The organism is Cryptosporangium japonicum (assembly GCF_039524755.1).
GTDB lineage: Bacteria > Actinomycetota > Actinomycetes > Mycobacteriales > Cryptosporangiaceae > Cryptosporangium > Cryptosporangium japonicum.
In genome coordinates this window covers 140,623-195,884 of record NZ_BAAAGX010000014.1, presented here as the reverse complement: position 1 = coordinate 195,884, position 55,262 = coordinate 140,623, and the positions used below count along the sequence as shown (strand labels likewise).

Below are 55,262 nucleotides of genomic sequence, written 5' to 3'. Positions count from 1 at the left end.
CCGCCGGCACGCAGCAGCGGCAGCAGGTGGGCGACGAGCGCGAAGTGGCCCAGGTGGTTGCTGCCGAACTGCAGCTCGAACCCGTCGGCGGTGGTGCGGCGCTCCGGCGGCGTCATCACGCCGGCGTTGTTGACCAGGAGGTGGACCGGCCGGTTCTCGTCGCGCAGCGTGGCCCCGAGGGCGGCGACCGAGCTCAGCGACGAGAGGTCGAGGTCACGCAGCGTGACCGTCGCGTGGGGCGTTCGCTCGAGGATCCGCGCCACCGCCGCCTCGCCCTTCGACCGGTTGCGCACCGGCAGGACGACCTCGGCACCGGCGGCGGCGAGGCGGGCGGCCAGGTGGAAGCCGACGCCGTCGCTGCCGCCGGTGACGACAGCGAGCCGGCCGGAAAGGTCAGGAACCGTGAATGTGCTCATGCCTAGAGCCTGCCCGCGGTCCGCTGACCTATCCACGGCCTGTGAATCCGAGGCTACGGAGTCAGGATCACCTTCCCGGCCACCGTGCGTGACTCCGCCAGGGTCAGCGCCTCGGCCGCGCGGTCCAGCGGGAAGCGCGCGGCGACGTGCGGCACGATCACCCCGTCGGCGAGCAGTCCGAACACCGCGGTCAGGTCCTCGTTCAGCCGCTGCCGGAACGTCGCCAGCTGCCGGTGGCCGGACCAGAAGTTGTAGAAGTGCGCGGTCCGCGCGTTGGGCGAGGTGTTCCACATCGCGATCTGCGCGTAGATCTTGATGTACGGCAGCTGCGCCGACCCGGCCTCGTCCTTGGACGCGGCCGCACCGTAGGACACCAGCGTCCCGCGCTTGTTGAGCATGCGCCAGGACAGCTTCAGCCCGGGGCCGCCGACGTGGTCGAACACCGCGTCGACGCCGTTCGGCGCGAGCTCGGCGATCCGCCCGACCAGGTCGGGGTCCCGGTAGTCGACAGCGGTGGCGCCCAGCTTCTCCACGGTCTCGCGGTGGCGGGCCGAGGCCGTGCCGATGACGCTGATGCCGGCGTGCCGGGCCAGCTGGACCAGCGTCGAACCGACGCCGCCGCTGGCGCCCAGCACGACGATCGTCTGCCCGGGCCGGGCGTCCGCCACCCGGAACAGCATCTGACGCGCGGTGACGCCGTTGACGACGACCGTCTCCGCGTCGGCCGGGTCGACGCCGTCGGGCACGGCCACCAGGTCGGCCGCGTCGACCAGGACGTGGCTGGCCCAGCCCCCGACCTTGGTGACGACCGCGAACCGGCGGTCACGCAGGCCGGGGTCGACGCCGGGGCCGAGCTCGGCCACCGTGCCCACGGCGTCGTAGCCCGGCACGAACGGGAACGGCGGCTGGCCGTAGTACCGGTTGAGGCGCATCTGCTGCTCGGCGAACGAGACGCCGGTCGCCTCGACACGTAGCAGCACCTTTCCCGCCTCCGGTGCCGGCAGCTCACGGTTACGGATCCGGAGGCCGCTCGGCTCGACGACACCGGGCAGGACGACCTCGGTGGTCAGTGTCACGATGGGGTTCCTATTCGGGAGAGTGGTCGGCCGAGAACGGCGTGCTGACGCCCTGGTAGGCGAGGTGCAGGATCATGCCGTTCGCGCCGTGCTGGAAGTTGTGGCAGTGGTCCATCCAGATGCCGGGGTTGTCGGCGACGAACTCGATCTCGTACACCTCGCCGGTGTCGACGTTGAGCGTGTCGGTCCACCACGGACTCCCGGTGGCGGCGTCGCCGTTGCGCGAGATCACCCGGACCCGGTGCCCGTGCAGGTGGAACGGGTGCTGGATGGTGCTGCGGCTGGCGATGCGGATCCGCACCCGGTCACCCTCCGCGACCTCCAGCGACGGCACGGCCGGGTAGAGCCGGCCGTTGATCAGGCTGCTGACGTAGGAGAGCCGGCCCTCGCTGAACCCGAAGCCGTCGTCGAGACGCAGGTCGAACGTGCGCTGGTAATCGCCGGTGGCGGGCGCGGACCCGGACCCGTAGGTCAGCGGATCGAACTGCCCGCCGCCCGACGTCGAGACCGGGCCGGCCTTCCCGTCCGGGCTGAACGTCACCGACGCGCCGTCGACGGCCGCGGTGACCGCACCGGACGGCATCGTGAACGTGACGTCGAAACGCCCGCCCGCGGCCAGCGTCAGTTCGGTGCCCGGCGCCAGCGGCGTCGCGCCCTGCACCGGGTTGCCGTCGATGGCCGCGACCCGGAACCGGGTGCCGCCGATCACCACGGGCTGCGGTTCCTGCGAGCTGTTGATCAGCCGGAGCCGGACGTCGCGGCCGGACGGGACGGCCTGGCGCTCCGGCCCGGTCAGCGTGGTCCGCTCGCCCGGCCAGATGTGGGTGAACACCGTCCGTTCGACACCGTCGAAGGGCTCCTCGACGACAAACGCCCCGAACAACCCTTTCTCGACGTTGTGCAGGCCGTCGCGGTGCGTGTGGTACCAGAACGTCCCGGTCCGGTCGGGGACGAAGCGGTACACGTGCTTCTCCCCCGGGCGTACCGCGTCCTGCGTGACCCCGGGGACGCCGTCCTCGGCGTTGGGCACGTCCACGCCGTGCCAGTGCACGGTGACGCCCTCGTCGACATCGCGGTTGACCAGCGTGACCTCGACGAGCTGACCGACCTTCGCGCGGATCTCGGGGCCCGGTGACGTCCCGTTGAACGTGAGCCGGTCGCCCTGACGAGCCGCGGTGAGCGTCGTCCTGACGTCCGGCGCCCGGTCCTTCGGGCCGGTGAGCTGGTCGACGCTGCGCTCGCCCCGTCCGCCGTGCTGGTGGCCGCCACCGGCCGCGTTGGCCTGACCGGCGATCAGCAGCGTCACGACCGGGACGAGCAGGAACGCCGCCGTCTTCCAGGGCAGGCGCGCCGCCCGGGCCTCCGAGCGGCCGGCCGCGACCGAGACGACGCCGACCAGCGCGAGCGCCAGCGCGGAGCCGCCGAGGATCGCGGCGGCGTCGGACGGCGGGAACGGCGTGAGCAACCACCACACCGACAACGCGCCGGCGGCCGCGCTCACGTGGGCCGCGGTCCGGGTCGGCTTCCCGGCCGCCCAGGCGGCGGGTAACAGCGCCAGCGGCACCTGCACGGTGAGGCGGGAGTCGACCAGGAGGAACCCGCCGCCGAGCATCAGGCCACCCGCGAGCGCGAGGCGCCCGACCGCGAGGGCCGCGAGGGCGATCAGCCAGCGGCGGGTCGCTGTGACAGCGGCGATCGGCGCGACGATCAGCGTCAGCAGCGCCAGCGTCAAATCCGCGAAGAGAAGAATTGCTTGCACCGCACCACGGTGCGTTTCCGGGCCGCCGATTCGCATCGGCAACCACTACCTAGACGACCGATCTAGGCACCAAGATCGGCGATCCGGCGCGCCCGATCGGGCCTATCGTGCATCGCGTTCACCTTCCCCGTCCGCAATTCGGAGCAACGCATGTCCACTGCAGTTCAATCACGGACCGCCCGCCGCCGCTGGTGGTGGTCCGGCTGGGGGCTCGTGGCCTTGGGGGCGGCCGCGACCACCGCGTATTTCGTGCCGCCGTACCTGGTCGGGGGCTCGCGGGTGCCCGACATCGACCGGGAGACCGCCGGGTACTACACCAGCCTGGTGATCCACGCGGTGCCCGCCGGAACCGCGTTGATCACCGGCCCGCTGCAATTCGTGGCGCGCATTCGGATCCGTTATCCACGCGTCCACCGGGCGTTGGGCTACGTGTATCTGATCTCGATCGTGGGCGCCTCGGCGGCCGGTGCGTATTCCGCCGCGGTCACGAAGAGCGGATTCGCGTTGCAGGTCGCGTTCTTCGTGCTCATCGCCGCGTGGCTCTACACGGCGGCGAAGGCGTTCACCACGATCCGCCGGGGCGACGTGCAGCTGCACCGGATCTGGATGGTGCGCAACTACTCGCTCACGTTCGCCGCGGTGACGCTGCGGCTCTACCAGGTGCCGCTGATCGCGCTGATGAACTCCGTCGACTGGCTGGAGTACCGGGAGGTCTACACGGTCAGCGCGTGGCTGTCGCTGCTGGGCAACGTGCTGGTCACCGAGTACTTCATCGTTCAGCGGACGCTGGCCCCGCTGGCCCGCCGGAGGAAAGAAGCTCCGGTCGGTCCTTCAACTGTCGGCGTGAGCTGATCCCGAGCTTGCGGAAGATGTTGCGCAGGTGGGCGTCGACAGTGCGTTTGCTGATGAACAGCGCGACGGCCACCTCATTCGACGTGGCGCCCTGCGCCACCAGCCGGGCGACGGCCACCTCCTGGAGCGTGAGGCCCTCGTAGGTGGCCTCGGCGGGCCGGCCGACGGGCTCCCCGGCCGTGCGGAGCTCGTCGGCGGCGCGGGCCGCGAACGCCTCGGCGCCCGCGGACGTCAGCAGTTCGTGGGCGGTCCGGAGCTGCTCGACCCCGTCGCGGCGGCGCCCCTCGCTCCGGAGCCACTGCCCGTAGACCAGGTGCGCCCGGCCGCGGTAGGGCGCCAGCGGCGTCTCGGCGAGGAGCTCGACGGCCTCCCGGTAGTGCTCCTCGACCCCGGTCACCAGCCCACGCGCGTAGGCGGCGACACCGCGGCCGGTCACCGTGCCGCCGGCCTGCGAGCGCTCGGTGAGCGACGCCAGCGCCGCGGTGGCCACCTCGTGCTCGCCGCAGCGCACGGCGGCCTCGACCAGCTCGGGCAGGGCCGGTCCGTCGAGGAAGATCTCGTCCGGCGCGGTCGCGGCGCGGGCGGCGGCCAGCGCGGCCGGGTAGTCGCCGAGTCCGTTGTGCAGCACGGCGGTGGTCCAGTGCAGGTTCGTGACCTGGCCGGTGCCGCGCGCGGTGAGCGCGCGGGCCGCGGCCTCGAAGAGGTCGTTCGCGTCGTCGCGCCGCCCGCGGAACGCGGCCAGTTGCAGCCGGGGGTAGACCAGCGGCGGTTCGCCGGCCGCGTCGGCGATAGCGCCCTCCTCCGCCACCGCGGCGAGCGCCCGCCCGACGTCGCCGCGCAGCGTGGCGTCGGTGGCCTGCTGGGCGAGGCCGAGGCGCAGCAGCATCGGCGACCCGGCTCCGCGGCCGGCCTTCACCAGGTACTCGGCGATCGCGGCGATCGCGTGCGGGTCGTAGAGCTGGCTGGAGATCATCGTGGCCAGGCACGGCCAGCGGCTCCACATCGGGCGGTGGTCCCCGGCGAGCAGCGGCAGGGCGGCGGCGTGGTCGCCCGCGGCCAGCCTGATCAGCGCGTCGAGGATGTCCGGTGACCCCACCGGCGGTGCCTCGGCGCGGGCGGTCGCCAGGATCTCGGTGACGAACCCACCGCCGCGGCCGACGACGAGGCTCATCTCGAGCGCGTCGAGGTAACACTCGCGGGCGGCGGCCGGGTCGGTGAGCCGCCGGGCGGCCCGCGCCGTCAACGCCGGTCCGGTGCCGTCCCCGGGGCGGGTGAACGCGATCCGTCCCTGCAGCAGCTCGACGCGGGCGCGCTGGGCCTCGTCGAGCGCGACCGTCTCGATCGTGGTGAGCAGGTCGCCGGCCGCGTCGCCGCTCCCGGCCTCGAGGTGGGCGCGTGCGGCGTCGAGCGTGCGGGCGACGCGCCGCTCGGCGTCGGGTGAGAGCGCGGCCGAACGCTCCAGGAACGCCGCGGCCGCCGCGACTCCCCCGCGGGCCTGGGCGCGGGCGGCACTGCGGGCCAGCTCGGCGGCCACGTCGGCGTCCGGGCTCACCGTGGCCTGGGCGCGGTGCCAGGCCCGCCGGTCCGGTGCGGTGACCGCGTCGGTGGCGTCGGCGAGCGCGCCGTGCACGATCCGGCGCTCCTCGGCCGACGCGGCCCGGTACACCGCCGAGCGGGCCAGCGGGTGACAGAACCGGATGCGCGTGCCGAACTCCACCAGCTCGGCGGCCTCGGCGTCCGCGCTCGCCCGGTCCACGTCGACGTCCAGTGCGGTGGCGGTCGACCAGAGCAGGTCGGGGTCGCCGGTCGGATCGGCGCTCGCGATCGTCACCAGTACGCGGGCGGCCCCGGGGAGCGCGGCCAGCCGGCGCTGGAACGCGTACTCGACCCGGCTCGGCACCGACCCGGCCTCGGGCGGCGCGAACCCACCGGCACGCGGCAACTCGAGCAGGGCCAGCGGATTGCCGTGCGCCTCGGCGACGAGCCGGTCGCGGACCCGCTCGTCCAGCGGGAACGGGCTGCGTGCGGCCAGCAGCTGCCGGGCGTTCTCGTCGCTCAGCGCGGGCACGGCCAGCTCCGGCAGGGCGGCCAGCTCACCCAGCACCGCCGGGGTGCGGATCGCGAACACCATCGCGACCGGGTCGGCGGCGACCCGGCGGGCCAGGAAGACCATCGCCGCCCGCGACGCCGAGTCGAGCCACTGCGCGTCGTCGACGACGCACAGCAGCGGCCGGCGCCGCGCGGCCCCGGTGACCAGCTCGAGCAGCGCGAGCCCGACGCGGAACGGCTCGGGCGCCCCCGGCGTCAACCCGAACGCCACCCGCAGCGCGGCCGGGATCTCACTCGTCCGGTCGAGGATCGGCACGCACAGCTGATGCAGCGCCGCGTACGGCAGCTCCTGCTCGAACTCCGTCCCGGACGCACGCACCACGGTGGCCCCGGAAGCCCCACCGGTGGCCGCGTCGAGCAACGCACTCTTCCCGATGCCCGCCTCGCCGCTCAGCACCACCGCCCCACCACGCCCCGCCCGCGCCGCCGCCACCAGGTCGGCGACCCGCCGAGTCTCGGCCTCCCGGCCGAGGAGGAGATCGGGCTTCGGAACCACAACGTGCATGCCGGAACGGTAGATGATCATCGCTAATCGGGCACAGTCGGCAGTCTCCCGCGGGGTCGCCGCTGCGCCTAGAGTCCCCGTCATGGCGGACGCGGTCGTGATACCCGGTCGGGCGTTCGGGCCCGGTGCGCCGCTGCCGATGTACGCCGGGGACGTCGCCGGGCGGCGGGGGGCGCGGGTGCACCGGCACGACTGGTCGGAGACGCCGCCGGTGTCGACGCCGGTGAGTTGGGTGCGGGCGCAGATCTCGCCGCTGCTGGGCGGCGCCCCGCTGCTGATCGGGAAGTCGCTCGGGACGCTCGCGGCGCCGTTGGCCGCGGAGCGGTCGCTGCCCGCGGTCTGGCTCACGCCGCTGCTCACCACCCCGGAGGTCGTCGACGCCCTGGAGCGGGCGAGTGCGCCGTTCCTGCTCGTCGGCGGCACCGCCGACAGTGCGTGGGACGGGGCGGTCGCGCGGCGGCTCACCCCGCACGTGGTCGAGGTCGCGGACGCCGACCACGGGATGTACGTGCCGGGGCCGCTCGCCGACTCGATCGCGGTGCTGGGCCGGGTCGCCGAGGCCGTCGAGGCGTTCCTGGCCACGATCCGCTGGCCCTGAGCGGCCGGGCGCCTCACCGGTACTGCGTCCGTCACTCCATTCTCTCCTACCTCACGGAAAGCAACACGACTAAAATCGACATTCCCGCCACCAACCGTCCCTCCTAGGGCAAGGTGCACGCATGGAGATCGGACGACGGCGGTTCCTCGGGTACGTGCTGGCCGCGCCGACCCTGGTCGCGGCGGCGGAACTGTTCCCGGCCGGGGCCGCGGAGGCGTTCGACATCACCGAGATCGTCGACCTCAACGACGCGATGACGCTCGCGGCGGCGCCGACCGCGAACCTGATCTCCGTGGTCGTGAACGCCGACGGCTCGGTGTCGTTCGCCCTGCCCCGCGCCGAGGTGGGGCAGGGCATCACCACCTCGACCGCGATGCTGATCGCCGAGGAGCTCTCGGTGCCGCTCGACCGGGTGCGGGTCACGCTCGCCGACGCCCGCCCGGAGCTGGTGTTCAACCAGCTCACCGGCGGCTCCAACACCACGTTCTCGACGTACCTGCCGATCCGGGTCGCCGCGGCCGTCGCGAAGAAACGCCTCCTGGACGCCGCCGCGGCCCGGCTCGGCACCACCGCGCTCACGCTGACCGACGGCGTCGTCAGCGACCGCGCCGGCCGGAAACTGTCGCTGGGCGACCTCGCCGTCAAGGCCGCGAGCGGCGTCGACGAGCGCGTGGCGGTGCAGCTCACCGCACCGAAGAACTTCACCGTCATCGGGACGCCACGCAAACGGATCGACGCGCTGGCCGCGGTGACCGGGCGCAAGACGTTCGCGATGGACCTCGACGTGCCGGGCGCCAAACCGACGATGGTGTGCCGTCCGCCCACCCTCAACGGGACGGTCGGCTCGGTGGCCAACCTGGCCGAGGTCCGCGCGATGCCCGGCATCACCGACGTGGTGACGATCTCCACCGGGGTGGCCGTCCGCGCCGAGACGTTCGGTCAGTGCATCGACGGTGTGCGCGCGCTCCGCGTCGACTGGGGACCCGGAACGGCGGAGGGGAAGTCCGACGCGGACGTGCTCGCCGAGCTCCGCCGGGCCGAGCTGCCGCTGGGGCCGAAACCGCTCACGCCGACGCTGGAGAGCACGTTCACGTTCTACTTCCGGGGCAACAGCGCGCTGGAGCCCAACTGCGCGGTCGCCGACGTGCGTGCCGGCCGCGCCGAGATCTGGGCGGGGCTGAAGTCGCCGATCGTGGCCCAGCAGACGATCGCGGCGAAGCTCGGGTTACCGGTGTCGGCGGTGACCGTGCACGTCGTCGAGAGCGGCGGTTCGTTCGGCCGCAAGCTCTTCTTCGACGCCGCACTGGAGGCCGCCGAGGTGTCGAAGGCGGTCGGCAAGCCGGTGAAACTGCTGTGGCACCGCGCCGACGACGCCCGGCAGGGCCGCACGCACCCGATGGCCACCTCGCGCGTGCGCTTGTCCCACGTCGGCGGGAAAGTCGTGAGCTTCGAGCAGCGGCACACGAGCGTGTCGACGGACCTGAGCCACGGGCTCGGGGAGATCTTCACCGCGGTGGTGGCGAAGCTGCCCGTCGGCGACGCCGGGTTCTCGCAGACGTTCTTCCAGCTCAGCCAGTCGACGCCGTACAAGTTCGGGGCGGTGAGCCGGTTGCTGGCCGAGACCGGCACGGGCTTCAACACCGGCAGCATGCGCAACGTCTACTCCCCCGACGTGACGTGCGCGCGTGAGCTGATGATCGATCAGCTGGCGTCCACCCTCGGCCAGGACCCGTACGAACTGCGGCGCGGGCTGCTGCACGACTCCCGGGCCCGGGCGGCGCTGGACAAGGTCGCCGACGTGGGCGACTGGGGCCGGTCGATGCCGGAGGGCACCGCCCAGGGCATCGCGCTGCACACCGAGTACAAGTCGGTGAGCGCGGCGCTGGTCGAGATCGACAACCGGCCGGGGACGGTCGGCCGGAAGGTCCGCGAGGGCGTGACCGGGCCGCGCGTCACCAAAGTCGTTTTCGCCGTGGACGTCGGCCTGACCGTGAACCCCCGCGGCCTGGAGGCCCAGATGATGGGGTGCATCTCCGACGGGATCGCGCTGGCGCTGACCTCGAGCCTGCATCTGCGGGACGGGTACTTTCTCGAGGCCTCCTGGGACAACTACTTCTACACGCGCCAGTGGAACACCCCGCTGGACCTGCGGGTCATCGTGCTGCCGAACTCCTCCGACCACCCCGGCGGCGCCGGCGAACTCGGCGTGGCCACCGCGTTCGCCGCCGTGGCCTGCGCGTACGGGCGCGCGACCGGGCGGATGCCGACGAGTTTCCCGATCAACCACGGCACGGTCTCGTTCCCGGTCAAGCCGACGATCCCGCCGGTCCCGCCCTCTCCCACGGACGGATTGAGCTATGCCTGAGCACACGTTCCGCGTCAACGGCGAGCAGGTGACGGTCGACGTCCCCGACGACGTCCGTCTGCTGTGGGTGCTCCGCGACGTCCTGGGCATCACCGGCCCGAAGTACGGGTGCGGGATCAACGTCTGCAAAGCCTGCACCAGCCACCTGAACGGCAAGGCCGTGAACCCGTGCGCGATCCCGGTCGGGAACGTGAAGCCGACCGACGAGGTCACCACGATCGAGGGGTTGCCCGCCACCGTCGGCAAGGACCTGCACCCGATGCAGGAGGCCTGGCTGGACGTGGACGTCGCGCAGTGCGGCTACTGCCAGCCGGGGCAGATCATGGCGGCGGTCGCGCTGGTCGAGCGGGTGAAGGCCGAGGGGCGCGAGATCACCGACGCGGATCTGGACGGGTTACGCAACATCTGCCGGTGCGGCACGTACGTCCGCATCCGTGAGGCGGTCCGCGCGGGCGCGGCGAAGATGTAAGGCCGTCAGCTCGACGTCACATGATCGGCCAGCGGGTCAGGGCGAGAACCAGGAACGCGACCAGGACAACGGTGACGACGCCGCAGATCACCGTGTTCTTGCGGCCCACCACCACCCGTTCGGGGTTGTTCACGTCGTACCGGACCGTGAGCTCCGTCCCGGTCCGGTACGACGGCCGGCCGCTCCAACTGCGGTCGCTGGAGCGGATCACGCGGCCGTCCGGGGTGTGGAACTGCACGATCGACTGGTACATGCCGCCACCGTTCTCACCCCGGTGCGGGTCGTACACGTTGTCGACGACGGTCGCCGACGTCGCCGGCCAGCCCTTCATGCGCGCGAGGTCGCGCACCGTCAGCCCGCCGAACAGGGCGATGAACAGCACGATCACGAGCAGGAAGAGGACGTCCATGCCCCGCAAGATATCCGGGCTCTCCTCCGTGCTCCGACCGATGTCGGATAGCCGTCGTCCGGCGACTGTGGACCGGATCGCCGACGCGGTCGACCGCCGTTCCGGGAAATACTTGCTCCTACGGAAAGCGCGAAGTACTTTCTAGTGGAGAAAGTACTTCCCCGAAGCGCTGGAGGACGTCATGTCGGTACCGACCCCCGAGGAAGCCCAGCACGCACTGCGCGACGTCGAGACGCGGACGCAGCAGTCGGTGGACGGTTCGCGATCGTCGCGGTGGTGGTGGATCGGCGGCGGCGCGGCGGTGATCGCCTACGGGCTCGTCGGCGAGTTCGCCCCGGGCTTTCTCGACGACTGGGGCACGACGATCGTCGGGTTACTGATCGTCCTGGCGGTCCTCTCCACCACGCGGTGGGGCGCTCCGCTGCTCGGCCGGCGCACCCAGCCGCGGCGCCAGAGCGCCTCGCGGCAGGTGCGCCTGGGTCTGATCGGCGTACTGGGGTCGCTCGTGCTGATGTTCGTCCTGATGCGCCTGGACGTTCCGCACCTGGCGCTCGGCGTCTCCATCGTGGGCGGTCTGCTGCTCGCGTTCGCCGGGCCGTGGTGGGAGCACCGCATGCTGGCCCGGCGATGACCGAGCCGCAGCTGGACCAGCAGCTCCTGGAGCCGGTGCGGCTCTCGATCGTGGCGCTGCTGGCCGGCACCGAGTGGGCGGAGTTCGCCTTCGTGCGCGACTCGGTGCAGCTCACCGACTCGGCGCTGTCGAAGCGGATCTCGAGCCTGAGCGAGACCGGGCACGTCGAGGTACGCAAGGGCTACGTCGGCAAGCGGCCACGCACCTGGATCAGGCTGTCCGACGCCGGGCGCGTCGCGTTGAGCGCGCACATCGCCAGGCTGCAGCAGATCGCCACTCAGGCCGGGCAGACGACCGCCCGGCCCGAGTAGCGCTCAGCCCAGCTCGATCAGGAGGTCGCCGCCCTCCACCTGCTGCACCGCGCCGATCGCCCGGCGACGCACCGTGCCCGCGCGGCCCACGGTGATCGAGGCCTCCATCTTCATCGCCTCGATCGTCGCGACGACCTGCCCGGCCGCCACCTCGTCGCCCTCGCCGACCTGCAGCGTGACGACGCCGGCGAACGGCGCGGCCACGTGGGCGTCGTTCGCCCGGTCGGCCTTCTCGGCCGCCGTCACCTCCGAGGCGACGGACCGGTCGCGCACCGACACCGGGCGCAACTGCCCGTTCAGCGTCGTCAGCAGCGTCCGGTAGCCCCGCTCGTCCGGTCCGGACACCGCTTCGAGCTCGATCAGCAGCGTGACGCCCGGCTCGAGCTCGACCGTGTGCTCCTTCGCCTCCTCCAACCCGTAGAAGAAGTCCTTCGAACTGAGCACCGAGGTGTCGCCGTACTGCTCGCGGTGGGTGTCGAAGTCGCGGGTCGGGCCGGGGAACAACAACCGGTTGAGCGTCGCGCGCCGATCGGCGGCGAGGCCGTCGCGGTCCTCGTCGGACAGCGACGCCTTGTCGGCCGCCGGCGCCCGGCCTTCGAGCGCCCGGGTGCGGAACGGCTCCGGCCAGCCCCCGGGCGGCGTGCCCAGCTCGCCACGCAGGAACCCGACGACCGAGTCCGGCACGTCGAAACTCGCCGGGTCCTTCTCGAAGTCCGCCGCGCTGACGCCCGCCCCGACCAGGTGCAACGCCAGGTCCCCGACGACCTTCGACGACGGCGTGACCTTCACCAGCCGGCCCAGCATCCGGTCGGCGGCGGCGTAACAGTCCTCGATCAGCTCGAACCGGTCGCCGAGGCCGAGCGCGATCGCCTGCTGACGCAGGTTCGACAGCTGACCACCGGGGATCTCGTGGGTGTAGACGCGCCCGGTCGGCGACGCGAGCCCGGACTCGAACGGCGCGTAGACCTTGCGCACGGCCTCCCAGTACGGCTCCAGATCGCTCACCGCGGCCAGCGAGAGCCCGGTGGCGCGCGCGGTGTGGTCGGTGGCCGCGACCAGCGCGGAGAGCGACGGCTGCGAGGTCGTGCCGGCCATCGACGCGACCGCGCCGTCGACGGCGTCCACCCCGGCGTCGATCGCCGCGATCAGCGTGGCGAGCTGGCCGCCCGCGGTGTCGTGGGTGTGCAGGTGCACCGGCCGGTCGAAGCGTTCACGCAGCGCCGTGACCAGCGTCCGGGCCGCCGGCGGGCGGAGCAGCCCGGCCATGTCCTTGATCGCCAGCACGTGCGCGCCGGCGTCGACGATCTGCTCGGCCAGGCGCAGGTAGTAGTCGAGCGTGTAGAGGCTCTCCCCGGGGTCCGACAGGTCGGCGGTGTAACAGAGCGCCACCTCGGCGAGCATCGTGCCGGTGCCGCGCACCGCGTCGATCGCCGGGCGCATCTCGCCGATGTCGTTGAGCGCGTCGAAGATCCGGACGATGTCCATGCCGCTGTTCGCGGCCTCCTGGACGAAAGCGTCGGTCACCTCGGTGGGGTACGGCGTGTACCCGACGGTGTTGCGGCCACGCAGCAGCATCTGGGTGCAGATGTTCGGCGCCGCGGCCTTGATCGCGGCCAGCCGATCCCACGGGTCCTCGGCCAGGAACCGCAGCGCGACGTCGTAGGTGGCGCCGCCCCAGCACTCCAGCGAGAGCAGCTGGGGCACCGTGCGCGCCACGTAGGGTGCGACCGCGACCAGGTCCTTCGTCCGCACCCGGGTGGCGAGCAGCGACTGGTGAGCGTCGCGGAACGTGGTGTCGGTGACGGCGACCGCGGTCTGCTCACGCAACGACCGCGCGAACCGCTCGGGGCCGAGTTCACGGAGCAGCTGCGCGGATCCGGCCGGCGCTTCCGCGTCCAGATCGACGTGGTCGGGCAGTTTCCGGGACGGCTCGACGACGACGGGCCGCGCCCCGTTCGGCTGGTTGACTGTCACCTCGCCCAGGTACTGCAGCACGCGGGAGCCGCGGTCGGCCGACGGGCGGGCACGCAGCAGGTGCGGGCGGTCCTCGATGAAACTCGTGGTGACCCGACCGGCCTGGAAGTCCTCGTCCTCAAGCACCGCGGCCAGGAACGCCAGGTTCGTGGCGACGCCCCGGATGCGGAACTCGGCGATCGCGCGCCGGGCCCGGCGGGCGGCGTTGGCGAAGTCGTGGCCGTGGCAGGTGAGCTTCACCAGCATCGAGTCGAAATGCGCGGAGACCTCGGCGCCGACGTGCACGGTGCCGCCGTCCAGGCGCACGCCCGGCCCGCCCGGCGACCGGTACACCGAGATCGTGCCGACGTCGGGCCGGAAGCCGTTGGCCGGGTCCTCGGTGGTGATGCGGGTCTGCATCGCGGCGCCGTTGAGCGTGATGTCGTCCTGCGTGAGGTGCAGTTCGGGCAGCGTCCGCCCGGACGCGATGCGCAGCTGGGCGATGACCAGGTCGCGGTCGGTGACCTGCTCGGTGACCGTGTGCTCGACCTGGATGCGCGGGTTCATCTCGATGAAGTGGTGGTTGCCGCGTTCGTCGAGCAGGAACTCCACGGTGCCGGCGTTGACGTAGCCGATGCGCTGGGCGAAGTTCACCGCGTCGGCGCAGATGCGGTCACGCAGCGCCGGGTCGAGGTTCGGCGCCGGGGCGATCTCGACGACCTTCTGGTGGCGGCGCTGCACCGAGCAGTCACGCTCGTAGAGGTGGACGACGTTGCCGGCGCCGTCGGCGAGGATCTGCACCTCGATGTGGCGCGGGTTGACCACGGCCTGTTCGAGGAAGACGGTCGGGTCGCCGAACGCGGACTCGGCTTCGCGCATCGCGACCTCGATCGCTTCGCGCAGGCCGTCGGGGTGCTCGACCCGGCGCATGCCGCGGCCGCCACCGCCGGCGACGGCTTTGACGAAGACGGGGAAGTCGAGGTCGGTGGCGAGCAGTTCGTCGACGTCCGACGACGGCGCGGACGATGTCAGCACCGGAACCCCGGCCTCCCGGGCGGCCGCGACCGCGCGCGCCTTGTTGCCGGTCAGGTGCAGCACCTCGGCCGGTGGGCCGACGAACGTGATGCCGGCCTCGCGGCAGGCGTGCGCGAGCTCCGGGTTCTCGGAGAGGAACCCGTAGCCGGGGTAGACCGCGTCCGCGCCGGCCTTCTTCGCGGCCCGGATGATCTCGTCGACCGACAGGTACGCGCGGACCGGGTGGCCGGGCTCGCCGATCTGGTACGCCTCGTCGGCTTTCGCGCGGTGCAGCGAGTTGCGGTCCTCGTGCGGGAACACCGCGACGGTGGCGACGTCCAGCTCGTACGCCGCCCGGAACGCCCGGATCGCGATCTCGCCCCGGTTGGCCACCAGCAGCTTGCGGAACATCAGCTTCCCCCGGAGCTCGGGAACTCCCACGTCACCGCGAGTCTTGTCCAGTTCCCCACCCCTGACAACGCCGCCGCCCTATGTGACCAGAGATCTATGAGCGGACGTAGGCACCTTCGGGCCCACCGACGCACCGGGACAACATGGCGGTCCCGGAACACCCTTGCAGCGGAAGGCAGGAACCGGACGTGACCCCATCCGAACCGCCCCTCGACCCACGAACCCTCGCGTCGCTGGACACGATCGACGCGCTCCTCCCCACCCCCTCCGAGCTCCGCGCCGAGCGGGCACAGCGTGCGGTCAGCGAGTACGCGAGGGGTGCCCGCGACTCCGGGAACGCCCGGGAGGCGATCGCCGCGTTGGCCGACCTCGTCGACAACCACGGAACGCGGGCCGCCGCGGATCTGCTGAAGATCTACCGCGTCACCACCGATGACCTGCGCCGATCGGCCGCCACCGACTGACCGGCCCGCCGGAGGGCGGCCCACCGCCCTCCGGCGCCACCGCCGACCGATGTAACCCGCGCCACTTTCCTCTTGCCGGGAGCCGTGGGCGCCGTATTGTTGGCACTGCCAAGAGATACTTGGCAGTGCCAAACGAAGGACGTGCGCCATGCCCCGCCTCGCCACCGTTGACCCCGCCGTCGCCGAGCCGCCGGCCCGCGCCCTGCTCGGCAAGGTCGAGCGCGCCCTCGGCACCACGCCGAACATGATGCGTGCGATGGCCTCCTCGCCGGCCGTGCTCGACGCCTACCTGCAGTTCAGCGGCGCCCTCTCCAAGGGCCGGCTGCCCGGCCGGGTGCAGGAGCAGATCGCGCTGGTCGCCGCGGTCGAGAACGACTGCGGTTACTGCCTGGCCGCGCACACCGTGCTCGGCGCGAAGGCCGGGGTCAGCGAGGCCGACCTCGCCGCCGGGCGCAGCGCCCGGGCGTCGGACCCGAAGACCGAGGCCGCGCTCACGTTCGCGAAGGCCGTCATCACCACGAAGGGCTTCGTGAGCGACGACGACCTCGCGGCCGTGCGCAGCGCCGGCTACAGCGACGGCGAGATCGGCGAGATCGTCGCCGCGGTCGCCCTCAACACCTTCACCAACTACTTCAACTCCGTCGGCCAGACCACGCTGGACTTCCCGCCGGTGCCCGGCGTGATCATCAACCACTAGGTTGAGTGCCATGTCGGACGTGCCCGGACCACCGCCGGCCAGCCAGCTCCTGGTGGGGCTGGCCCGGCTGGGCCAGGCCGTCCGCATGGAGGCCTGGCGCAACGCCGGGCCGCACAACCTCTCCCCGCTGCAGGCCGACATCCTCACGCTGCTGCACGGCGGCCGCGGCTCGCTGCGCCAGGGCGACATCGTCACCGCGCTCGCGTCGACGCCGCCGACCGTCTCCGACGCGGTCAAGGTCCTGCGCCGCAAGGAGCTGCTGGAGGCCACGAAGAGCCCGGAGGACGCACGCGTCCTCCTGCTCCGCCTCACCGACGCCGGAGCCGCCGAGGCCGCCCGGGTGAACGTCGCGTCCGAGCAGCTCAGCGGTGCGGTGGAGACGCTGGGCGACGACGACTTCGCGACGATGCTCAAGAGCACTGTCACGTTGATGCGCGAGCTGCAGGACCGCCGGCTCATCCCGGTCTCCCAGATGTGCCTGACCTGCCGCTTCTACCGGCCCGACGCGCATCCGGGCACCGGCCGGCCGCACCACTGCGAGTTCGTCGACGAACCGTTCGGCGACGCCGAGCTGCGGGTGACCTGCCCGGACCACGAGCTACCGAGATAAAAAGGGAGCGTGCACAGTTCCCTCCGCTCCGGGATCGAGCCGTTCCACGTCATGGACGTCTGGGCCGCCGCGGCTGACCGCGCGCGGACGCACGGCGACCTGATCAACCTCTCCGCCGGCCAGCCCTCCACGCCCGCGCCGGCGCCGGTGCGTGCCGCCGCCGCGGCCGCGCTGGAGACCGAGGTGCTCGGGTACACGGTCGCGCTCGGCATCCCGGAGCTGCGCGCGGTCATCGCGTCGCACTACGGCCGGGTGTACGGCCTCGACGTCACCCCGGACGACGTCGTGGTCACCACCGCCGGTTCCGGGGGCTTCCAGCTCGCGTTCCTGGCCGCGTTCGACGTCGGCGACCGGGTGGCGATGGCCCGCCCCGGCTACCCGTGTTACCGCAACATCCTCACCGCGCTGGGCTGCGAGGTCGTCGAGCTGCCGTGCGGGCCGGAGACCCGCTTCCAGCCCACGGTCGCGATGCTCGAGGAGCTCGACGAGCCGGTGCGCGGCCTGGTCGTCGCGAGCCCGGCCAACCCCACCGGCACCGTGCTCGACGCCGCCGAACTCGCCGCGCTCGCCACCTACTGCCGCGAGCGCGGGATCTGGCTGATCAGCGACGAGATCTACCACGGCCTGAGCTACCTCGGCTCCCCCGCGACCGCCTGCGCCTGGGAGACCTCCCGCGAGGCGATCGTCGTCAACTCGTTCTCGAAGTACTTCTCGATGACCGGCTGGCGCCTCGGCTGGCTGCTGGTGCCGGAGGCGTTGCGCCGTGCGGTGGACCGGCTCACCGGCAACCTCACGATCTGCCCGCCCGCGTTGCCGCAGTACGCGGCGGTGGCCGCGTTCACGCCCGAGTCGTACGCCGAGGCCGACTCGCACGTCGAGCGTTACGCGCGTAACCGCGCGCTGCTGCTCGACGGCCTCCCGACGCTGGGCATCGACCGGCTGGCGCCGGCCGACGGTGCGTTCTACGTCTACGCCGACGTGGGGCACCTGACCGACGACTCGATGCGGTTCACGTACGAGTTGCTCGGCGAGACCGGCGTGGCGGTGGCCCCGGGCATCGACTTCGACCCGGTCGAGGGCGGGCGTTACCTGCGCATCTCGTTCGCCGGTGCCACGGCCGGGATCGAGGAGGCCCTGGAGCGTCTCGCCCCGTTCATCGACAAGCGGCGCTGAGCGGTTCGAGCTCGGTGATCAGCGCGTCGAGCTCGGCGGGCGACAACGCCTCGTAGGGCGGGGCGGCGAGCTCGTCGGTGCGTGCTTCGATGCGGTCCTTCGTCGCGCGGCCGGCGTCGGTGAACCGGCCGTCGGCGTCGACGAGACCGCGCTCGCGCAGGCCGTCCATCACCGCGGCCAGGCGCTCCGCCGGCAGGTGATGGACGCGCCCGAACGTCTCCGCCGGGTAGATGCCCAGGTCCAGCGCGGAGAGCAGGTGCGCCTCGGTGCCGCCGATGCCCTCCGAGAGCAGCGCGGCAATGTGCCCGTCGCCGCGGTGCTCGCGCAGCATCGTCGCGGAGTGCCACAGCCGGGCCACCGGATCGCTCGGCACCGGCAGCGTGCGCATCCCGGCGTACATCACCCGGCCCGCGGTGGACGCGCTGGTCGCCGCCCGGGTGGTGAGGTCGGCGGCGCGCACCAGGCCGGGCGAGTCGGCGAGCTCCCCGAGGATCCGCCGCAGCGACGCCGCGCTGCCCCGCTCGCGCGCCGCGACCGACGCCTCGGGCGGGATCGTCTCCCACGCGCTCGGGATGTGCCGGGCGGCCTCCCCCTCGGCGAAGCTGTAGAAGGCCGCGTGCACGACCTCCGCCGGCACCCGCCCGAGCGGCGCGGCGCGGCTGGCGAAGTAGCCGTCCCAGTAGGTGCGGTGGCCGAGCGCGGCCAGCTCCTCGTTGCACTCGTCCTGGAAGTAGGTGACGAGGCAGATCGGCTCGAGCAGGTCGTACAGACGGCGGGAGATCATGACGGCGCTCCTTCGGCGGGTAGCCTTTCAGCCCCGCTACGAACTCGGCGACCCCGATCGGACACCTCCGGGAGAACATTGTGCTGGGCAGTGAAGAGCGCGAGGTCGTCGCGACCGTGCGGGAGTTCGTCGACCGCGAGGTCAAGCCGGTGGTGCGCGAGCTGGAACACGCGAACACCTACCCGGAGACGCTCATCGAGCAGATGAAGGCGCTCGGCATCTTCGGGCTGGCGATCCCGGAGCCGTGGGGTGAGGCACCGGTGTCGATGCCGTGTTACGCGCTGGTCACCGCGGAGCTCGCGCGCGGCTGGATGTCGCTGGCCGGGGCGATGGGCGGCCACACCGTCGTCGCGAAGCTGCTGCTCACCTACGGCACGGCCGAACAGAAGGACCGCTACCTGCCCCGGCTGGCCACCGGCGAGCTGCGGGCGACGATGGCGCTCACCGAGCCGGGCGGCGGTTCGGACCTGCAGAACATGGCCACGGTCGCGGAGCCCTCCCCGGAGGGGTGGACGGTCAACGGTTCCAAGACCTGGATCTCCAACGCACGCCGCTCCGGGCTGATCGCGCTGCTGTGCAAGACCGACCCGTCCGCGTCACCGCCGCACCGGGGTATCTCCGTGCTGCTGATCGAGCCCGGGCCCGGGCTGACCGTCTCGAAAGACCTGCCGAAGCTCGGCTACAAGGGTGTGGAGGCCTGCGAACTCCTTCTCGACGACATGCGCGTGCCGGCCGACGCCGTGCTGGGCGGCGAACCGGGCCGGGGGTTCGCCCAGATGATGACCGGCCTGGAGACCGGTCGCATCCAGGTCGCGGCACGCGCGCTCGGCGTCGGGCAGGCGGCTTTCGACGACGCGCTGCGCTACGCCCAGGAGCGGGAATCGTTCGGCAAGCCGATCTGGCAGCACCAGTCGATCGGCAACTACCTGGCCGACATGGCCACCAAGCTCACCGCCGCCCGGCAGCTGATCCTGTTCGCCGCCTCGCGGCTCGAGTCCGGCGAGCGAGCCGACCTCGAAGCCGGGATGGCGAAGCTGTTCGCGTCCGAGACCGCGATGGAGGTCGCGCTCGACGCCGTCCGCATCCACGGTGGGTACGGCTACTCGACCGAGTTCGACGTCGAGCGCTACTTCCGCGACGCGCCGCTGATGATCGTCGGCGAGGGCACCAACGAGATCCAGCGCAACGTCATCGCCGCGCAGCTGGTCAAGCGGGGCGGTCTGGGGTGACTCCGTCCCAGCTCAGCTCGTCGAGGTTCACCACTATCGCTTCCTGGGTGGTGCGTGCGATCACGACGACGGCTTCGACGTCGGGGTCGGGGTTCTCCTCGCGGTGCGGCACCCACGGCGGCACGAACACGTAGTCGCCCGGGCCGGTCTCGATCCGGGTCTCGACCGGCTCGTCGCCCTCCAGGTCGAGGAACACGAACGCCGGGGTGCCGGACACCACGTAGATCGCGGTCTCCGACGCGCCGTGGTGGTGGTTGGCCGAGTTCGTCGACGCCGGGACGTGCGTCTGTCCCATCCAGAGGTTCCGCGCGCCCACGGTCTTGCCGCTGATCGCCTCGACGCGACGCATCCCCGTCGTCTGGGTGGTGTTCCCGATCAGGCCGGCCGGGGCGATGCGGTGCAGGCGCCGGTGGAAGGGGTCGATGTCGGTCGGGAGCACGACCCCGCTGGGGGTGCGTGAGCCGGCGGGCACGTGGAACGGAGAGGACATCAGGCACCTTTCGCGAGAACATCGACGTCGATCAGGCGCGCGACCGCGCGCGCGGCCGCCTGCACGACCTCCGGGGCCAGCCCCGGCCGGACCCCGAGGTGCAGCGGGATCGGCCGTGCCCGCGGGAGGTCGAAGCGCGGCGCGAGCCCTTCCGGGGTCTGGCCGAGCGTGGCCAGCAACGCCACGCCCAGGCCGGCGCCGACCGTGGCGTGCACCCCGGCCAGCTGCGCGGACTCGGCACTGATCTCGGCCGGGACACCGGCCTCGGCGAGCGTCTCGAGCGCGCGGGTCCGCAGCGCGCACGGGTCGTCGAACGCGGCCAGCGGGATCGGCCGCCCCGGCGCGGGCGGTGTCCAGGTGGGGGCGGCGTACCAGGTGAGCTCCAGCTCGCCGACCGGCACCGTGCGCGGCTCGCCGGCCGGGCCCAGCAGCAGCGCGAGGTCGATGGAGCCGGCCGCCAGCGCGGCACGCAGCCGAGTACCGCGGTCGATGCGGAAGCGGGTGGTGGCGCCCAGCGCCGCGCTCAGGCACGGGAGCAGCTGGGTGGCCGCGTGTTCGGTGGACCCGATCACCACCACCCGTTCCGCCTCGACGCCGAACGCGCGCAGCGCCTCGTCGTGCACGGCGAGGATGCGCCGGGCGTGGGCCAGCAGCCGCTCACCGTCGGGCGTGAAGCGTGAGCCGCGCCCGTGCCGCACGACCAGGGGCCGGTCGACCGCCGACTCCAGCCGCCGGACGTGCTGGCTGATCGCGCTCTGGCTCAGCTGCAACGACCGCGCGGCCCGCTGGAAGCCGCCGCAGTCGTCGATCGCGACGAGGCTGCGCAGCGGCCCGATGTCCAAGCTCATCTCCACCTCGATTGATCAGCATCCGTGATGGGTCGCGATCACGATCCGTCGTTGGACATTCCCTACTTACCTGATCAGGATACTCGACATGAAGACCTTGAAGCTCGGGGCCATCCTCCTCGGAGTCGGCGGCCCGGGTCAGCACAACGCCTGGCTGGACCCGGACGTCGCCGCCGACGCCAGCGTCGACATCCGCTGGTACATCGCCCGCGCCCAGGAGGCCGAGGCCGCGAAGTTCGACCTCGTCTTCATCGTCGACAGCCAGTTCATCACCAAGGACTCGCCGAACCACTACCTGAGCCGGCTCGAACCGCTGACCCTGCTCTCGGCGGTGGCCGTGCACACGAGCCACATCGGCCTGGTCGGCACGATCACGACCTCGTACAACGAGCCGTTCAACGTCGCCAGGCGCCTGTACTCGCTGGACCACATCAGCGGCGGCCGCGCCGGGTGGAACGTCGTGGCCACCGGCGACGCGGGCACGGCCGGCAACTACAGCCGCGAGGCCCACTTCGACTACCCCACCCGGTACGCCCGCGCGCTCGAACACGTCCGGGTGGCCCAGGGCCTGTGGGACTCCTACGAGGCCGACGCGTTCCCGCGCGACAAGGAACGCGGCGTGTTCTTCGACCCCACGAAGCAGCACACGCTCGACCACCGCGGGGAGCACTTCTCGGTGGTCGGCCCGCTCAACCTCGAACGCTCGCCGCAGGGTCAGCCGGTGATCTTCCAGGCCGGGGACTCCGAGGACGGCCGCGACCTCGGCGCGAGCATCGCCGACGCGATCTTCACCCACGCGGCGACGCTGGAGCAGGCCGCGGCGTTCCGCACCGAGCTCCGGGAACGGGCCGCCGCGAAGGGCCGCGACCCGGAGCACGTGCTGATCATGCCCGGCATCTTCCCGATCGTCGCCGACACCGACGAGGAGGCCCGCGCCCGCGAGACCGCGGTACTGACCGCCAAGTCGTTCGACCGCGCGCTGGCCGAACTCGGGCGCCCGTTCGGGTGGCACGACTTCGGCCAGTACGACCTCGACGCGCCCTTCCCCGACGTGGACGCGGCCGCGGCGAACAGCTTCCGCACGCAGGCCGAGGCGATCAGCGCGCACGCCCGCGAGCACGGCCTCACCCTGCGCCAGGTCGTCGAGCACCAGCTGGCCGCCCACCGCTCCCCGTTCGTCGGCTCGCCACTGACCGTGGCGAACGAGATCCAGCGGTGGTTCGAGGGTGGTGGCTTCGACGGGATCAGCATCAGCGTGAACTCAGCCGCCGAGTTCGCCCGCTTCACCGACCAGGTGCTGCCGATCCTGCGGGAGCGCGGCGTCGTCCGCAGCGACTACGAGGCCACCACGCTCCGCGGCAACCTCGGGCTCCCCATCCCCGCCAACCGTCACACCGCCGTGCCGGCGTCCTCCCTCTCATGAACAGAAAGAGCACCTCCGTGCGCCGCTTCACGGTCGCCTTAGCCGCACTGGCCCTCACCGTGTCCGCCTGCGCCGGCAACGGATCCGCCGCCTCCGGCGACGGCACGTCCACGTTGCGGTGGGCCACGTCCTACTTCCCGACGCACTGGGACCCGGTGGTCTCCGGCAGCGGTGCCCAGTTCCGGGAGCTCGCGCTGGTCTACGCGTCGCTGACCAAGACCGACGAGAACGGCAACGCGGTTCCCGACCTGGCCGAGAGCTGGACGTACAACGACACCGGCGACCAGGTCACGTTCCACCTGCGGCCGAAGCTGACGTTCAGCGACGGCACCCCGGTGAACGCCGCCGCGGTCAAGGCCGCGATCGAACGGGCCAAGACGCAGAAGAACTCCGCGCTCTTCGGTGACCTGACGTCGATCAAGTCGGTCACGACCAGCGGTGACCTCGACGTGGTCGTGCAGCTGACGCAGACCGACTACCAGATCCCGCTGCTGTTCGGCGAGCGGGTGCTCCAGGTGGCCAGCCCGGCGGCCGACCCCACCGCCCTCGACCAGAAGCCGGTCGGCGCCGGGCCGTTCGTCGTCACCCAGCTCACCCCCGGCACGAAGGTCGTCCTCAAGAAGAACCCGGACTACTGGGACGCCGCGAACATCCACATCGAGAACGTGGAGCTGGTCTCCGCGCCGGACGCCGCGACCGTGGTGTCGGGCCTGCAGACCGGCGTCTACAACTTCGCCGACATCACGCCGAACAACGCCGAGGCCGCCAAGGCCGCCGGACTGGACGTGTTCGTGCAGCCGGGCTTCAACGCCAACAACATCAGCATCAACGTGAACAAGGCGCCGTTCACCAACCCCAAGGTCGTCGACGCCGTGCGCCACGCGATCAACCGGCAGGAGTTCGTCGACAAGCTCGGCTTCGGGTACGGCGAGGCCACCGACCAGCCGTTCCCGAAGAAGTACGTCGCGTACGACCCGCAGTCGGCGGACAAGTACGCCTACGACCCGGCGAAGGCCAAGGAGCTCCTCAAGGGCATTCCGCCGATCAAGCTCACGCTGGTGATCCCCTCGGCCGATCCGCAGGCCGAGATCGTCCAGTCGCAGCTGGCCGCGGTCGGCATCACGGTCGACATCAAGGTCGACAAGAACTGGGCGACGCCGTTCTTTGCCAAGGACCTGACGCTCTCGCTCTACGGAACGACCGGGCGTGACTCGGCCGTGCAGACGCTGACCGCGCATTTCGGCCCGAACGGTCCGCTCAACCTGAGCTCGCCGTACCAGCCGGCCGGGTTCGAGGCGGCCGTCGCGAAGGTCAGGCAGACCCCGCTGGAGGCCGCCGACTACGCCTCGGTGCTGCAGGCGGCCACCCGGGCCGGGCTGGAGAGCAAGGCGCTGGTGTTCACGTACTCCTCGCCGAACCTGCTGGCCAAGAGCAAGTCGGTGTCGGCGCTGCCCGCCAACCCGGGGCACATCGACTGGACCGGGGTCAAAATAGGATGACGATCGCTCTGGAACCAGGGTTCGCGGTCATCCGGGTGCAGCGGGCCGCCAGCCGCGTCCTGCTCACCGTCGCCCGGTCGCTCGCGATCTTCGTCCCGGTGTTCCTGGTCGCGACGTTCGTGACGTTCACGCTCCGGGCCCTGAGCGGCCTGAGCCCGGCGCACACCCAGCTGGGTGAGGACGCCACCCCGGAGGCCGTGGCCCGCATCGAGCACGAGTGGGGCCTCGACGAGCCGTTCCTGGTGCAGTACTGGCACTGGCTCGGCGACGTCCTGCGCGGCGACCTCGGCCGCAGCTGGTCCAACGGGGTGAGCGTCTCGCAGCTGATCGCCGAGGGTCTCGCGATCAGCCTGTCGGTGGCCGTCCTCGCGATGCTCATCGGCGTGGTCTTCGGCTTCGCGTTCGGCGCGCTGGCCGCACTGCGCCGCGGAACCTGGATCGACCGGTCGATCACCGGCGTGCTCACCGTCTTCTCGATCATGCCGCCGTTCGTGATCGGCATCCTGCTCGTCGAGATCTTCGCGGTGGGGCTGGGCTGGTTCCCCTCCGGCGGGTACATCCCGCTCGAGGTCGGCTTCTCCCCCTGGCTCGGGCACCTGATGCTGCCCGCGCTCGCGTTGAGCTTCGACGCGATCGCCGACGTGGCCCGGCAGCTGCGTGCCGGGCTGGTCGGCGCGTACGCGGAGAACTACGTGACCGGCGCGGTCGTGCGCGGCCTGGGCCGGCGGCGGATCTTCCTCCGCCACGTCCTGCCCAACGGCGTCGGACCGGCGCTGGCCGTGCTCGGACTGAAGTTCCCGGTGATCATCGGCGCCTCGGTCGTCACCGAGTGGATCTTCGGCCTGCAGGGCTTCGGGCGCTTCGCCAACGACGCCGCCCAAGCCGGTGACGTCCCCGAGGTGCAGGGCGTGCTCGTCGTCTCGATCGTGCTGGTCGTCAGCTTCAACCTGATCGTCAACCTGGTGCTCGGCAAGATCACGCCGGCCTCGCATCGAGGGGTCTGACCATGCTGCGACGAATTCTCACGCTCCGGGCCGGCCGGCTGGCCGTCGGCATCCTGCTCGTGGTGGCCCTGCTGGCGATCCTCGGGCCGTGGGTCGCCCCGGACGTGCCGACCGCCAAGCCGCTCCAGTCCCTCTCCGGCGACCACTGGCTCGGCACCGACTACCTGGGCCGGGACGTGTTCAGCCGGTTGCTCGAAGGCTCCCGGGACAGCGTCCTCGGCTCGGTGCTGGTCGCGCTGGTGGCGCTCGTCGTCGGCGTGGTGCCCGGCCTGCTGTCGGTGCTGCTCGGGCGGGTGTTCGAGTGGACGACGCTGCGGCTGGTCGACACGCTCGTCGCGTTGCCGTTCCTGGTCTTCGCCGTCGCGGTCACCGCGCTGCTCGGCAACGGACTCACCCAGGCGATGCTGGTCACCGGCGTGCTGGTGTCCCCGCTGTTCTACCGGGTGACGCGGGCGGCGACGCTCGCCGTCGCGCACTCGCAGTACGTGGAGGCCGCGCGGATCTCCGGCGCCTCGATCGGGTGGATCGTCCGGCGGCACGTCTGGGCCAAGGTGCTCCCGCCGATCGCGGTGGCGCTGGCCCAGACGATCGGCGTCGGCTTCATCATCGTCTCCAGCCTGACGTTCCTCGGCATCGGAGTGCAGCCACCCGCGCCGACCTGGGGCGGCCTGCTCGCCTCGGACCTGAACTACCTGCACTACCGGCCGTTCGCGCCGCTCGCGCCCGCGCTGCTGATCATGGTGACGGTCTGGGCGTCCAACCTCCTCGCCGACGCCATCCGCGACGTCTCCGGCGCGGCCGGGCGAGCCCTCGTCGACGCTCGGAAGGTGGCCGCCCGATGACCGCTCTCGCCGTACGTGACCTGCACATCCGCGACCTCGTCGGCGACCGCGAGATCGTCCGGGGTGTCTCGTTCGAGCTCACGCCGGGCAAGGTCGTCGGCATCGTCGGCGAATCCGGCAGCGGGAAGACCCTGACGTGCCGGGCGGCGCTGGGCATCCTGCCCGAGCACTTCGTCGTCTCCGCGGGGTCGATCGAGATCGGCGGGCGGGACATCGCCGGGCTCTCCGACGCCGAGTGGACCGGGCTGCGCGGCTCGACGATCAGCGCGGTGTTCCAGGACCCGGCGTCCTATCTCAACCCGTCGATGCGTGTCGGCGCGCAGATCGCCGAGGTGATCCGGGTCAAGAAGCGGGCCTCGCGGCGGGAGGCCCGGCGCCGGGCCGTGGAACTGCTGGCCGCGGTGCACCTGCGCGACCCGGCGCTGGTCTACGAGCAGTACACGTACGAGCTGTCCGGCGGCATGCTCCAGCGGGTGCTGATCGCGGCGGCGATCGCGGCCGACCCGGCCGTGCTCATCGCCGACGAGGCCACCACCGCGCTCGACGTCATCGTGCAGGCCGAGATCCTCGACCTGCTGGCCGACCTGCGGGCCCGCGCCGGCCTGGCGCTGCTGGTCGTGTCGCACGACCTGGCGGTGATCGCCCAGCTCTGCGACGAGGTGCTCGTGCTGCGCGACGGCGAGGTCGTCGAGCGCGGGGAGACCGCCGACGTGCTGCACGAACCGCGGCACGAGTACACCCGCCTGCTGATCTCCGAACACGAGCAGTACGGCCTGGACAAGTACCTGGAGGCCGTCGATGTCTGAGCCGATCCTGCGGGTCGCCGACCTGTCCGTGTCCTACGGCAGGCAGCGGGTGCTGCACGGCGTCACGCTGGACGTGGAGCCCGGCGAGACCGTCGGCATCATCGGTGAGACCGGGTCGGGCAAGTCGACGCTGGCCCGCGCGGTGCTCGGCCTGGTGCCGGCGTCGGCCGGTTCGCTCCGGGTCGACGGATCCGACGTCACCCGGTTCTCGAAGCGCCAGTGGCGCGCGTTCCGGCGCCGGGGCGTCGTCCAGTACGTGTTCCAGGACCCGCTGCGCAGCCTCGATCCGGACCTGACGATCGCCGACTCGCTGATCGAGCCGCTGCTGGTGCGGGGGGTCGCCCGCGCCGAGGCGGTCGCGCGGGCCGAGGAGTTGCTGGGCCGCGTCCGGCTGGACCCGGACCTCCTCGGCCGCCTGCCCGGCGCGATCTCCGGCGGGCAGCGCCAGCGGGTGGCGGTGGCCCGCGCGCTGATCACCGACCCGGCGCTGGTCATCCTCGACGAACCGGTCAGCGCCCTCGACGCGGCGAACCGCGTCCTGGTGCTGGAGATCCTGCGCGAGCTGGACGCCGCGCTGCTGTTCATCTCCCACGACCTCGGGTCGGTGGCCGGGATCGCCGACCGTGTGGCGGTGATCTACCGGGGCGAGCTCGTCGAGGACCGCCCGACGCGCGAGCTGATCACCGCACCGGCGCACGCCTACACGCGGCTGCTCGTCAGCTCCGTGCCGACGCTGCGCTCCGCCACCTCCGACCGTGCCGCCCGGGACGAGCTCCGCGCCCTTCTCTCCGCCTGAGGAGCGTTTCGATGATCCACCTCGCACTGCATCCCTACGGCGTCGGCGGCCCCGGCCAGCACGGTCTGTGGAAAGACCCCCGGGTCGCGAAGAACGCCAGCATCGACATCCGGTACTACATCCGGCAGGCCCAGCTCGCCGAGGAAGCCCTGTTCGACGCGCTGTTCATCGTCGACAGCCAGTTCATCAACAGCACCTACCCGTCGCACTACCTGAACCGGCTCGAACCGCTGACCCTGCTGTCCGCGGTCGCGGTGCACACGTCGCACATCGGCCTGGTCGGCACCGCCAGCTCGACGTACAACTCGCCGTTCAACCTCGCCCGCCGGTTCGGTTCGCTCGACCACATCAGCGGCGGACGGGCCGGCTGGAACGTCGTGACCAGCTTCGACACCGGCACGTCACGCAACTACGGGCTCGAGGAGCACCTCGACTACGCCACCCGCTACGGCCGCGCGCTGGAGGCGGTGCAGGTCGTCCGCGGGCTCTGGGACTCCTACGAGGACGACGCGTTCTCGGCGCCGGACGTGTTCCTGGACCCGACGAAGCTGCACGCGCTGAACCACGTCGGCGAGCATTTCCGGGTCGACGGGCCGCTGAACCTGTCGCGGTCGCCGCAGGGGCAGCCGGTGATCTTCCAGGCCGGGGTGTCGGAGGAGGGACGTACCCTCGCCGCGCAGGTCGCCGAGGGCATCTACGCGCCGGGGTCCTCTCTCGAGCAGGCCCACGCGTACTACACCGACGTCAAGCGCCGCACGGCCGCCGCCGGGCGCGACCCCGACCACCTCAAGATCTTCATCCACGGCAGCCCGATCGTGGCGGCCACCGATGCCGCGGCGCGGGAGCGGGAACGCGAGATCTTCGCCGAGGACAACGACTTCTCCGCAAACCTCGCGCTGCTGGGCCGGGGCTTCGGCGCCCACGACTTCAGTCAGTACGACCCGGACGGGCCGTTCCCCGACGTCGCGCACCTCGCCGAGCGCGGCGGGCGCACCGGGGCGGCGGCGATCATCGAGCGGGCGCGGCGCGAGAACCTCACGTTGCGCCAGGTCGTCGAGAGCGCGACGGCGTTCAAGCAGTCGCCGTTCGTCGGCTCGCCGGAGACCGTCACCGACACGATCGAGCGGTGGTTCGCGGCCGGCACGTTCGACGGCATCAACCTCGCGTTCCGCACCGAGGAGGAGCTGACGCTCTTCGTCGAGGGAGTCGTGCCGCTGCTGCAGAAACGGGGCCTGTTCCGCACCGAGTACCGGGCCGGAACCCTCCGCGGCCATCTCGGCCTCCCGATCCCGGCGAACCGCCATGCGTGACGTCCACGTCGTTCCGTTCCCGTCCGACGCTCTTCCCGACGACGTCGACGTGCTGATCGTCGGCGCCGGGCCGGTCGGGCTGGCGGCCGCGATCGAACTGTCCTCGCGGGGCGTCGACGTGGCGGTGATCGACCGGGCCCGCGAGGCCACGCTGATCCGGGCCGGCGCGATGGGTCACACGCCCCGGGTCGTCGAGCACTTCCGGCGCTGGGGTGTCCTGCAGCGCATCCGCGACGAGTGGACGTTCCCGCCCGAGTGGAACCGCGGGATCCGCCTGGTCACGTCGCTGGTGGGCCACGAACTCGCGCCCACCCCGACCCGCGCCGGCCGGTTCTCGTCCGAAGAGGCTCTGCGCCGTCCGCAGTCCGCGCTCCAGAAGGTCTTCCTGGAACATCTCGCGTTCCGCGGTGTCCCGGTGGCCGGCGGCCGGGAGCTGACCGCGTTCCGGGAGACCGCGGAGGGCGTCGACGCCGACGTCTCGGGCGTGACCGTCCGGGCCCGCTACCTGCTCGGGGCGGACGGGGGCAGCAGCTCGGTGCGCCGCCTGGCCGGCATCCCCCGCGACGGCGAGCGCGCGACCGAGAAGCGCTACCGCCTCATCGTCCGCACCGGCGACATCTCCGACCGCGTCGGCCCGGCCCCCAGCGGCACGAACATCGTGTTCAACCAGAAGGCATCGGGCTTCCTCGCCGCGGTGAGCACGCGCGAGTGGCGGGTCTACGCCGGGCCGTTCCCGCTGGACCACGTGCCGTCGGACGACGAGCTGCTCGACACCGCCCGGGCCGCGTTCGGCTTCGACCTCGACCTGGAGCTCGCGTCGTCGACGACCTTCTACGAGGCCACCCGGATCGCCCGCACGTTCCGCTCCGGCCGGGTCCTGCTCGCCGGGGACGCGGCCCACGTCCGCACGCCGGGCGGCAACCTCGGCGAGGGCTTCGGCGACGTCGTCAACCTCGGTTGGAAGCTCGCCGCGGTGCTCGCCGGGCACGCCCCCGACTCCCTGCTCGACTCCTACGACCGGGAACGACGCCCGCACAACCAGCGGGTGGCCGACTTCGCGCTGGAGCGGGCCCGGCGCGCGCGCCTGGCCCTGGCCGACGTCCGCGCGATCGGCGTCCCCGACGACGCCGACCTCGGCCCCGCCGCGCAGCGGAGACGCGCCGAGATCACCGCGCGGCTCGCTGCCGACCGCGTCGACACCGCCGGGGTCACGTTCGACGAGCGCTACGACACGTCGCCCGTGGTGTGGCCCTCCGGCGGGCTCGGCGCCCCGTGGCGCGCCGACGTCTACGAGGACGATCCCCGCCCGGGCCACCGCGCCCCCGACGGTGTCGTCGACCCGTACGGCGGCACGCTCTACGACCGGATCGGCACCAGCTTCGCCCTGCTCGTGCTCTCACCCGACCGCGGCGTCGAGAACGCGTTCCTCGACGCCGTCGGCGACCTTCCCTTCACCGTCGTCCACCTGGACGGACTACGCGACCGCTACGGCGCCGACAACGTTCTCGTCCGCCCGGACCACCACGTCGCCTGGCGCGGCGACACGCTGCCCGCCGGCGGCGCCACCGCGGTACTCGACCGGATCCTCGACAGGAGCCCACGCATGACCGACTTCTTCCCCCCGCCGGGCCTGAACACCCGCGGCACCGTCCTGGTCGTCCCCGGCCGGGGTGAGAACCAGCGCACCTACGCCCGGCTCGGCGCCCGCCTGGCCGCCGACGCCTACCACGTGCGCGTGCTGTCGGGCGTCGACGAGGTCGCCGGTGCCGCCGCCGATCCCGACCTGGTGCGCCCGCTCGTGCTGATCGGCGCGGACACCGGGGCGGCGTCCGTCGGCGCCCTGGTGGCGGACGGCCGGACCGCCGCGGACGCCGTCGTCCTCGCCGGGCTGCCCGGCTACGGCACCCAGGGTCCGGAGAGCTGGGACGAGGAGCTCGACACCCGCACGCACTGTCCCACCCACCGCGGTGTGCTCACCGCCGAGGCGACGCCCGGCGCGCTGAGCACCGCCGTCGACAGCGCACTGCTCGACGCCGCCTACGGGAGCACCGCGGACCTCCCCCACCTGCTGCTCGTCGGCGACGCCGACCCGTACGCCGACCGGGCCGCGCTCACCCGGGTCGCGAAGGCACTGCCCCGGGCCCGGCTCGCGGTGGTGCGCGACGGCCACCACGACGTCCTCAACGACCTCCAGCACCGCTCGGTGGCCGCGGAGATCGTCGGTTTCCTGGAGGCGTTGCGCGACTCCGACCCGCTGGTGCCGTTCGTCTCCGTCGAGTCCAGCGCCTGGTAGCGGCCCTTCTGCTGGAGAAACTCCACGAGTGTTCCTCGGTAAACTCCGACCATGGCGGTGGACGAAGTCGCGGCGTCGTTGCTGTACCAGGTGACGGCCCTGGCCGGTCAGGTCACCGGCCGGATGCAGGAGGGCCTCGAGCGGCTGGGGCTCAGCGGACCGACCGCGAACCTGCTCTGGGTGCTGCGGCCGGAGGGTGAGCCGCAGTCGCTGCGTCAGCTCGCCGCCCTCCTGCACTGCGACCCGTCGAACGTCACGCTGCTCAGCGCGCAGCTGGAGGAACGCGGGCTGGCCGAGCGGCGCCCGCACCCCCGCGACGGCCGCGTGCGCACGCTGGTGCTGACGCCCGAGGGCCGGGCGGTCCGCGGGCGCCTGCTCGCGATCGTCGCGAAGCGCTCACCGTTCGCCGACCTCGACGACGGGGACCAGCGGCTCCTGCACTCGCTGCTGGCCAAGGCGCTCGATACTGCTTGAGAAACTCATGTATATTCTCAGGCATGAGCAGCCCTAGACGTGTCCGTCTGACCGCGACCGGTGGCCCCGAGGTGCTCCGGGTGGAGCCCATGCCGGTGCCCACGCCCGGCCCCGGACAGCTCCTCGTCGCGGTGGAGGCCGCCGGGGTGGCCTTCAACGACATCTCCACCCGGGAGGGGCTCACCCCGGGTCGCCGGCCGGACGTGCTGGGCTTCGACGTCGTCGGCCACGTCGAGCAGGTCGGCGCCGGGGTCGAGGGCATCGACGGCGTAGCCGTGGGCCGGCGTGTCGGCGCGCTGGCCGGCGTCGGCGGGTACGCCACCCACGTCGTGGTGGACGCGCGCCGCGCCGCGCCGTTACCCGAGGGGCTTCCCGCCGAGCAGCTCGACGCGCTGGTGCTCAACTACCTCACGGCGTGGCAGATGTTCCACCGCGTCGCCAGGCCGGCCCCGGGCCGGAGCGTGCTGGTGCTCGGCGCGGCCGGCGGTGTCGGGTCGGCGCTGTGCCAGATCGCCCGCGCGGCCGGGGTCGAGGTCTACGGCACCTCCGGCCCGGCCCGCCGGGCCCGGGTGGAGGCCAACGGCGCCACCTGGGTGGCGGACGCCGCGGCCGTGCCGGTACCGGTCGCGGCCACGTTCGACCCGGTGGGCGGCCCGTCGCTCGCCCGTTCGCGACGCGCCACCCAACGGTCGGGCGTGGTCGTGTCGTACGGCTTCAGCTTCGCGACCGGCGCCGGGTACGGCCGGGCCGGTGCGCTGGCGCGTACGTTCGGCGCCCTGGCCCGGGCGAAGCTCACGCCCGGCGCCCGCGTGGTCGTGCACACGGTGGAGCGCGCCGTCGACCGCGACCCGGCGGGCTTCCGGGCCGACCTCACCGCGCTCGTCGACCTGCTCCGGGCCGGGGTGCTGCGGCCGGAGGTCACCACCCTGCCGCTCGACCGGGCCGCCGACGCGCACCGCCGCCTCGAGAACCGCGAGGTCGACGGCAAACTGGTGCTCCTACCGTGAGTCAGGCGCGGGTGCAGTCCCGGTCGGCCGGGGGAAGGGTTCCGCCGAGCAGGTATTCGTCGACGACCTTGTCGACGCACGGATCGCCGTCGTAGAGGTAGACGCGGTGGCGGTACGCGCCCCGCAGCGTCACCTGGACCGAGCGCGGGAACGCGTGGTGCAGGGCACGCCGGTCCGCCGCGGGGGCGGCCGGATCACCGTCGGCGCCGACCAGCAACGCGGGCACGTCACTGGTGGGTTCGGCCGTCCGGTCGGCCGTCTCGACCGGCCAGAACGCGCACGGCGTGACGTTGCGTGCGAGCGGGCCGAAGAGCGGTTCGTCGCGCCGGTGGGCCTCGATGTCGCGGAAGTAGGACTCGGGGTCGCGGTTCGCCGGCCGGTCGGCGCACCGGGTGGCGACCTCGCCCTCGGTCGGGCCCGGAACCGGCTCGAGCGGGCCCGGCCGCCCGCCGAGCACCTGCACCACCCGGCTGAACCGCGCGTACGCCGCCTCGGTGTCGGCACTGGGGCGCAGCAGTCCGGGCAGGGTCGACGCGTCGACGCGTCGCCCGGCCACCGGAATGCCGGGGCCGGCCGCGCGCCGCCGGATCCCCTCCACGGTGGCCAGTACCGCCTCTCTTGACGCGCCCAGCCGGTAGGTCGCGTCGCGCTCCGCGGCCCAGCGGGCCCAGTCGGCCAGCACGGCCCGGTCCCCCGCGCCGCCGGCCGGCGGTGACGTCACGGTGCTGTCGAGCACCACCCGCCGGACGTGCGTCGGAAACAGCTGCGCGTAGACCGCGCCCAGGTACGCGCCGGACGACCAGCCGAGGTAGGCGACGCGCTCGACGGCGAGGGCGCTGCGCACGACGTCCAGATCACGGGCGCGCGTGCGCGTCGACGCGTACGGCAGCAGGTCCGTCGCCGGCGCGCACCGCCCGGCCAGGTCCTTCGCGGCGGCGACGCCGGTGTCGAACGCGCGCCGGTCCGGAGCGGCCCCCACCGCGCCGCGTCCACCCGGCCAGTCGCAGCCGAGACGCGTGCTGCGACCGGTGAACCGCGCGTCGACGCCCACCAGGTCGTACCGGGCCGCGACGTCGGGCGAGCCGCGCGCCGGCTCCGGCTCGAGGCCCTGCAGTACCGCCAGGACACCGTCGCGCGACCCGTCCGGGTCGCCGGTGGCGACCACGAGCGTTCCCAGGTGGTGGTCGGTGTCGGTGCCGAGCCGGCGCGCGACGGCGAGCGTGAGCGTGCGTCCCCCGGGGTCGTCGTAGTTCACCGGCACGGTGATCCGGGTGCAGCGGGCGTCGGCGTCGTCGAGCAGGCGGCCGGTGGTGTCGTCCGCGTCCGCGCGGCATCCGTGCCAGGTCACGTCCTGGCGGTAGAAACGGTCCAGTGCGAACGGGTGGCTCCCGCTGATCGCCAGCCGGATCACGAGTTCCGGTCCCCAGAGGACACCGGCGAGCACCGTCGCGACGAGACCAACGGCGACGGCGACGCGCGATTTCGACACGCACCGCAATGTACGGTCCGGGCGCCATCAGCGCGGTGCGAGGCGCAGCACGCTCAGGTAGCGGCGGGGAACGCGGTCGCCCAGTGCGGTGCGGACCCGCTCGGCGATCGCGTCGAGCAGCGGCTCGCGCACGTCGGGGGCGAGCCGCCGGTAGAGCGACGTCGTGCGCAGCAGGTCGGCGAGGCCGGCCCCGTCGAGCCACTGGACGGTCGGGTACCACCGCGTGACCGTCGGGCCGAACACCGGCCACGCGGTCTCCCCGGCGGCGCGGGCGTCCTCCTCACGCGGTGGGTGGCCCCAGCCGGGGTCGCCGGGCGCGAACCGCTCGTGCAGGTCGGCGGTGGCGGCGTACATCTCCGGCTCGCCCGGCCGGCGCACGACGACGTGGCCGAGCTGCGCCATCCACCCGCCCGGCCGGAGCAGGTCGTGCGCCCGCGCCCAGCCGACCGCGGGATCCACCCAGTGCCACGACGAGGCGGCCACGAGCAGATCGAACCGCCGGCCCCGGGCGTCCCACCGCTCGAACGTCGTCGGCACGACCTCGACCGCGGGGTACCCGGCCAGCCGGCGGCGGGCCAGCGCGGCCAGCCCGGGGCCCGGCTCCAGTGCGGTGACCGCGTACCCGAGCGCGGCCAGCGACCGGGTCGCCTGGCCCGTGCCGCAGCCCACCTCGAGCACGGCCGAACCGCGACCCGCGCCGGTGAGCGATCCCAGGTCGGCGAACGCCTCGTCGGGATAGCCCGGCCGGATCCGGTCGTAGACGTCGGCCACCTCGTCGAACACCATTCCGAGATTCATCACCCCTCCTTGGAGACCGAACGTTCTATCTAGTATGATCGCGGGGGTGAAGACGTCGGAAGCCCGCGCGCGACTGCTCGCCACCGCCACCCGGATCTTCTACGCCGAGGGCATCCACTCGGTCGGCGTCGACCGCATCATCAGCGAAGCACAGGTCACCCGGGCCACGCTCTACCGGCACTTCCCGGGCAAGGAAGACCTCGTCGTCGCCTACCTCACCGAGGCCGACCAGGCCATCCGGGCCCGGGCCGGCGAGCTGCTCGCGCAGGACCTCCCGGCCGCCGACACGCTCCGCGCGCTGGCCAGGGCCATCGCCGACGACATCCGCTCCCCCGGCTTCCGCGGGTGCGCGTTCCTCAACGCGGTCGCCGAGTACCCCGACACCGACCACCCGGTGCACCGCGTCGTGCTCGCGCACCGGCAGTGGTTCCTCGACACGGTCGCCGCCCAGTTCGCGCGCATCCCCGGCACCCCGGCCGAGCTCGCCGCCCAGCACTTCGTGATGCTGCGTGACGGTGCGATGGCCGCGGGCTGCCTGTTCGACCCGGCGCTGATCTGCGAGACGTTCCTGCGCGGTGTCGACGGTCTCCTGGGGGTCCGCGCCTGACGTGCTTCCGGCCCGGAGGGCGTGTTCGCGGTCGCCGTGGCGTGACAGGATCAGCGGGTGTTCGCGCGCCAGGGTCCGACGCTGGGTGAGCTGACCGTGCAGGCGCTGTCGTCGGTCGAGCGCGGCTACGACCTGCTCGCGCCGAAGTTCGACCACACCCCGTTCCGTACCCCGGCGGTCGTGCTCGACGCGACCGCCGGGGTACTGGCCGGGTACGGCCCGTTCACCGACGGCCTCGACGTGTGCTGCGGCACCGGCGCCGGGCTCATGGTCGTGGAGACGCTGTGCGACGGGCGGGCCACCGGCGTCGACTTCAGCGCGGGCATGCTCGCGCGGGCCCGGGACGCGCACCCGGACGCGAGCTGGGTCCGCGCCGACGCCCGCGCACTGCCGTTCACCGACGCGTTCGACCTCGCGGTCAGTTTCGGCGCGCTCGGGCACTTCCTGCCGTCCGACCGGCCCGCGCTGTTCGCGGGCGTGTACCGGGCGTTGCGCCCCGGCGGGCTGTTCGCGTTCCCGATCGAGGCGCCGCCGCCGGTCGCGTCGGGCTGGTACTGGTTCACGCGCGGGTTCGACCTGACGATGCGCGTCCGCAACGCGGTGTGGCGGCCCCCGTTCGTCATGTACTACCGCACCAGTGGCCGGTCGGCCGTCACCGCCGACCTGTCCACCGCCGGCTTCGCGCCGACGACGGTCGAACTCACCGCCGCGGGCGAATACCGCCCCGGCAGCCCACGGTGCCTCCTGGTACTGGCCCGCAAGCCAGACCCGTCCCGGTAGAGGTCCCGCACCCAGCGAGGCACCGCTACGCCGCATTCTCGGGGCTACGACGAGCTGAGCAGCGCTAGCCGACCACCGCGTGCAGCCGGTCGGGGCCGGTGAAGAAGGCGACGTACAGCAGGAGAAGCAGGAGGACGACGGCGACGACCAGCACGGACCGCGTTCTCATGCCGACACGATAGCGACCGCGCCCGATCCTCGATAGAGGGCACGATCCACAGCGGACCGTGCCGGGCGGGCACGCGTTCGACTCAGCGGACGAGTCCGGCCGGCACGGTCAGGTCCTCGGAGGCGTAGAGGCGGGCGAGCTCGCGGGGATCGTCGGCCGCGCACGTGGCCGCCACGGTGTCCATCAGCGCGTCGTACTCCGCACCGGTCGTGCCCTGGTACGACGCGGTCATCCGCCCCCACTCGTCCCAGGGCAGCATCTCGACCCGGTTGAGGGCGGCGAGATCACGCACCGCGTTGCCCCGGATCTCGGCGGGCCCCCAGTTCTCGGTGCCGTACACCCCGAACGTCGTGGCGTCGATGCGGCCCTCCCGATAGGCCACCCACGCCTCCCCGCCGGTGAGGAAGTCACCGGCGGCGAGATCCTCGGCGTTCACCGGCAGGTCACCGCCGAGCACCTCCGAGTCGACGCGACGCCAGCGGCCGCCCGCGTTCCGCACCTCGGTGATCCAGTGGTCGAGCCCCTGGCCGGGCTGGAAGTAGGTGGCGAACCCGCACCGGGCCCGCGCCGGCACCCCGCGGTGACGCAGCAGCGCACAGGTGAGCACGGCGAAGTGACGGCACGTGCCGACCACCCGGCGCGCCGGCGGCCGGGCGACGGTGAGCTCGGCCGGGTCGACCGCGAGCAGGGCGTCGACGATGCGGCTCGCCGGACGCAGCTGGTTCTCGTCGAACCGCGAAGCTGGCAGTTCCTGGGCGCGTGCGTCGGCCGGCTGGATCACCAGGCCGGCCGCGAGGCGGCAGAGATCGGCGACCGCGTGCGGGAGCTGCTCGGCCACCGGATGCGACAGCGCGGTGAGGGGCCCGCCCGTGGCGTAGTCGATCATGAGCGCACCGTAGCGCCCGGGTACGACAGTCACGTGAGGTCGGCCAGACCCGTCTCCCACCGCCGGCGACGCTCGTCGGGCGTCTGCTCCCACCAGGGCACCCCTCGCTCGCCGAGCGCCACCTTCGCCAGCTGCACGCGGGCCCGCGCGGGCGCCGGGTCCTTCTCGGCGCGGAGCAGCACCCCCACCTCGCGCCGCGCGGCCATCAGCGCCCGCCGCAGCTGCGCGGCGACGTCCTCGGGGATCGCCGGGTCGGTGGCCCGCCACCGCCGGCCGGAGATGACGACGTAGTGCCCGTCCTCGGTGTGCTCCATCGCCTTCACCTACCCAACTGCACCCGATTTGTACCTGACCGGCACCCTTTCGCACCTCGCGGGGCGAGGAGGATATGACGTCATGGACCCGGACGCCGAAGAGGCTCGCCTCGCGGCCTTGCGTAGTTACCAGGTGCTCGACCGGCCCCGGCCGGCCGCGCTCGACGCGCTGACCGGGTTGGCGGCCGCACTGTTCGAGACGCCGATGTCCGCGGTGTCGCTGATCGACCGGGACCGCCAGTGGTTCGCCGGCAGCACCGGCCTGGCCGACCGCCAGACCCCGCTCTCGGTGTCGTTCTGCGTCCACACACTGCCGACGAAACAGCTGCTCGTCGTCCCGGACGCCCGGCTCGACGAGCGTTTCGCCGAGTACCCCAACGTGCGCGAGGCGCCGCGCATCCGGTTCTACGCCGGCGCGCCGATCGTCGACGAGGACGGTTTCGCCCTGGGTGCGGTCTGCGTGGTCGACGACCGGCCGCGTGACCCCTCCGACCGGCTCCTCGACCAGCTCACCGCGCTGGCCGGCCAGGCCGCCGGGCAACTGGCGCTGCTCCGCAGCCGGCTGCGGCTGGCCGACCTCGGCGACGAGCTGGCGCGCGCCCAGCAGCGCGAGGAGGACCTGGTCGCGTCGATCACCCACGAGCTGCGCACCCCGGTCGCCTCCATCCAGGGCTACCTGGAGCTGCTCGCCGACAGCGGCGATCCGGAGCTCGCGGCCCAGTTCATGGAGCCGATCCACCGCAACGGCGAACGCCTGGTCGCGACGGTCAACCACCTCATCGCCGGCACCCGGTCGGAGGCGACGTCGCTGCCCGTGGCCACCGCGCCGATGGATCTGCGCGCGATCGCGGACGCCGCCACCCGGACCTGCGCCGCCCTGGCCGACGAGCACGGGGTGACGCTGCGGATCGGCGGCGGCGAGCCGGTGCCGCTGGAGGCCGACGCCGCCCTGCTCACCCGCGCCGTCGAGCAGCTCGTGCGCAACGGCGTGCTGTTCACCCCGCCCGGCGGCCACGTCACCGTCGACGTCCACGGTGGCCCGGTCGCGACCGTCACCGTCACCGACGACGGCGTCGGTGTCCCGCCGGACGAGTTGCCGCACGTCTTCGACCGCTTCTACCGGGGCCGGTACGCGCGCGAGCAGGCCGTGCCCGGCGTCGGACTGGGTCTGCCGCTGGCCAGGCAGCTGGTCGGCGCGCACGGCGGCGAACTGCATTTGACCTCGTCCGATGCGAGCACGACAGCCGTGATCGTGCTCACCGCGGCTAGGCCGGACGGATCCCGACGACCCCGTCGATGAGCTTGAGCAGGGACGCCTTGGTGATCGGCTTCTCGATGAAGACGACGTCCTCACCGGTGGCCAGCGCCCGGGCGTAGCCGGACATGTAGACCACCTGCACCGAGGGCCGGACGGCGCGGACCGCGTCGGCGGTCTGCGGGCCGGACATGCCCGGCATCGAGACGTCGGTGAGCAGCACGTCGACGTCGGTGGTGCGGGCCTGTTCGACCGCGTCCTCGCCGGACGTGGCGATCAGGGCCTGGTAGCCGCTGCGGCGCAGCAGCTGGGCGGCGAGGTCACGCAGCTCGACCTCGTCGTCGAGGACCAGGATCCGGTAGGCGGCCCGGCGCGCGGACAGGTCCTCGGGCGCGTTCGGCGTCGGTGGCGGCGGGGCCGGGCGGGGCTTGAGGGCGGGCAGCAGGATCGTGAAGACCGTGCCCTCCCCGACCCGGGAGTCCAGCAGCACGGTGCCACCGGCCTGCTGCACGGTGCCGTGGACGGTGGCCAGCCCGAGGCCGGTGCCCTGCCCCTCGGACTTGGTGGTGAAGAACGGCTCGAACACGCGCTCGGCGATCTCCACCGGGATGCCGGTGCCGGTGTCGCGCACCCGCAGCGACAGGTACGGCCCCGGCGGCAACCCGACGGTGTGCGCGTCCTCGTCGGTCAGCGGGACCGACTCGGTGCTGACCGTGATCCGTCCGCCCTGCGGCATCGCGTCGCGGGCGTTGATGACCAGGTTGAACAGGACCTGCTCGAGTTTGCCGCGGTCGGCCAGCACCCGGCGGCCGGTCGTGTTCAGCTCGGTGGTGAGCGTGACGCGGCCACCCAGGCTGTGCGAGAGCATGCGTGCCGCCTCGGTGGCGATCTGGTCCAGCTCCACCGGTTCGGCGTGCAGCACCTGACGCTGACCGAAGGCGAGCAGCCCCTGGGTGAGCTGAGCCGCGCGTTTGCCGGCCTCCTGGATGCGCGACAGACCGGCGCGCAGCTCGGCGCGTGCGTCCGGGGTGTCCAGCGACGGCAACTCGTCCATGTCGTCGAGGAGGACCTCGACCTGCCCGAACATGATCCCGAGCGTGTTGTTGAAGTCGTGGGCGATGCCGGCGGCGAGCTGCCCGATGCTCTCCAGGCGACGGGACCGGTCCAGCTCGGCCTGCATCCGCTCGCGGTCGCGTTCCGCGGCGACGCGCTCGGTGATGTCGTGCACGGTCGCCGCGACCAGGATGCCGTCGTCGGTCTCCAACGCGGCGAGCGAGATCTCCGCCGGGAACTCGGTGCCGTCCTGGCGTCGCGCGCTCAGCTTCAGACCGTGCCCCATCGGCCGGGTCCGGGGGTCGAGCAGGTACTGGTTGCGGTACGCGATGTGGGCCCGTTCGACGGCCTCGGGCACCAGCACCTCGATCGGGTGGCCGACCAGCGCGTCCGGGGGATACCCGAACAGGCGGTCGGCCTGCCGGTTGGTCATGATGATGTGGCCGGTGTCGTCGACACCGACGATCGCCATCGCCGTCGCGTCCAGCAGCCACCGGAATCGCTCGGCCGGTGCCGCTACCGACATGCCGGAACACCCCCGCTCACGTCCGCCTGTTCGACCTCGCGGCGCCCGACCTGAGGCAATCGGCTCCCGTCCCGCTCCCGAATTTCACCTTTCGGGGCTCGGCCGCGCGCCGATCTTTGCCCCTGTACGCCGCACCCAGTCGCCGGAGGATTCCCGTGAACTCACTCGACGCACCGGTCACCGCCGCCCGGGCGGACCGGACGACGTCGCTGGTGCTCGTGATCGAGGACGAGCCCGACCTCCTCGCGATGTTCCAGCGCGCGCTGGTGCGTTCCGGGTTCGACGTCGTCATCGCGACGAACGGCCGGGAAGGGCTGGCCGCCGCGGCCGAGCTGCGCCCTGACCTGGTCGTGCTCGACATCGTGATGCCGGGCGAATCCGGGTTCCGGGTCTGCCAGCAGCTGCGCCGCGGTGAAGCCACCAGCTCGACCCCGGTCCTGCTGCTGAGCGCGGCGCCCACCGAGACGAACGTCGCCCAGGGGCGGCAGGCGGGCGCGACCGGGTTCCTGGCGAAGCCGTTGAGCCCGGCGATGCTGGCCGAGCACGTACGCGGGATGCTCGACAACACGGTGCACCCGTTCTCGCTGCCGTCGGGCATCGGCTAGGGAAGCGCGCGTCACCCCGCCCCGCCGGCGGAGCGGTAGCCGGCGGCCTGGAGGGTGAACAGGTCGGCGTAGCGACCGCCGGCACGCACCAGGTCGTCGTGGGTGCCGGTCTCCACCAGCCGGCCCTCGTGCAGCACGTAGATGCGGTCGGCGTGGCGGACGTTCGCGAGCCGATGGGTGATCAGGATCGTCGTCGTCACGCCCTGGCGGTCGCGGATGGCCTGGAACAGCGCGTCCTCGGCCCGTGGGTCGAGCGCCGACGAGGGCTCGTCCATGATCAGCAGGTCGGCCGACGAGTAGAAGCCGCGCGCCGCGGTGATCCGCTGCCACTGGCCGCCGGACAGGTCCTGGCCGTCGGCGAACGTCCGGTCGAGCAGCGTGCGGTAGCCGAACGGCAGCGCCGCGATCATGTCGTGCGCCGCCGCCCGCCGCGCGGCCTCCTCGAGCCGCTCCTGCTCGGGGTCGCGCTCGACCTGGCCGAGATGGATGTTCGCCGCCGCCGTGAACGGCCACTTGTAGAAACTCTGGGTGACGACGGCGATCCGCGGGTTGTGGCCCGGCCAGGGCTCGCCGTTCCACCGGACCGCCCCGGAACTCGGCCTCCGCAGCCCGGCGATCAGCGCCGCCAACGTCGACTTGCCGGAGCCGTTCTCGCCGACGAACGCGACGGTCTGACCGGCCTCGATGGTCAGGTCGACGGCGTCGAGGGCCGGCTGTTCGCGGCCCGGATACCGTAGGCTCACGGCGTCGACCCGGAGGACGGAGAGCGGACCGGGAGCCGGCGCCGACGCGTCGTCCGGCAGGTGTTCCTCGGCCCGGTCGAGGAACACGACGTAGTCGCGGAAGTGCTGGCCCTCGGCGTAGACGCGGTCGATCTGGTAGATGCTCGAGGTCAGCGTGCGCTGCGCCGCCTGCAACGCGACGACGCAGGTCGCGGCGGCCGAGAGCGGGATCTGCCCGTCGAGCAGCAGCAGGCCGAGCAGGACGTAGACGGCCGCGGTGGCCAGCCCGCCGACGAACGAGCCGATCGTCATCGTCGTGCTGATCCGCCGGGACAGGTCGATCTGGATCTTCGTCTCGGCGCCCATCACCTGGTCGTGCTGCTCCAGCAGGAACCGGCGCAGCCGGTAGGCACGCAGTTCGGGCGCGGAGTCGCGCTCGGCCATCAGGTCGTGCAGCAGGCGCAGCCGCCGGTGGCGCACCGAACTCGCGACGTAGGTGAGGTAGCGGACCCGGCCGGCGTGCAGCGACGCCCAGAGCCGCGGCGCGGTGGCCACGATCAGCGCGAGCAGCAGCAGCGGGTGGATCACCACGACCGCGACGCCGACCGCGACGATGCCGATCGCGCTGGCGAGCAGGTCGAACGAGGCCTGCACGAGCAGGATCACCGCGTCGGAGTTGCGGGTGGCGCGCTCCATGTCGTCGGCGAACGCGTCCTCGTCGAAAGCCTCCAGGGGCACCGCGGTGGTGACCGCGAAGAGCCGCTGCTCGACCGCGTGGTTGACCCGGGGCGTGAGGCTGTTCTGGGCGTAACCGGTGGCGACGGTGAGCAGCGAGCGGATCGCGGTGGCGACGGCCAGCGCGGTGAGCGCCGGGAACGCGGCGCGGAGCCGGTCGGGCGTGGGGCCGGCGGCGAACAGCTCGATCAGCACCTGCTGGGTGGCGAGCAGCCCGAAGGTCGCCATCGCGCCGCTGAGCAACGCGGACACCGCGATGACCGACGTGCGGACGCGGTCGGCGCGCCAGCTCACCCGCAACGCCTGCCCGACCAGGCCGGGCAGGCCGGCGATGAGCGTGAACGCGCCGATCTCGGCGCGGGCGCGGTTGCCGCTCTCCCACCACATCGTGCGCAGTTCCGGCAGTACGGGCTCGCTCACGATTCCACGGTGCCGCACGCCCGCGCGAACCGGCGGATTCACTCACTTTAAGCTGGCCGGGTGGCGGAGCGGACGGTCGACACCGTGCTCGTGCGCTGGTACGAGCGGCCGGCGCAGTCGGGCACCATCGCCGAGCGGTGGCTGCGGGCGGCGGCCGAGCACCTGCCGGAGGCGATGCCCCGCCGCTACGGCGACGTCGAGCCGCTGCGCGGACGCGGTACCGACGGCTTCGTCGAGGCGTTCGGACGTGCCCCCGACCTGTTCTTCCTGGTCGGTTCTCCCCCCGTGCACCACGCCTCGCTCACCGCCCGCGGCGGGCCGACGTCCGTGCACACGCTCCAAGCCGAACTCCCGGCCGACGACGAACGCGTGAACGCGTTCGCGCTCGCGCTCGTACACCCCGGTATGACGTATGTGTCGGCGTCGATCGAGCGAGGGCTGACCCTGGACCGGGGCACGCTCTGGGGGCCCGCGCCCTCGCCCGGCGAGCCCTACCTCGCTCCGCGCGGCGAGTGGCTGGGCCTGCCGCCCGAGCCGCCGGTCTGGTGCTGGTTCGGGCCCGACTACCGGCGGGAGGTCGCGCGCGACGTCGACGGCGTGGACGTCGCCGGGGGCCTGCTCCGGACCGGCGGGCCGTGGGTGCATCCCTCGCTGTGTGCCCGTCCGGCGGAGATCGACCCGTCCCGGCGGCGGGCCCCACGCATGCCGGCCGGCCCGCGCCCTTCGCTGTGGCAGAGACTACGGAAGCGTTGACGTCATGATGATCGACCGGCCCCGGATCGCGGCCGCCTTACCGCAGTACGAGATCGGTGAACCGCTCGGACGCGGCGCGCACGGCCTGGTGTTCGCCGTCCGGCACCGCCGGCTCTCCTCGATGCGCGCGGTCAAGGCGATGCTCGTCGTCGACCAGGACGTCGCGGTGGCCTCCCAGCGGTTCCTCACCGAGGCCAGGGTGATGACCGCGCTGGACCACCCCCACCTCGTGCGGGTGCACGAGTACGCCGAGGCCGGGCCGTTGCTGCTGCTGGTGATGGAGTACATGGCCGGTGGCACGCTCGGTGACCGGATGGGCGGGCCGGTGCCGCCGGAGAAGGCGACGGCGTGGACGGTCGCGGTCGCCGACGGGCTGGAGACCGCACACCGGCGCGGGGTCGTGCACCGGGACATCAAGCCGGCGAACCTGCTGTTCACCACCGACGGTCTGATCAAGGTCGGCGACTTCGGGATCGCGAAGCTGTTCGCCGGGTCGGACGCGACGGCGAGCGGGATGATGGTCGGCACGCCGCGTTACGTCGCACCGGAGCAGATCAGCGGGCAGCGGGTGGGGCCGGCGTCCGACGTCTACGCGCTCGGCGCCACGCTGTACGAGCTGCTGGCCGGGCGGTCGGTGTTCCCGCGCGAGCTGACCGTGCCCGGGCTGCTGCACCACCACCTGTCGGTGCCGCCGCGTCCGCTGGAGGACGTGCCGCCCACGCTGGCCGGGGTCGTGTTGCGTGCGCTGGCGAAGGATCCGGCGGAGCGTCCCGCGTCGGCGCGGGAGTTCGCCCGTGAGCTGCTCCGGGCCGCGGACCGGGATCTCGGGCCGGAGTGGATGAGCCGGTCGGGTGTTCCGATGCGGATCGACGCGGGCGTGATCCGGTCGGCTCCGGACGACGCGGCGACGGTGCCGCTCGGCCCCACCGGGGGCGGGACGGTGCCGCTCGGCCCCACCGGGGGCGGGACGGTGCCGCTCGGCCCCACCGGGGGCGGGGCGGTGCCGCTCGCCTCCACCGGGTCCCGCCGCCCGCCGGGCACCGCCGGCTCGAACGGCAGCGCCGCGTGGCCGGGCGACGGGTCCGCGTGGCCGAGCGCCGGTGTCGCCGACGCGGGTCGCCCCGGCGATGGTGGCCCCGGCGACGGTGGTGCGGAGCGGCGGGACCGGCGACGAGGTCGGCGCGGTGCGGTCGTGCTCGCGGCCGGCGTCGCCATGGCCGTTCTGGTGGTGGCGGGTGTGGCCGGCGCGGCGCTCCGGCGCGGCGGCGACGGGCCGGAGACCGCGGCCGTGTCCTCGACCGCGTCACCGGCCGCGTCACCCGCCGCGGTCTCGACCGCCTCACCGGCCGTTCCGGTGACCGTGCCGACCCGCACGACGGTCGTCACCAGCTTCGAGTCCGGCACGCGCAGCGTCGACACGCTCGCGTTCAGCGCCGACACGACGAAGCTGATCGAGACCGACCAGTACGGCGTGACGAAGGTCTGGACACGCGGGCGGACCGAGCCCGTCCGGCTGGCCGCCGACCGGCTGACGATCCGCTCGGCGATCTTCAGCGCCGACGGAACCGCGGTGATCACCGGCCAGAAAGGCGCGCTCCGCCGGTACGACGCCGCCACCGGCCGGATGAGCAGCACCACCCCGCTGCGTGGCGTGGACGACGTGACCTCGCTCGCGCCGTACTCCGCGGGACGCGACGTCGTGCTGGGCGACTGGCTGGGCCAGGTCTGGGACCGCCCGTCGGACGGCTCGGTGACCCCGGTGGGCACGCAGGGCGACGGGATCCTCGCGATCGCGGTCGATCCGCGCGGGGAACGGATCGCCTCCGGCAACAGCGACGAGATCCGGCTCTGGGACCGCCGCGCCCACGCGCTGATCGCCGCGATCCCGAGCCGGTTCGCCGCCGACGTGAAGTTCAGCCCGGACGGCACCGTGCTCGCGTCCACCGACCAGAGCGGGGACGTGTCGCTGTGGGACGCCGCCACCGGCTCCCAGCGGGGCGCCACGATCCCGGCGATCAACGGTGGCCCGGACGGCGAGCGGACCTTCTTCGGCTTCACCGCCGGCGGCACCGCGCTGGTGACCAGCAACGGCGGCACGCTGCGCTGGTGGAGCACCGCCACCGGCGAGCAGCTCGGCGACCCGGTGACGCTCGCCGACGCCGACGGCGCGGCCGGCTTCAGCCCGGACGGAACCCAGGTGGCGGTCAACACCCCCGGCGGCCGGATCACCATCTGGAAACTGAGCTGAGCGCTACGGCCGCTGCCGGGTGGGGCGCACGATCACCTCGTTGACGTCGACGTCGTCCGGCTGGTCGATCGCGAACGCGACGGTGGCCGCGATCGCCTCCGGCGGGATCGACGCCGCCCGGTATGTGCGCATCGCGGCCTGGGCGTGCGGGTCGGTGATGTGCTCGGCGAGTTCGGACTCCACCACCCCGGGCGAGATCGTCGAGACCCGGATGCCGGGGTCGGCCTCCTGGCGCAGGCCCTCGGTGATCGCCCAGACGGCGTGCTTGGTGGCCGAGTAGACCGCGGAGGTCGGCACGACCTCGTGCGCGCCGACCGACGCGATGCTGACGAGGTGCCCCGCGCCCTGGTCGCGGAAGGCCGGGAGGGCGGCGGCGATGCCGTTGAGCAGGCCACGGACGTTGACGTCGAGCATCCGGTCCCATTCGTCGACGAGCCCGGCGTCGAGGCGCGAGAGCAGCATGACCCCGGCGTTGGCCACCAGGACGTCGAGCCGGCCGTGGTCGGTCCGTATCCGATCGACGAGTGCGGTGACCGCGGCGCGGTCGGCGACGTCGAGCTCGGCGACCTCCACCGAGCCGGTGCCTTCCCGCGCTCCGGCGGCTCCGGCGGCTCCGGCGGCCTCGGCGGCTTCGGCGGCCAGCGCGTCGAGGCGGGTCCGGCGGCGGGCGGCGGCGACGACGTGGTGACCGTCGGCGGCGAGGCGGCGCACGACCGCGGCGCCGATCCCGCTGCTGGCGCCGGTGACGAGAACGACCTTCGAAGTAGTCATGCCTCCACCCTCGGTCGGCCGCCGGGCACCGGGGAGAGACACACCGCTCCCTGGGAGCAGCGCACCCAGGCACGGACCGGGCCGGCGCGCCTACGCTCGGGCCATGACCGCTACGCCGCTCGGGAACTTCCTCCGCAGCCGGCGCGCCGCCGTGCGCCCGGCCGAGCTCGGCCTGCCCGACGCCGGCCCGCGCCGCGTGCCCGGGTTGCGCCGCGAGGAGGTCGCGCAGCTCACCGGCATGAGCGTCGACTACTACGTCCGTCTGGAGCAGGGCCGTGAACGCACGCCGTCGGCGTCGCTGCTGGACGCGCTGAGCGCCGCGCTCCGCCTCGACGACGACGCCCGCTCGCACCTGTTCCGCCTGGCCGGCCTCGCCCCGCGCGACCGCGGCCCGCACGGCGCCGAGCGGGTGGACGAGGGGCTGGTGCAGCTGATGAGCGCGTGGCCGAACAACCCCGCGCTCGTGTACGGGCGGGCGTACGACGTGCTGGCCGCGAACCCGATCGCCGAGGCGCTGTTCGGCGGGTTCTCGTTCACGCGCAACCTGATCCTGCTGGTGTTCACCGACCCGCACGCCCGCGAGTTCTACGCCGACTGGCCGGCGGTCGCGGCGAACACCGTCGCCGGGTTCCGGATGCGGTTCGGCCGCTCCCCCGACGATCCGCGGATCACCGCCGTGCTGCGTGAGCTGCTCGCGGCGAGCGCGGAGTTCCGCGACCTCTGGGCGCGCCACGACGCCCGGGGCAAGGCGCCCGAGGTGAAGACGTTCCACCACCCCGAGGTCGGGGAGCTGACCCTGCGTACGCAGATCTTCGACGTCCGGGGCACCGCCGGCCAGGAGCTCGTGGTCTACCAGGCCGCCCCCGGCTCCCCCGACGCGGACGCGGTGGCGCTCCTCGGCTCCCTGGCCGCGACCCGCTAGCGCCGGTCCCCACGGCGGTGGCCCGCCCGGTAGCGGTCCCGTCGTCGAACCTTCGCGAACGGTGGGCGCGAGCGCGGCCGGTGCTACACAGTGGAGGGTGGCCCGAGGTGCTGCACGGGGAGGCTGACGATGATGCTCACGAAGCGGGTCCGTCCGACGGCGCCGTACCGACGTCCGCGGAGGGCGGTGGCGCTGCTCGCGGTCGTCGTCGCGGTGGCCGGGGCCGTGCTGTTCGCCGCGACGCCGGCTACCGCGGCCGCGACCGAGTACGGGACCTGGCGGGTGTACGGCAACACCAATCCGATCACGTCCAGCACGTCGACGTGGGCATGCGGCGCCACCCGCACGGTGGAGAGCGGGGTCGGCGCCCAGGTGTGCGCGATCAGGTCACCCGGCGGGGGCGCCGTCCAGGCGGCGGTGATCGTGCGGAACGACCGGTCGAGCTACTACCTGGTCGAAGTGGCGACCGAGCTGCAGGTTCCGTTCATCCGGTCGCTCGGACGGTGGGAGTGTCTGACGGCAGCGATGGCGGCGAACTCCTGGATCGTGTGTTTCGGGCGCACCCTGACCCAGTCGCTGACCGTGCAGGCGACCGGGGGCGCCAACGGCGTCTGGCTCGGTTGGTCCAGCCTGGCGTAACCGCACCCGACTGCCCGCTCGTGCGGACGCGGACCCGCAGGATCCGCGAGCCGGCCACGCTCGGACCGGCCCGGGTCAACCGGTGCACGATCGGGACCGACGTCCCCGTGCCGGGCCCGGTGCACGAGGACTTCGACGCGCTGCGCCGGCTCGTCGGGCCGGAGCTGTCCGATCCGCAGCTCGCGCGCATCCTCATGGCCTGGACCCAGCTGGTCGGCAGCGTCACCTTCGAGCTCTTCAGTCACCTGAACAACATCGTCCGTAACCACGAGGAGTACTTCGTGTTTCAGCCGACGACCATCGGGCGCGAACTGGGTCTGCGCTGAGCCCTTGCGGCACCGCACTTGCTCGATAAAGCTGGCGTCATGAGTCGAATCACGGTTGGCACACAGAACTCGACGGAAATCCAGCTCCACTACACCGACCAGGGCTCCGGACAGCCTGTCCTGCTCATCCACGGCTACCCGCTCGACGGCAACAGCTGGGAGAAGCAAACGAAGGTTCTGCTCGAGGCCGGCTACCGCGTCCTCACGTACGACCGCCGCGGTTTCGGCGGCTCGACGCACGCCGCCGGCGGCTACGACTACGACACGTTCGCGGCTGACCTCGACACCGTGCTCACGCACCTCGACCTGCGCGACGTCATCCTCGTCGGCTTCTCGATGGGCACCGGCGAGCTGGCCCGCTACGTCAAGAACCACGGCGCCGACCGGGTCGCGAAGCTCGCGTTCCTCGCGTCGCTGGAGCCGTTCCTGCTGCAGACCGACGACAACGCCGAGGGCGTTCCCGGCGACGTCTTCGAGGGCATCAAGGCCGCGGCGACCAACGACCGCTTCGCCTGGTTCACCCAGTTCTACACCGACTTCTACAACCTGGACGAGACGCTCGGGAAGCGCATCTCCGAGGAGGCCGTCCGGGCGAGCTGGAACACCGCGACGCAGAGCGCGCCGGTGGCCGCCTACGCGGTGGTGCCGTCGTGGCTGGAGGACTTCCGCGCCGACGTCGAGGCCGTGAAGAACGCCGCCAAGCCGACGCTGATCCTGCACGGCACCGGTGACCGCATCCTCCCGATCGACGCCACCGCGCGCCGGTTCGCGAAGCTGGTGCCGGACGCCCGGTACGTCGAGATCGACGGCGCGCCCCACGGGCTGCTGTGGACGCACGCCGACGAGGTCAACACCGCGCTACTGGAGTTCGTGAAGGCCTGATCGCGCGGCCGCGCCCGGCACGACGAGTCCCGTCTCGTACGCGACGACGACGGCCTGGGCGCGGCTGTTCAGGCCCAGCTTCCCCATCACGTGTTTGACGTGCGTCTTCACGGTGGCCTCGCTGAGCACCAGCCGCCCGGCGATCTGGGTGTTGGACAGCCCCATCCCGACCAGCCGCAGCACCTCGAGCTCACGCGCGGTGAGCGACTCCAGCTGCGGCTGTTCGACCACCGACACCCGGTGGTGCCGTGACGAGTTCTCGATCAGCCGCTGCGTGATGTGCGGCGTGAGCAGCAGATCGCCGGCCATGATCGTGTGCACGGCCGCGAGGATGCGCTCGGGTGGCGTGTCCTTGAGCAGGAACCCGGCCGCGCCCTCGCCGAGCGCGGCGTACACGTACTCGTCCACGTCGAACGTGGTGAGCACGACGACGCGCGGCGGCGGCTGGACGGCCCCGGAGAGGATCTGCCGGGTGGCGCCGATGCCGTCGAGCACCGGCATCCGGATGTCCATCAGCACCAGATCGGGACGCGTCTCGACGGCCAGTTCGACCGCCTGCGCGCCGTCGGCGGCCTCGCCCACCACGTCGATGCCGGGTGCCGCGTTGAACAGCGCCACCAGGCCGCCGCGGATGAGTGCCTGATCGTCGGCGATCAGGATGCGGATCGTCATAGCGGTAAGCGTGCCGTCACGCCGAAGCCTCCCTCGTCGCGGGGCCCCGCGGTGAGCACACCACCGTAGAGCTCGGTGCGTTCACGCATGCCCCGGATGCCGTAGCCCGGTGGCCCGTCCCCGGCCGGCCGGGCCCCGTCGTCGAGCACCCGCAGGGTGAGGGTGTGCTCGCCGTAGTCCACCACGATGCGGACGGCGGCCGGGCCGGCGTGTTTGATGACGTTGGTCAGCGACTCCTGCACCACCCGGTACGCGCACAGATCGGGCCCCGGCGGGAGCGGGCGGACCTCGCCGCTGACCGCCACCTCGACCGGGACACCGGCGGCCCGGGTGCGTTCGACCAGCCCCTCCAGCGACGCCAGCCCCGGCTGCGGTTCGTAGTCCGCGCCCGGCGCGTCGGCGGGCCGCAGCACCTCGAGCAGCCGGCGCAGCTCGCTGAGCGCCTCGTGGCTGGCCTCCTCGACCGTGGCCAGCGCGGTGCGTGCCGCGGGCCGGTCGGTGTCGAGCAGGTAGCGCGACACCCCGGCCTGCAGCGAGATCACCGACATGTGGTGCGCGACGACGTCGTGCAGCTCACGGGCGATGCGGACCCGCTCGTCGGCGGCGGCCCGCTCGGCCCGCGCGGCCAGGCGCTCGGTGTACTCCGTCCGGCGCTTCACGCTCTCCCCCAGCACGCCGGCGACGACGATGCCCAGCAGCCCTTTCAGCAGCTCGGACCAGAGGACCGGGGTGGGGATGGAGTGCCCGGCCATCGCGATGACGGTGCCGACGACGACCGCGAACGTCGCGCCGAACGTCAGCAGGACGACGCGCCGGGAACACTGCGTGGCCACGGTGAACGTGGCGATCAGGACCGCGAACCCACCCTCGGGGTAGCTGTTGCCCACGAGCACCGCCAGCGCGAGCTGCGCGGCGAGCACGACACCCAGCGTGGCGACCGGTGCGACCTGCCGTAACACGATCGGCGCCGAGGTGAGGAGCACCAGCGCGATCGTGAGCACGTCGGCATCCGGCCGCTGGTACGCGGTGCTGCTGACCGTCACCGCCGTGAGGACGGCGGCCAGCACCGCGTCGACCACGATCGCCCTGCTGTTTCCCCGCACGGGTCAACCGTAGAGAGGGCCACCGACAATCCGCCTCGCCCGCGCGGAGGGTCCTGCCCTACCCCCAGTGGGGTAGCGCAGATGCCGTTCTGGGGCGATGACTCAGCGCTACGACGTCTCTAGCGTTTGTCGGCATGAAACGACTTTTTGTTCTGGCCGCCGCGTCGGCTGCGTTACTGGGTGCGACGGCCGGTGCGGCCACCGCGACCCCGAAGCCCGACGTGCGCACGACGCTCCAGCAGGACGCCAACGCGATCCTGAAGCAGGGCTCGCCGGGGGTGCTCGCCCAGCTGTCGACGACGCACGGCAGCACCACCGTGCGCGCCGGGTTCGGTAACACCGCGACGAAGGAGCCTGTGCCGTGGAACGCGAAGTTCCGGATCGGCAGCTTCACCAAGACGTTCGTCGCGACGACCGTGCTGCAGCTGGTCGGTGAGGGCAAGGTCAAGCTCGACGCCCCGATCGAGAAGTACCTGCCGGGGACGGTTCCGAACGGGAAGAACATCACCGTCCGGCAGCTCCTGCAGCACACCAGCGGCCTGGCCGACTACCTCGCGGCCCCGGAGTTCGCGTTCCTGGCCGACCGGGAGGCGTTCGAGAAGGGCCGGGTGCGTGACTTCACCGCCGAGCAGCTGGTCGCGCTGGGCACCAAGCAGAAGCCGCTGTTCGCGCCGGGCACGAACTGGCAGTACTCGAACACGAACTTCGTGCTCGCCGGCCTGCTGATCAAGAAGGTCACCGGCGACGACTGGCGCGTCCAGGTGAACGAGCGGATCGTCCGGCCGCTGGGGCTGAAAGACACCACGTCGCCCGGCACCGACCACACCGTGCCCGAGCCGCACGCGATCGGGTACGAGCGGTTCCCCGGCGCCGGTGCGACCCCGGAGGACCCGCGGTACGGCGAGGCGATCGACGCGACCGAGCTCAGCTCGACCTGGGGTGACGCCGCCGGCGAGATCATCAGCACGACCGCGGACGGCAACCGGTTCCTGCGGGCGCTGCTCTCCGGCAAGCTGCTGAAGCCGGCGCAGCTGGCCGAGATGAAGAAGACCGTGGAGGCGAAGCCGTTCGCGGCGATCTGGCCGGGCGCCCGGTACGGGCTCGGCCTGATGTCGGCCACCAGCCCGTGCGGCCTGATCTGGGGCCACGGTGGCGACATCCTCGGCTTCAAGACGCGTAACGGCGCCAACGAGCAGGGCACGCGGAGCGTCATCGTCTCGCTCAACACCGACTCGCTGAAGCCGCTGCCCGGCGCGCCGAAGCTGACGCAGGACGTCGCGGTGAAGCTGATCCAGGACGGGATCTGCGCGAAGTAGGACAGCGCGGCGCTCCGGAGGCCCTCCCGGCCCCCGGAGCGCCGCCGGGGCCTACGGCTGGGTGTCGCCGGCCCCGGTGTGCTGCTGGGCGGCGTCGACGCCCTTGTCGATCTGTGACGAGTGCTTGTTGCCGGTGCGCTCGTCGACCTGGTCGCCGGCCTTCTCGAGACCCTGGTCGACCTGCTTGTCATGCTTGTCGGCGAAGTCTTTCGCCTTGTCCATGAAACTCATGGACGCCGGGTGCCCGGCGCACCGTCCGTCAAACGCCGCATCCATTGTGTCTCCGGGGGTAGCACCGGTGGATGCCACTGCCGCCCCCACTGCCCGGGACCGCGCTCCGGATCCTCGCCACGACGGACCTGGGGGCGGCGTTCACGCCGGTGCGCACGAGCTTCGGCACCGCCGGAACCTGCGCCGGGGTCGCGTCGCTGCTGGCCGCCGAACGGGGCCCGGCGATCTGGCTGGACGCCGGTGACCTCGCGGTCGGCCCCACCGCGGCGCTGCTGGGCCGCCGGCCCTGGGCGGAGGTCGGCGCGCTGCCGATCGCGGCCGCCGCGGCCGGGAACCACGAGTTCGACGACGGGGTGCCGGCGCTGCGCTCGGCCGCCGCCCAGCTCGGGTTCCCGCTGCTCTGCGCGAACGTCGACGTCGGCCTGCCCGGCTCCGCGCTGCTCGACACCGCCGCCGGCGCGCTGGGCGTCATCGGGCTCACCCACCCGGCCACGCACCGTTTCGCGCCCGCACCGGCACCCACCGGGCCGGATCCGGTGACCGGGATCGCCGGGCAGCTGCGCGCGAACGGCGCCGACCGGGTCGTCGTCCTGCTCCACGACGGCGTCGACTGGTGGCCGGGCAGCCGGCGCACCACCCGCCTCGCCCGCACCACGGCCGCGTGGGCCGGCGACGTCGACCTGATCGTCGGTGGTCACACCCCGGCCGGCTGGATCGGCACGCTCTCCGGCACCCCCGCCGGACACGCCCCGATCTTCGCGTCCGCCGTGCTCGTCGTCGACCTGCCCGACGTCGGCCGGAAGCCGGTGGTCCGTGGTCTGTTCCGGGTACCGCCCGAGCCCGGTGGGTGGGAACCGTTCGCCGACGACGCGATCGGCGAGAGCAGGCACACCTGGCTGTCGCGCACCGGCGCGCGGCACTACCTGCCCGACCTGCTCGCCGCGGCGTTCCGCGACGCGACCGGCGCGGACGCCGGGCTGGTCCCGGCCAGCGCCCACACCACGCAGGGCGCGCTCGACGGTGCCGTCGCCGCGCTGCCGGCCGGCCCCGTCACCCGCCTCGACGTGTACCGGCTCTTCGGTGACCCCGACGACCGGCTCGCCGTGGTGCGGCTGCGGCCCGGCGAGCTCACCCGCCTGCGGCACGCGCTCGCGGAGATCGCCGATCCCCGGTCGGCGTGGGCCGACGACGTCTGGTGGAACTGGTGCCGCATGCCCAACGCGTTCACCACCTCGGACGACGCCGTGCGCACGCTCGCCGTGCTGCCGAACGTCGTGCCGCGCCTGGCCGAGGTGCTGGGCCGCGAGCTCGACGCGGACCGGCCCGGCCCCGGTGCCCGCGCGGCCCTGACCGCTGTGCTCAGCTGATCGTCCACCCGTCGGCGGGGGTGACCGGGCGCTCCGCCCCGCTCGTCGGGCGCGTCACCACGGAGTTCTGGTGCTGGGTCGAGAGCACGACGTGCGTGGTCAGCTCGCCGTGCCGGCCGAGCTGTTCGATGACGCCCTCGAGGTGCAGCAGCGTCGTCGCGCGCAGCTTCAGGATCGTGCAGTGCGCGCCGCTGAGCTTGTGCACCTCGACGATCTCCGGGTAGTCCTCGGCCCGGCTCGTGCGAAGCAGGCAGCTGCCCAGCGCGCAACGCAACTGGATGAACGCCGTGATGTCGTAGCCGGCTTTCGGCGGGTCGACGATCGCGCGGTAGCCGGTGATGACGCCGGTGTCCTGGAGCCGGCGCACCCGCTCGGCCACGGCGGGCGAGGACAGGTGGATGCGGCGTCCGAGTTCGTTGAACGAGAGGCGGCCGTCCTGCTGCAGTTCGTCGAGGATGCGCCAGTCGACGTCGTCCAGGGTGTATTCCGTCCGGAAAGTAGACACGGTTGCGAGCCTGGCGAACGGAAGGCGCACGCGCCAGACACCCCTTTGACGGCCATGGTCGGTGGTCGGCGTTGTTCCTACCGTTTCCGGCATGACTCGACTGTGGATCGCGGCGGCGCTCGGTGGTCTGGCCCAGACCGTGGTGGGGGTCGCGGCGACGCTGCTCGCCGACGCGCTCGCCGGGGGTGTCGCGGCCGGGCTGCCGCAGACCGCCCAGGTACTCGGCGCGGCCGGGGCGGCGCCGCTGATCGCGCGGTGGTCGGTGGCGAGAGGGCGCGGTGCGGGGTTGGCGTGGGGTGCGCTCGTGGGTGCGCTGGGGTGTGTGGCGCTGGTCGGGGCGGCGGCGTTCACCGGGGATGTGCGGGGCGGTGTCGCGCTCGTGGTGGTGGGGAGCTTCGGGTCGGGGTTCGGGGCGGCGGCGGTGGCGCTGAGCCGATACGCGGCGGTCGGCTCCGGGGCGGCGGCGCGGGCGGTCGCGGGGGTGATGGCGGCGGTCGCGGTGGGGGCGGTCGTCGGCCCGAACCTGTTGGCGCCGGCGGCC

At 72.7% G+C, this 55,262-nt stretch carries 53 protein-coding genes and 2 pseudogenes (1 of these 55 running past the window's edge); 35 read left to right on the top strand and 20 right to left on the bottom strand.

All coding sequences use genetic code 11. From position 1 onward, the window contains the following. The 3 genes in view from ABD437_RS17675 to ABD437_RS17665 are tightly spaced (at most 53 nt apart) and all read right to left on the bottom strand, a layout consistent with a single transcriptional unit that may run on beyond the window. Positions 1-416, bottom strand: partial view of an SDR family oxidoreductase gene (locus tag ABD437_RS17675; RefSeq protein ID WP_344649935.1) — the 5' end (the start) only. 520 nt of this gene lie to the left of the window's left edge; 416 of the gene's 936 nt are visible here — the first part of the coding sequence; the start codon lies at positions 414-416; its stop codon lies off the left edge, out of view. Positions 417-469: 53 nt separating this feature from the next. After that, positions 470-1,495 (bottom strand): medium chain dehydrogenase/reductase family protein, encoded by a 1,026-nt coding sequence (locus tag ABD437_RS17670; RefSeq protein ID WP_425558181.1) that lies wholly within the window; start codon positions 1,493-1,495, stop codon positions 470-472. Between the two features lie 7 nt (positions 1,496-1,502). Next, the gene (locus ABD437_RS17665; protein ID WP_344649934.1) at positions 1,503-3,251 is read right to left on the bottom strand and encodes a multicopper oxidase family protein; all 1,749 of its coding nucleotides are present in this window, start codon (positions 3,249-3,251) and stop codon (positions 1,503-1,505) included. 150 nt (positions 3,252-3,401) lie between these two features. Between ABD437_RS17665 and ABD437_RS17660 the strand changes: the two genes are divergently transcribed. Continuing rightward, positions 3,402-4,103: a DUF2306 domain-containing protein gene (locus ABD437_RS17660; RefSeq protein WP_344649933.1), complete on the top strand. Its 702-nt coding sequence runs from the start codon at positions 3,402-3,404 to the stop codon at positions 4,101-4,103. Here the strand turns inward: ABD437_RS17660 and ABD437_RS17655 are convergent. Beyond that, a complete protein-coding gene (locus ABD437_RS17655) occupies positions 4,021-6,717 on the bottom strand; it encodes an ATP-binding protein (protein WP_344649932.1) in 2,697 nt (898 codons plus the stop codon). The genes ABD437_RS17660 and ABD437_RS17655 overlap by 83 nt on opposite strands. Before the next feature lie 82 nt (positions 6,718-6,799). On the opposite strand from ABD437_RS17655, the gene ABD437_RS17650 reads away from it, so the two are divergent. The 3 genes from ABD437_RS17650 to ABD437_RS17640 all read left to right on the top strand — a co-directional run bounded on the left by ABD437_RS17650 (position 6,800) and on the right by ABD437_RS17640 (position 10,149). Continuing rightward, on the top strand, positions 6,800-7,315 hold the full coding sequence (locus tag ABD437_RS17650) for an alpha/beta hydrolase (RefSeq protein WP_344649931.1): 516 nt from the start codon (positions 6,800-6,802) through the stop codon (positions 7,313-7,315). 121 nt (positions 7,316-7,436) lie between these two features. Next, entirely contained in the window at positions 7,437-9,680 is a 2,244-nt protein-coding gene (locus tag ABD437_RS17645; protein WP_344649930.1) for a molybdopterin cofactor-binding domain-containing protein, read from the top strand. Continuing rightward, positions 9,673-10,149: a (2Fe-2S)-binding protein gene (locus ABD437_RS17640; RefSeq protein ID WP_344649929.1), complete on the top strand. Its 477-nt coding sequence runs from the start codon at positions 9,673-9,675 to the stop codon at positions 10,147-10,149. The genes ABD437_RS17645 and ABD437_RS17640 overlap by 8 nt, the downstream gene beginning before the upstream one ends. Before the next feature lie 16 nt (positions 10,150-10,165). On the opposite strand, the gene ABD437_RS17635 is transcribed toward ABD437_RS17640, so the two are convergent. Further along, complete coding sequence (locus ABD437_RS17635; protein ID WP_344649928.1) at positions 10,166-10,558, bottom strand: DUF3592 domain-containing protein; 393 nt, start codon at positions 10,556-10,558, stop codon at positions 10,166-10,168. Positions 10,559-10,739: 181 nt separating this feature from the next. On the opposite strand from ABD437_RS17635, the gene ABD437_RS17630 reads away from it, so the two are divergent. Further along, on the top strand, positions 10,740-11,189 hold the full coding sequence (locus tag ABD437_RS17630; RefSeq protein WP_344649927.1) for a hypothetical protein: 450 nt from the start codon (positions 10,740-10,742) through the stop codon (positions 11,187-11,189). After that, complete coding sequence (locus tag ABD437_RS17625) at positions 11,186-11,500, top strand: winged helix-turn-helix domain-containing protein (RefSeq protein WP_344649926.1); 315 nt, start codon at positions 11,186-11,188, stop codon at positions 11,498-11,500. The genes ABD437_RS17630 and ABD437_RS17625 overlap by 4 nt, the downstream gene beginning before the upstream one ends. 3 nt (positions 11,501-11,503) lie before the next feature. On the opposite strand, the gene ABD437_RS17620 is transcribed toward ABD437_RS17625, so the two are convergent. Next, positions 11,504-14,878, bottom strand: coding sequence for a pyruvate carboxylase (locus ABD437_RS17620; protein ID WP_344650169.1), 3,375 nt, complete (start codon positions 14,876-14,878; stop codon positions 11,504-11,506). 188 nt (positions 14,879-15,066) lie between these two features. Between ABD437_RS17620 and ABD437_RS17615 the strand changes: the two genes are divergently transcribed. The 4 genes from ABD437_RS17615 to ABD437_RS17600 all read left to right on the top strand — a co-directional run bounded on the left by ABD437_RS17615 (position 15,067) and on the right by ABD437_RS17600 (position 17,822). After that, the gene (locus tag ABD437_RS17615; protein ID WP_344649925.1) at positions 15,067-15,342 is read left to right on the top strand and encodes a hypothetical protein; all 276 of its coding nucleotides are present in this window, start codon (positions 15,067-15,069) and stop codon (positions 15,340-15,342) included. 148 nt (positions 15,343-15,490) lie between these two features. Further along, positions 15,491-16,039 (top strand): carboxymuconolactone decarboxylase family protein, encoded by a 549-nt coding sequence (locus tag ABD437_RS17610; RefSeq protein WP_344649924.1) that lies wholly within the window; start codon positions 15,491-15,493, stop codon positions 16,037-16,039. A 10-nt stretch (positions 16,040-16,049) separates the two neighbouring features. Then, the gene (locus tag ABD437_RS17605) at positions 16,050-16,649 is read left to right on the top strand and encodes a MarR family winged helix-turn-helix transcriptional regulator (protein WP_344649923.1); all 600 of its coding nucleotides are present in this window, start codon (positions 16,050-16,052) and stop codon (positions 16,647-16,649) included. Between the two features lie 9 nt (positions 16,650-16,658). After that, positions 16,659-17,822, top strand: a complete 1,164-nt coding sequence (locus ABD437_RS17600; protein WP_344649922.1) for a pyridoxal phosphate-dependent aminotransferase — start codon at positions 16,659-16,661, stop codon at positions 17,820-17,822. On the opposite strand, the gene ABD437_RS17595 is transcribed toward ABD437_RS17600, so the two are convergent. Beyond that, on the bottom strand, positions 17,803-18,606 hold the full coding sequence (locus ABD437_RS17595; RefSeq protein ID WP_344649921.1) for an SCO6745 family protein: 804 nt from the start codon (positions 18,604-18,606) through the stop codon (positions 17,803-17,805). The genes ABD437_RS17600 and ABD437_RS17595 overlap by 20 nt on opposite strands. Before the next feature lie 77 nt (positions 18,607-18,683). Between ABD437_RS17595 and ABD437_RS17590 the strand changes: the two genes are divergently transcribed. Continuing rightward, positions 18,684-19,835, top strand: a complete 1,152-nt coding sequence (locus ABD437_RS17590; protein WP_344650168.1) for an acyl-CoA dehydrogenase family protein — start codon at positions 18,684-18,686, stop codon at positions 19,833-19,835. Here ABD437_RS17590 and ABD437_RS17585 read toward each other — a convergent pair. Further along, positions 19,813-20,325 (bottom strand): cupin domain-containing protein, encoded by a 513-nt coding sequence (locus ABD437_RS17585; RefSeq protein WP_344649920.1) that lies wholly within the window; start codon positions 20,323-20,325, stop codon positions 19,813-19,815. The genes ABD437_RS17590 and ABD437_RS17585 overlap by 23 nt on opposite strands. Beyond that, complete coding sequence (locus ABD437_RS17580) at positions 20,325-21,173, bottom strand: LysR family transcriptional regulator (protein ID WP_344649919.1); 849 nt, start codon at positions 21,171-21,173, stop codon at positions 20,325-20,327. Before ABD437_RS17580 ends, ABD437_RS17585 begins: the two co-directional genes overlap by 1 nt. Before the next feature lie 88 nt (positions 21,174-21,261). Between ABD437_RS17580 and ABD437_RS17575 the strand changes: the two genes are divergently transcribed. The 11 genes and pseudogenes from ABD437_RS17575 (at position 21,262) to ABD437_RS17525 (ending at position 32,627) form a co-directional block, all read left to right on the top strand. Beyond that, complete coding sequence (locus tag ABD437_RS17575) at positions 21,262-22,596, top strand: LLM class flavin-dependent oxidoreductase (protein WP_344649918.1); 1,335 nt, start codon at positions 21,262-21,264, stop codon at positions 22,594-22,596. After that, positions 22,593-24,095 carry an ABC transporter substrate-binding protein gene (locus ABD437_RS17570; RefSeq protein WP_344649917.1) on the top strand — a complete coding sequence of 501 codons (1,503 nt, stop codon included), beginning with the start codon at positions 22,593-22,595 and terminating at the stop codon, positions 24,093-24,095. The genes ABD437_RS17575 and ABD437_RS17570 overlap by 4 nt, the downstream gene beginning before the upstream one ends. Beyond that, positions 24,092-25,099: an ABC transporter permease gene (locus ABD437_RS17565; protein ID WP_344649916.1), complete on the top strand. Its 1,008-nt coding sequence runs from the start codon at positions 24,092-24,094 to the stop codon at positions 25,097-25,099. The genes ABD437_RS17570 and ABD437_RS17565 overlap by 4 nt, the downstream gene beginning before the upstream one ends. 2 nt (positions 25,100-25,101) lie before the next feature. Beyond that, positions 25,102-25,941, top strand: coding sequence for an ABC transporter permease (locus ABD437_RS17560; RefSeq protein ID WP_344649915.1), 840 nt, complete (start codon positions 25,102-25,104; stop codon positions 25,939-25,941). Continuing rightward, a complete protein-coding gene (locus ABD437_RS17555) occupies positions 25,938-26,747 on the top strand; it encodes an ABC transporter ATP-binding protein (RefSeq protein ID WP_344649914.1) in 810 nt (269 codons plus the stop codon). The genes ABD437_RS17560 and ABD437_RS17555 overlap by 4 nt, the downstream gene beginning before the upstream one ends. Then, a complete protein-coding gene (locus ABD437_RS17550) occupies positions 26,740-27,543 on the top strand; it encodes an ABC transporter ATP-binding protein (protein ID WP_344649913.1) in 804 nt (267 codons plus the stop codon). Before ABD437_RS17555 ends, ABD437_RS17550 begins: the two co-directional genes overlap by 8 nt. An 11-nt stretch (positions 27,544-27,554) precedes the next feature. Further along, the gene (locus tag ABD437_RS17545) at positions 27,555-28,853 is read left to right on the top strand and encodes an NtaA/DmoA family FMN-dependent monooxygenase (RefSeq protein ID WP_344649912.1); all 1,299 of its coding nucleotides are present in this window, start codon (positions 27,555-27,557) and stop codon (positions 28,851-28,853) included. Then, positions 28,846-30,435 (top strand): annotated as a pseudogene (locus ABD437_RS17540) (FAD-dependent oxidoreductase); the annotation flags it as partial. The gene ABD437_RS17545 and the pseudogene ABD437_RS17540, both read left to right, overlap by 8 nt. 21 nt (positions 30,436-30,456) lie before the next feature. Next, a complete protein-coding gene (locus ABD437_RS17535; RefSeq protein WP_344650167.1) occupies positions 30,457-31,146 on the top strand; it encodes an alpha/beta hydrolase in 690 nt (229 codons plus the stop codon). Between the two features lie 51 nt (positions 31,147-31,197). Beyond that, positions 31,198-31,620 (top strand): MarR family winged helix-turn-helix transcriptional regulator, encoded by a 423-nt coding sequence (locus ABD437_RS17530; protein ID WP_344649911.1) that lies wholly within the window; start codon positions 31,198-31,200, stop codon positions 31,618-31,620. 23 nt (positions 31,621-31,643) lie between these two features. Continuing rightward, on the top strand, positions 31,644-32,627 hold the full coding sequence (locus ABD437_RS17525) for a zinc-binding dehydrogenase (protein ID WP_344649910.1): 984 nt from the start codon (positions 31,644-31,646) through the stop codon (positions 32,625-32,627). Between the two features lies 1 nt (position 32,628). Here ABD437_RS17525 and ABD437_RS17520 read toward each other — a convergent pair whose 3' ends face one another. Together ABD437_RS17520 and ABD437_RS17515 are read right to left on the bottom strand one after the other, a co-directional pair. After that, positions 32,629-34,116 carry an alpha/beta fold hydrolase gene (locus ABD437_RS17520; RefSeq protein WP_344649909.1) on the bottom strand — a complete coding sequence of 496 codons (1,488 nt, stop codon included), beginning with the start codon at positions 34,114-34,116 and terminating at the stop codon, positions 32,629-32,631. Positions 34,117-34,143: 27 nt separating this feature from the next. Then, positions 34,144-34,914, bottom strand: coding sequence for a class I SAM-dependent methyltransferase (locus ABD437_RS17515; RefSeq protein WP_344649908.1), 771 nt, complete (start codon positions 34,912-34,914; stop codon positions 34,144-34,146). A 34-nt stretch (positions 34,915-34,948) separates the two neighbouring features. On the opposite strand from ABD437_RS17515, the gene ABD437_RS17510 reads away from it, so the two are divergent. Together ABD437_RS17510 and ABD437_RS17505 are read left to right on the top strand one after the other, a co-directional pair. Then, positions 34,949-35,521 (top strand): TetR/AcrR family transcriptional regulator, encoded by a 573-nt coding sequence (locus tag ABD437_RS17510; protein WP_425558173.1) that lies wholly within the window; start codon positions 34,949-34,951, stop codon positions 35,519-35,521. Positions 35,522-35,578: 57 nt separating this feature from the next. After that, positions 35,579-36,301, top strand: coding sequence for a class I SAM-dependent methyltransferase (locus ABD437_RS17505; RefSeq protein WP_344649906.1), 723 nt, complete (start codon positions 35,579-35,581; stop codon positions 36,299-36,301). A 251-nt stretch (positions 36,302-36,552) separates the two neighbouring features. Here ABD437_RS17505 and ABD437_RS17500 read toward each other — a convergent pair whose 3' ends face one another. Continuing rightward, on the bottom strand, positions 36,553-37,356 hold the full coding sequence (locus ABD437_RS17500; protein ID WP_344649905.1) for a transglutaminase domain-containing protein: 804 nt from the start codon (positions 37,354-37,356) through the stop codon (positions 36,553-36,555). A gap of 29 nt (positions 37,357-37,385) precedes the next feature. Continuing rightward, a complete protein-coding gene (locus tag ABD437_RS17495) occupies positions 37,386-37,670 on the bottom strand; it encodes a hypothetical protein (protein ID WP_344649904.1) in 285 nt (94 codons plus the stop codon). Between the two features lie 82 nt (positions 37,671-37,752). Here ABD437_RS17495 and ABD437_RS17490 point away from each other — a divergent pair, with 82 nt between their 5' ends. Further along, complete coding sequence (locus ABD437_RS17490; RefSeq protein WP_344649903.1) at positions 37,753-38,970, top strand: GAF domain-containing sensor histidine kinase; 1,218 nt, start codon at positions 37,753-37,755, stop codon at positions 38,968-38,970. On the opposite strand, the gene ABD437_RS17485 is transcribed toward ABD437_RS17490, so the two are convergent. After that, complete coding sequence (locus ABD437_RS17485) at positions 38,936-40,504, bottom strand: hybrid sensor histidine kinase/response regulator (protein WP_344649902.1); 1,569 nt, start codon at positions 40,502-40,504, stop codon at positions 38,936-38,938. The genes ABD437_RS17490 and ABD437_RS17485 overlap by 35 nt on opposite strands. A gap of 155 nt (positions 40,505-40,659) precedes the next feature. On the opposite strand from ABD437_RS17485, the gene ABD437_RS17480 reads away from it, so the two are divergent. Beyond that, positions 40,660-41,109, top strand: coding sequence for a response regulator transcription factor (locus ABD437_RS17480; protein WP_344649901.1), 450 nt, complete (start codon positions 40,660-40,662; stop codon positions 41,107-41,109). 11 nt (positions 41,110-41,120) lie between these two features. Here ABD437_RS17480 and ABD437_RS17475 read toward each other — a convergent pair whose 3' ends face one another. Further along, positions 41,121-42,953, bottom strand: a complete 1,833-nt coding sequence (locus ABD437_RS17475; RefSeq protein ID WP_344650166.1) for an ABC transporter ATP-binding protein — start codon at positions 42,951-42,953, stop codon at positions 41,121-41,123. A gap of 93 nt (positions 42,954-43,046) precedes the next feature. Between ABD437_RS17475 and ABD437_RS17470 the strand changes: the two genes are divergently transcribed. Together ABD437_RS17470 and ABD437_RS17465 are read left to right on the top strand one after the other, a co-directional pair. Beyond that, positions 43,047-43,739, top strand: coding sequence for a hypothetical protein (locus ABD437_RS17470; RefSeq protein WP_344649900.1), 693 nt, complete (start codon positions 43,047-43,049; stop codon positions 43,737-43,739). A 4-nt stretch (positions 43,740-43,743) separates the two neighbouring features. After that, positions 43,744-45,987, top strand: coding sequence for a WD40 repeat domain-containing serine/threonine protein kinase (locus ABD437_RS17465; RefSeq protein ID WP_344649899.1), 2,244 nt, complete (start codon positions 43,744-43,746; stop codon positions 45,985-45,987). A gap of 3 nt (positions 45,988-45,990) precedes the next feature. On the opposite strand, the gene ABD437_RS17460 is transcribed toward ABD437_RS17465, so the two are convergent. Then, positions 45,991-46,758 (bottom strand): SDR family oxidoreductase, encoded by a 768-nt coding sequence (locus ABD437_RS17460; RefSeq protein WP_344649898.1) that lies wholly within the window; start codon positions 46,756-46,758, stop codon positions 45,991-45,993. Positions 46,759-46,861: 103 nt separating this feature from the next. Between ABD437_RS17460 and ABD437_RS17455 the strand changes: the two genes are divergently transcribed. From ABD437_RS17455 to ABD437_RS17440, 4 genes are all read left to right on the top strand, one after another. Beyond that, on the top strand, positions 46,862-47,680 hold the full coding sequence (locus ABD437_RS17455; protein ID WP_344649897.1) for a helix-turn-helix domain-containing protein: 819 nt from the start codon (positions 46,862-46,864) through the stop codon (positions 47,678-47,680). Positions 47,681-47,809: 129 nt separating this feature from the next. Further along, complete coding sequence (locus tag ABD437_RS17450) at positions 47,810-48,319, top strand: hypothetical protein (RefSeq protein ID WP_344649896.1); 510 nt, start codon at positions 47,810-47,812, stop codon at positions 48,317-48,319. Positions 48,320-48,339: 20 nt separating this feature from the next. Continuing rightward, positions 48,340-48,645 (top strand): hypothetical protein, encoded by a 306-nt coding sequence (locus tag ABD437_RS17445; protein ID WP_344649895.1) that lies wholly within the window; start codon positions 48,340-48,342, stop codon positions 48,643-48,645. A 39-nt stretch (positions 48,646-48,684) separates the two neighbouring features. Beyond that, a complete protein-coding gene (locus tag ABD437_RS17440; RefSeq protein ID WP_344649894.1) occupies positions 48,685-49,527 on the top strand; it encodes an alpha/beta fold hydrolase in 843 nt (280 codons plus the stop codon). On the opposite strand, the gene ABD437_RS17435 is transcribed toward ABD437_RS17440, so the two are convergent. Both ABD437_RS17435 and ABD437_RS17430 read right to left on the bottom strand, forming a co-directional pair. Further along, entirely contained in the window at positions 49,504-50,199 is a 696-nt protein-coding gene (locus ABD437_RS17435; RefSeq protein WP_344649893.1) for a response regulator, read from the bottom strand. The genes ABD437_RS17440 and ABD437_RS17435 overlap by 24 nt on opposite strands. Next, positions 50,196-51,302: a sensor histidine kinase gene (locus ABD437_RS17430; protein ID WP_344649892.1), complete on the bottom strand. Its 1,107-nt coding sequence runs from the start codon at positions 51,300-51,302 to the stop codon at positions 50,196-50,198. The genes ABD437_RS17435 and ABD437_RS17430 overlap by 4 nt, the downstream gene beginning before the upstream one ends. A gap of 134 nt (positions 51,303-51,436) precedes the next feature. On the opposite strand from ABD437_RS17430, the gene ABD437_RS17425 reads away from it, so the two are divergent. Further along, positions 51,437-52,618, top strand: a complete 1,182-nt coding sequence (locus ABD437_RS17425; RefSeq protein ID WP_344649891.1) for a serine hydrolase domain-containing protein — start codon at positions 51,437-51,439, stop codon at positions 52,616-52,618. 51 nt (positions 52,619-52,669) lie between these two features. Here the strand turns inward: ABD437_RS17425 and ABD437_RS17420 are convergent, their stop codons facing one another. Next, positions 52,670-52,849 (bottom strand): antitoxin, encoded by a 180-nt coding sequence (locus ABD437_RS17420; protein WP_344649890.1) that lies wholly within the window; start codon positions 52,847-52,849, stop codon positions 52,670-52,672. Positions 52,850-52,920: 71 nt separating this feature from the next. Here ABD437_RS17420 and ABD437_RS17415 point away from each other — a divergent pair, with 71 nt between their 5' ends. Continuing rightward, positions 52,921-54,216: a metallophosphoesterase gene (locus ABD437_RS17415; RefSeq protein ID WP_344649889.1), complete on the top strand. Its 1,296-nt coding sequence runs from the start codon at positions 52,921-52,923 to the stop codon at positions 54,214-54,216. Here the strand turns inward: ABD437_RS17415 and ABD437_RS17410 are convergent. Next, positions 54,209-54,721 carry an Lrp/AsnC family transcriptional regulator gene (locus tag ABD437_RS17410; protein ID WP_344649888.1) on the bottom strand — a complete coding sequence of 171 codons (513 nt, stop codon included), beginning with the start codon at positions 54,719-54,721 and terminating at the stop codon, positions 54,209-54,211. The two genes, ABD437_RS17415 and ABD437_RS17410, sit on opposite strands and share 8 nt — an antisense overlap. 91 nt (positions 54,722-54,812) lie before the next feature. On the opposite strand from ABD437_RS17410, the pseudogene ABD437_RS17405 reads away from it, so the two are divergent. Beyond that, positions 54,813-55,262 (top strand): annotated as a pseudogene (locus ABD437_RS17405) (MFS transporter); the annotation flags it as partial.

What these genes read in the sequence shown, in the direction of transcription:
- ABD437_RS17465 (WP_344649899.1), top strand. Translation starts at nt 43,744, where the DNA reads ATGATGATCGACCGGCCCCGGATCGCGGCCGCCTTACCGCAGTACGAG.
- ABD437_RS17515 (WP_344649908.1), bottom strand. Translation starts at nt 34,914, where the DNA reads ATGAATCTCGGAATGGTGTTCGACGAGGTGGCCGACGTCTACGACCGG.
- ABD437_RS17645 (WP_344649930.1), top strand. Translation starts at nt 7,437, where the DNA reads ATGGAGATCGGACGACGGCGGTTCCTCGGGTACGTGCTGGCCGCGCCG.
- ABD437_RS17450 (WP_344649896.1), top strand. Translation starts at nt 47,810, where the DNA reads ATGATGCTCACGAAGCGGGTCCGTCCGACGGCGCCGTACCGACGTCCG.
- ABD437_RS17565 (WP_344649916.1), top strand. Translation starts at nt 24,092, where the DNA reads ATGACGATCGCTCTGGAACCAGGGTTCGCGGTCATCCGGGTGCAGCGG.
- ABD437_RS17595 (WP_344649921.1), bottom strand. Translation starts at nt 18,606, where the DNA reads ATGATCTCCCGCCGTCTGTACGACCTGCTCGAGCCGATCTGCCTCGTC.
- ABD437_RS17630 (WP_344649927.1), top strand. Translation starts at nt 10,740, where the DNA reads ATGTCGGTACCGACCCCCGAGGAAGCCCAGCACGCACTGCGCGACGTC.
- ABD437_RS17475 (WP_344650166.1), bottom strand. Translation starts at nt 42,953, where the DNA reads ATGTGGTGGGAGAGCGGCAACCGCGCCCGCGCCGAGATCGGCGCGTTC.
- ABD437_RS17545 (WP_344649912.1), top strand. Translation starts at nt 27,555, where the DNA reads ATGATCCACCTCGCACTGCATCCCTACGGCGTCGGCGGCCCCGGCCAG.
- ABD437_RS17535 (WP_344650167.1), top strand. Translation starts at nt 30,457, where the DNA reads ATGACCGACTTCTTCCCCCCGCCGGGCCTGAACACCCGCGGCACCGTC.
- ABD437_RS17460 (WP_344649898.1), bottom strand. Translation starts at nt 46,758, where the DNA reads ATGACTACTTCGAAGGTCGTTCTCGTCACCGGCGCCAGCAGCGGGATC.
- ABD437_RS17425 (WP_344649891.1), top strand. Translation starts at nt 51,437, where the DNA reads ATGAAACGACTTTTTGTTCTGGCCGCCGCGTCGGCTGCGTTACTGGGT.
- ABD437_RS17580 (WP_344649919.1), bottom strand. Translation starts at nt 21,173, where the DNA reads ATGAGCTTGGACATCGGGCCGCTGCGCAGCCTCGTCGCGATCGACGAC.
- ABD437_RS17585 (WP_344649920.1), bottom strand. Translation starts at nt 20,325, where the DNA reads ATGTCCTCTCCGTTCCACGTGCCCGCCGGCTCACGCACCCCCAGCGGG.
- ABD437_RS17635 (WP_344649928.1), bottom strand. Translation starts at nt 10,558, where the DNA reads ATGGACGTCCTCTTCCTGCTCGTGATCGTGCTGTTCATCGCCCTGTTC.
- ABD437_RS17655 (WP_344649932.1), bottom strand. Translation starts at nt 6,717, where the DNA reads ATGCACGTTGTGGTTCCGAAGCCCGATCTCCTCCTCGGCCGGGAGGCC.
- ABD437_RS17575 (WP_344649918.1), top strand. Translation starts at nt 21,262, where the DNA reads ATGAAGACCTTGAAGCTCGGGGCCATCCTCCTCGGAGTCGGCGGCCCG.
- ABD437_RS17420 (WP_344649890.1), bottom strand. Translation starts at nt 52,849, where the DNA reads ATGAGTTTCATGGACAAGGCGAAAGACTTCGCCGACAAGCATGACAAG.
- ABD437_RS17455 (WP_344649897.1), top strand. Translation starts at nt 46,862, where the DNA reads ATGACCGCTACGCCGCTCGGGAACTTCCTCCGCAGCCGGCGCGCCGCC.
- ABD437_RS17625 (WP_344649926.1), top strand. Translation starts at nt 11,186, where the DNA reads ATGACCGAGCCGCAGCTGGACCAGCAGCTCCTGGAGCCGGTGCGGCTC.
- ABD437_RS17620 (WP_344650169.1), bottom strand. Translation starts at nt 14,878, where the DNA reads ATGTTCCGCAAGCTGCTGGTGGCCAACCGGGGCGAGATCGCGATCCGG.
- ABD437_RS17440 (WP_344649894.1), top strand. Translation starts at nt 48,685, where the DNA reads ATGAGTCGAATCACGGTTGGCACACAGAACTCGACGGAAATCCAGCTC.
- ABD437_RS17650 (WP_344649931.1), top strand. Translation starts at nt 6,800, where the DNA reads ATGGCGGACGCGGTCGTGATACCCGGTCGGGCGTTCGGGCCCGGTGCG.
- ABD437_RS17530 (WP_344649911.1), top strand. Translation starts at nt 31,198, where the DNA reads ATGGCGGTGGACGAAGTCGCGGCGTCGTTGCTGTACCAGGTGACGGCC.
- ABD437_RS17560 (WP_344649915.1), top strand. Translation starts at nt 25,102, where the DNA reads ATGCTGCGACGAATTCTCACGCTCCGGGCCGGCCGGCTGGCCGTCGGC.
- ABD437_RS17605 (WP_344649923.1), top strand. Translation starts at nt 16,050, where the DNA reads ATGTCGGACGTGCCCGGACCACCGCCGGCCAGCCAGCTCCTGGTGGGG.
- ABD437_RS17550 (WP_344649913.1), top strand. Translation starts at nt 26,740, where the DNA reads ATGTCTGAGCCGATCCTGCGGGTCGCCGACCTGTCCGTGTCCTACGGC.
- ABD437_RS17610 (WP_344649924.1), top strand. Translation starts at nt 15,491, where the DNA reads ATGCCCCGCCTCGCCACCGTTGACCCCGCCGTCGCCGAGCCGCCGGCC.
- ABD437_RS17570 (WP_344649917.1), top strand. Translation starts at nt 22,593, where the DNA reads ATGAACAGAAAGAGCACCTCCGTGCGCCGCTTCACGGTCGCCTTAGCC.
- ABD437_RS17510 (WP_425558173.1), top strand. Translation starts at nt 34,949, where the DNA reads ATGATCGCGGGGGTGAAGACGTCGGAAGCCCGCGCGCGACTGCTCGCC.
- ABD437_RS17495 (WP_344649904.1), bottom strand. Translation starts at nt 37,670, where the DNA reads ATGGAGCACACCGAGGACGGGCACTACGTCGTCATCTCCGGCCGGCGG.
- ABD437_RS17485 (WP_344649902.1), bottom strand. Translation starts at nt 40,504, where the DNA reads ATGTCGGTAGCGGCACCGGCCGAGCGATTCCGGTGGCTGCTGGACGCG.
- ABD437_RS17415 (WP_344649889.1), top strand. Translation starts at nt 52,921, where the DNA reads ATGCCACTGCCGCCCCCACTGCCCGGGACCGCGCTCCGGATCCTCGCC.
- ABD437_RS17435 (WP_344649893.1), bottom strand. Translation starts at nt 50,199, where the DNA reads ATGACGATCCGCATCCTGATCGCCGACGATCAGGCACTCATCCGCGGC.
- ABD437_RS17555 (WP_344649914.1), top strand. Translation starts at nt 25,938, where the DNA reads ATGACCGCTCTCGCCGTACGTGACCTGCACATCCGCGACCTCGTCGGC.
- ABD437_RS17525 (WP_344649910.1), top strand. Translation starts at nt 31,644, where the DNA reads ATGAGCAGCCCTAGACGTGTCCGTCTGACCGCGACCGGTGGCCCCGAG.
- ABD437_RS17500 (WP_344649905.1), bottom strand. Translation starts at nt 37,356, where the DNA reads ATGATCGACTACGCCACGGGCGGGCCCCTCACCGCGCTGTCGCATCCG.
- ABD437_RS17660 (WP_344649933.1), top strand. Translation starts at nt 3,402, where the DNA reads ATGTCCACTGCAGTTCAATCACGGACCGCCCGCCGCCGCTGGTGGTGG.
- ABD437_RS17490 (WP_344649903.1), top strand. Translation starts at nt 37,753, where the DNA reads ATGGACCCGGACGCCGAAGAGGCTCGCCTCGCGGCCTTGCGTAGTTAC.
- ABD437_RS17640 (WP_344649929.1), top strand. Translation starts at nt 9,673, where the DNA reads ATGCCTGAGCACACGTTCCGCGTCAACGGCGAGCAGGTGACGGTCGAC.